Raw genomic sequence first — 55,834 nt, forward strand, 5'->3', positions numbered from 1 at the left:
GGTTGCCCGGCGTAATCGCGGGCCAGCCGTTCAATCACCACCACCGGGCTGTGCACCGGCACCTGCAGCAGGCGTGCGTACACATCGTTGACGGCTTCGGCGGTGAGGGTCTCCTCGGCGGAGGCCACCACTTGCCCGCAAACACTTTCATAAATCGGATAAAGCAACGGCCCTTGCTGCGCCAGGTCGATGTCGAGCAAGGCCTGGAAACGCGTGCGCGGCAGCCAGATTTCTTCGGCCAGCAGCGGCTGCACCTCCAGCAACCGTGTACGCACGATACGAATCACCTGGGCGTCGGGCGCCAGGCCCAATGCTTCACTCACCGCCGAGGGCGCGGCCAGGGATTCAATCGAAAGGATGCGGCTCTCCGGCACCTGCCGTTCGCCAGAGGGGCCCTGAAAGCGAAAAAAACGGAACAACGAGGACTGGAATTGCGGCCGGCGCACAAACGTACCGCGGCCCTGCTGACGCTCAAGAATGCCTTCGCTCACCAGCGCATCCACCGCCTTGCGCACGGTGCCGGTGGACAGTTCGTACTCGGCGGACAGCACCGCTTCAGTCGGGATGGCTTCACCGGGGCGCCAGCGATTGTTGGCGATCTGCTCAACCAAGTGGTCGCGCAGGCGTTGATAAAGCGGCAGGCGGGCATCACTGGACAGCGTATTCATGGGGCACATTCACTTTGTTATTTAGTCATATATATGAATATGCGCCGAGTATTTGCCCGCCGAGTGACGGCTGTCAAGCGCGTCACCTTAAGCAGAAGATGAATGGTCGGCTTACAACGCCGGGCGTTGCAGGTTGACCCACGCCTGCACGGACGGCCGCTGCCACTGACGCCGGGCATAGGCGACCAACTCGGCCGGTACGCTGTCACCGTTGAGGATCAAGCGATTGAGCATCACCGCCAGGTCCACGTCGGCAATCGACCATTCACCGAACAGGTAGTCCGGCTCGCCCGCCAGCAACGCCTGCGCCGCAGCGATCAACTTGCCCGCCGCCACTTCGGCCGCAGAAGACAACGGCGGCATCTTCTGGCCGTAGAACACCACCAGCGTCGAGCGCTCCTGGCGAATCGGCAGCAAATCGCTGCGCAACCACGCCTGCACCTGGCGCGCCCTCGCCCGCTGCTTTGGGTCTTTCGGGTAGACCGCTGTCTGGGGATACACCTCGTCCAGGTATTCGCAGATCGCCGAAGATTCCGACAGTGCAAAGTCGCCCTCCACCAACGTCGGCACGCGCTGGGTCAGGGACAGTTGGGCGTAGTCGGTGGCCTGGTTGTGTGCGGCGTCCAGGTCGAGGGTGAGCGTGTCGAACGCCAGGCCTTTCTCACGCAGGGTCACGAACACGGACATGGCGTAGGGGCTGGTGAACTGGGCATCCACATAGAGGCGTAACGGGCTCGGGGGCATGGCGGGTCTCCTTGGGTGAAAACCCACGCTACGAGATGCACGGCAATAAAGACAATGGCGGTTTTTTATGGGGCCATTCCTGGCGGGAATAGCCCCGATAGTGGCAATATCGTAGCGATTCGCTAGTCTGCGAACACGCCCCGCCATTAGAAGCGTTCAAGGAAAGATCAGCTTATGAAACAAGCAGTTGTCGTCATTCACGGGATCGGCGAGCAGCGCCCGATGGACACCCTGCATGGCTTTGTGGATGCAATGATTGCCGCCGACACACAAGGCGGCAGCCCCCTGTATTGGAGCAAGCCGGACAGGTTGTCGCGCAATTTTGACCTGCGCGTATTGAAGTCGTCAGGCCGCACCAGCACGGATTTCTACGAGTACTACTGGGCGCACAAGATGCAAGGCACAAAAGTCGGCCACTTGCTCGGTTGGCTCTGGGACATTTTCAAGCGCCCCCGTCACGACATCCCGGAGGCTATCGTGCCGATCTGGCGCACCACGCGCTGGGCCGTGATGCTGCTGTTGGTGCTGATTGCCAGCGGCACCCTCGCGACCGCCTGGGGCCAGTTCGAACACACCGACAACCCTTTCGCACTGGTGCCGCTGCTGCTGGCCGCCATCGGCCTGGGGCTGCGCTATTCCGCACTGTCCTACCTGGGCGACGCCGCGCGTTACCTCAGCCCCAACCCGCAGAACGTGGTGGTGCGTGAGCAGATTCGCGCCGACGGCGTGGCCTTGCTGCGCGCGCTGCACAATAAGGGCGACTACGACCGCATCATCGTGGTCGGCCACAGCCTGGGCAGTGTGATTGCCTACGATATCGTCGGCTACCTCTGGCACGAACACCACGATCAACTGACCAAGGTCATCCCCAGCAATCGCGAACTGGCCAGCCGCTATGCCGATCACGAAGCGTTGCAACCGGTGATCAAAGACACACTGCCTAAGGCCGGCGCAGCGCTGGACGGCAGCCTCGGCAGCACCTTGAAGTTTCGCGAGCAGCAGGCCGAAGCCTTTATCGAACAGCGCGGCCTGGGCAACCCATGGCGCATCACTGATCTGGTCACCGTCGGCAGCCCGATGGCCCACGCCAGCCTGTTGCTGGGACGCAGCGTGAGTGACTTCAAAAAGCGCATGGAACGCCGCGAAGCCCCGGCCTGCCCGCCGACCGAGGACGAAAAAGGCTACGGCTACAATGCGCGCCAGCCAGTGATGCTCGGCCAACAGCCGTTCACGCCGTACTACCTGCACCACGCGGCGGCGTTTGCGGTGACGCGCTGGACCAACCTGTACTTCCCGGCGCCGTTTGGCCTGTTCGGCGACATCGTCGGCGGCCCGGTCAAGCCGGTGATGGGCGCAGGCGTGCTGGATTTGCCGGTGACCGTGGGCAAGGGCAAAGGCTGGCTCGCACGTTCATGGCTCAGCCACACCCACTACTGGAGCGAGCGCGGCGGTGCCCAAGGCTACCTGGGTGCACTCACCACAGATGAACACGCGATCACCCAAGGCCCGCGCCCGTCGGCCACCGAAGCGTTGCGCTGGGCGGTCGACCTCAAGGGCCTGCGGCGTTTTCGCCCGGCCCGCGCCAGGGAAAGCCTGGCGCAGGCTTAGCCGGCAAAACCGCCTTTATCCAGAAACTCACGCTCTTGTTCAGTGGTTACGCGGGCCAACACCTCATTGCGATGCGGGAAGCGCCCAAACCGCTCGATGATCGCGGCATGCTCCTTGGCCCAGTGGTAGGTGTTGGCATCCAGGTGCTGATTGAGGGCCAACGAGCGCTGTTGATCGGCCGGATCTTCCGAGTGTTCAAACGGCAGATAACAGAATGCGCGCAGCTCGGGTTCGATCAACTGGTCCAGCCCGGCGTCGACCATGCGCTGCGCGTACAGGCGCGCCAGCGGGTCGGTGGCAAACATATGCGCGGTGCCGCGAAAGGCGTTGCGCGGGTACTGATCCAGCAAAATCAGCAAGGCCAGCGCGCCGTGCGCAGTATCCAGCCAACCTTCCAGCTCGCGCCGCGCAGCCTGCATGTGCGTGGTGTGGAATGTGTCACGAAACGCCGCGTCGAAGGCGTCGTCCTTGGCAAACCAGCGCTTGGGCCCCGCCTGCTTCCAGAATTCAATCACCGCCTCGGCCGGTTGCCCGTTCATGCTCGTCATCCTTACCGCCCTCTTTTGCGCAGAGAAAGCCCTGCAAATTTCATCATTGACGCCATAAGAATCCATTAAGTTTCCCCTCTGGAGCCGCTCCCGCGTCGGAGCGGTCGCGCCACCGCACATAGGGTTTACCTGATGATCCACCGTCTTGCCCAGGTTTTCAGTGATTCCAACAACCAAGTGCGCAGCAAGCTGTTTGGCATTTATGGCCTCTTGATCGCCATTAACGTCGGCGCCTGGCTCTGGGCGCTGGTGGCGTTTCATGAGCATCCGGTGTTACTCAGTACCGCCCTGCTCGCCTACAGTTTCGGCCTGCGCCACGCAGTGGACGCCGACCATATCGCCGCCATCGACAACGCCACCCGCAAGCTGATGCAGGAGAAAAAGCGGCCGGTGGCCGTGGGGTTCTTTTTCTCCCTGGGGCATTCGTCGGTGGTGGTGCTGGCCTCGATTGCCGTGGCCTTTACCGCCGCTACTCTGAAGGAGCATTTCGAGGCGTTCAAGGCCGTCGGCGGTGTGATTGGCACGTCGGTGTCGGCGCTGTTTCTGCTGGTGATCGCGCTGATGAACCTGGTGATCCTGCGTTCAATCTACAAAGCCTGGCGCCACGTGCGCCAGGGCGGCGCCTACGTCGACGAGGATTTCGACCTGCTGCTGGCTGATCGCGGTTTTATGGCGCGCATCTTTCGCCCGCTGTTTCGCCTGATCAGCCGCAGTTGGCACTTATACCCGTTGGGGTTTCTGTTCGGCCTGGGGTTTGATACCGCCACCGAAATCGCCCTGCTGGGCATTTCCGCCACGCAAGCGGCGCAGGGCTTGTCGCCGTGGTCGATCATGGTGTTCCCGCTGCTGTTCAGCGCCGGCATGTCGCTGGTGGACACGCTGGACGGCCACCTGATGCTCGGCGCTTACGGCTGGGCGTACATGAAGCCGATCCGCAAGATCTACTACAACATGAGCATCACCTTGGTGTCGGTGGTAGTGGCCGTGATCATCGGCAGCATCGAAGCCTTGGGGCTGATCGCGGATCAGCTGGAACTCAAGGGAAGTTTCTGGGGCTTTATCGGCAGCCTGAACGACAGTTTCGGGATGCTGGGCTACATCATCATCGGGATCTTTATCGCCAGTTGGGCGGCGTCGGTGTTGCTGTATCGCTTGAAGGGGTTTGACCGGCTCGCCTGAGGTGGCTGATTAAGCATTTCGTGGCGAGCGGGCTTGCCCCGCGCTGGGCTGCAAAGCAGCCCCAATACAGGCGCCGCAGAGTGGCAGAGAACGCGGGCGCCTGGTTTCGGGGTACATACTGCCCCACACCCTTTACCTAAGCGCCGGTGATGTGCAGATAGAACGCGTGAAGCATGAAATACGCACAGCCAGCCAGCGCCAAACCCATGCAGCGGTTGAACACAGTAAACGCCGTCGCCCCGTTGATCCGCCGTCCCAGCACCGCGCCCAGCAAGGCATAGACCCAAGGCGCACCGACCGCGCCGAGCCCGAGCAACGCCGACACTCCGGCGATGGACGCCCCGGTAATATGCGCCGCCGGCAACATCACACTGGTAATCGGCAACACCGCGACGATGCCCTTTGGGTTGAGCAACTGAATCACCAGGCCATTCCAGAACGTGAGGGCCTTGGCGGGCGCGCTTGAAGCGTCTTCAACCACCGTGCGGGCCGTGAACACTTGGTAGGCCAGGTACAGCGTGTAAATACCGCCGACCAGTGAGATATACGGCAGCGCCGCCTGGGAAATAATCGCCTCGCCGGTGTAGCCGAACAGCACGAACATCAGCAGCATCGCGCAGCCCACGCCGAAGTAGAACCCGCTGGAGCGACGGAACTTGCCAGTGAGGCCAGCGTTAAGCCCCATTAAATTCACGGGACCCGGGCTGTACATGACGCTGAAGGCGTAGAGGAAAATGTCCATGGAGAACCTGCAGTAGAAGAAGTCAGGCGAGTCTACTGAGGCGGTTGGCGTTGAATCTTGTACGTTTGTGGTTGCGCCTTGCTGGCCTGCCGCTGGCTGTTCCCCATCCATTGCGCATACCATGGGCCAAAATAAACACTCAAATGAGCCCCCATGATCACAGCCAGCCTGCGCAGTCACCTGACCTTATGGTTTGCCGGTTTATCACTGCTCACCCTGTTGATCGTAGGCTTTTATGTCGGGCATATCGCCACCGAGCAGATGAAGCAGGCCAGCGGCAATTCGCTGCTCGGCACGGCGCGCTCGACAGCCGCGCTATTGGCCGTTCAGTTGCGCGAGCGCCAACTGGAAGTGTCGCTGCTGAGCAAGGCACCGGTGCTGCGCAAGGGCGACCTGGACGCGCCGGAAATCATGACCCTGATGGAACTGCGCACCCAGTCACGCGCCGAGTACGCGTGGATGGGCGTGGCCGATGCCGAGGGCCGCGTGCGCCAGGCGGTCAACGGCTTGCTGGTGAATCAATCGGTGCAACAACGGCCCTGGTTCCAGGCAGGCATGCGCGGCGAATACACCGGCGATCCCCACGAAGCCGTGTTGCTCGCCAAGCTGCTACCGGGCGCGGCGAATGGCGAGCCGTTGCGGTTTATCGACTTTGCCGCGCCGATTCGCAATGCCAAAGGCGAGACGATTGGCGTACTCGGTGCCCATGCGCACTGGAGTTGGGTGACGCAAATCGTCGATTCGGCAGTGATGCAAAAGGACGCCACGTCCAACATTGAAGCCCTGATCATCGACTTCGACGGCAAGGTGCTTTACCCCGAGATACTGGCCGGGGAACAAATGCCGCCCGCCAGCCTGCGCGCACCGTCGGGCTGGACCAGCGGCAACGGTTACGTCAGCGCATCGGTGGCCGTGCCAAGCCCCTCGAACGCCAACCTGTCCTGGTACATCGTGGTGCGCCAACCGCTGGACATCGCGCTGCAACCAGCGCGGGTGCTGCTCTACAAATTGCTGATGCTCGGCGTGCTCGCCGCCATCGTGTTCGGGCTGGTGGCGTACTACCTGGCGTCGAGCCTGAGCCGGCCCATCGAACGCCTGGCCAGGTCGGCCAAGCAAGTGCAAGACCAGAAGCCCGGCGCCGTCTTCCCCCAAGAGCATTCGGTGCTGGAAATCGCGCAACTGGGCCAATCCATCAGCAGCATGACCCAGTCACTGCTCAGCAAAGAGCGCGAGCTGCAAGACGCCAACGCGTCCCTGGAAGCCACCGTCGCCCAACGCACCGCCGACCTCACCCAGGCAAATGCCGACCTGCTGAAACTGGCCACCCACGACGCCCTCACCGGCGTCTTCAACCGCCGCCGCTTCGACGAAAAACTTGCCGAGAACAGCCTGCTGTTCCAGCGCACCGGACGTGCCTTCGCCTTACTGCTGATCGACGCCGACTACTTCAAACGCGTCAACGACACGTTTGGCCACGCCGTCGGCGACGACGTGCTGTGCCAACTGGCGGCGCTGATCGAAAGCACCACCCGCGCCACCGACTTTGTCGCGCGTTACGGCGGTGAAGAATTTGCGGTATTGCTGCCGGAAGTCGAAGAACCCGACAGCCCCGACGTGGTCGCCGAGAAAATCCGTGCGGCCGTGGCGACCGCACAGTTTCCGACAGTGGGCCAGGTGACAGTGAGTATTGGGGTGAGTATCGCGCAGCCTACGGACCGTGATTCGCTGGCGCTGCTCAAGCGGGCGGACATGCAATTGTATGAAGCCAAGGGCGCAGGCAGAAACCGCGTGGCGTAAGACCCACCCAAACCCCTTGTGGCGAGGGAGCTTGCTCCCGTTGGGCTGCACAGCGGCCCCAAAACCAGACACCGCGGTGAGACAGCCAAAATCGATCTAGCCACATGGGGCCGCTTCGCAGCCCAACGGGAGCAAGCTCCCTCGCCACAGGTAAATAAGCCGACATGAAAAGAGTTGCCCAACCCAGTGAAGACTTTTCGATACGCAAACTGGAAGAACTCCCTGTGCAGCTCCGCGCGCTGGAAACGCAGGCTGTCGCCGAAGGGTTCAGGTTCATGACGCGGCTGATCAGCGAATGGGAAAACTATACGAATCGGTTTGATCAGCCCGGTGAATGCCTTTTGGACGTATTCCGTAACGGCGAGTTGATTGGCATCGGCGGGGTCTCCCGCGAGACCTTCGCCGGTCCGGGGGTAGCTCGGCTACTTCGGATATACATCGCACCCGCACGCGAGGACAGCGAATCGGCAAGGCCTTGGTGGAGCAGCTACTGAAATGAGACCTCCAGTCGCGCCGTCAAGTATATGGGTCAGTATTGTTATGGGAATCGCGCAACCTTCGGGCCGCGATGCGCTCGCTCCGTTCAAACGCGAATAGGCAGATGCTGAGGCCAAGAGTGCTGACAGCAACCAGGTGGCTTGAAAGCACCACGGTATAGAAGCCCTCCTAAGGGTGAAGATCAAACTTCAGCAAAAACAAGAACGCCATAATTTGAGTATACGTCGGCAGCCCCGAAACTATAATATGTCTTTTTACTAGCAGCCCGCCGACTTCGGCATTATAGAAAGGGATTAGTTTTGGACGCAAGGAAGCCAAAAATCGTGAAAGAACAAAGCCTTCAAACATCAAACACCGAACAAAAAGACGAAACCAATGAAAGCTTACAATCAGTCGAGCCACAAAATGCAGCGTCAGAAAAAAAGAATATCAACCAACCTATCATCGACAACATCAACTTTTATTTAAATCAAGAGAGCACTGAATACGCTTTCCTGATTTCCGGCGAATGGGGATCCGGAAAAACTCACTTTATAGACTCTTACATAAAAACCTTTAAAAACGAGGAAAACAAAATAATCAAAATAAGCCTTTTCGGCTTAAATAGCACTTCAGATATAGATTCAAAAATATTTCAGGAACTCCACCCTGTCCTAGGGTCTGATTCTGCCAAACTGGTGGGAAACATCCTTAAGGGCGCTCTCAGTTTTGGATTCAAATTTGACCTCAATAATAACAACAAAGACGATTCAAGCGGCAATGTTAAATTTGATAAACTCGATTTTTTTGGCGCCCTCACCGATCATTCTAAGAAAACTAAACAGCTCGTCATATGTCTCGATGACATAGAGAGGACCGGCATCCCTCAGAAAGAATTGCTCGGCTATATAAATCATCTCGTTGAAACGTTAAAAATTCACGTCATACTCATCGCCAATGAAAAAACAATACTCGACAACGACGAAAAGAAAACCTACGTAAAATTTAAAGAAAAAGTCATTGGTAAAACCTTTCAAGTCAAACATGACCACGATGAAATAATCAGCAGCTTTCTCCAGGCTTCAAAATGCAAACCCTTACTAAACTCAAAAGAAAAAATCAAAGACATCTATCTATTGTCCGATTCAAAAAATCTTCGAAATTTCAAACAATCAATACTTGACTTCGAATATTTTTCAAGCCACATCAACGAAGAATACCTAACACACTCAACCTTTTGTGATTTGCTTGTGTGGACTTTTTTTTCGTTAAACATCGAAATCAAAAGCGGCATGCTTGATGAAGCCAGCTTACGAAAAAACATACCATTCTCTCTTGGCTCCGGAGCCGAAGGCGCCGCAAGAGACATTCACAAAAAATACTTCAAAGAGCTTAATACTCAGATATATAGCGCCGAACTCTGGGCCGATGTATTTTTTAACGGAAATTTTGACGACATCAATACCGTCACGTCAAAGCTAGCTTTCTTTGTGGAAAAAGTGGAGGACCAGCAACCTGACTGGGTCAAGCTACTAAGTTTCGAAGAACTGGAAGACGACGTTTTTGTTCAGCTGCGTGAAGGGCTAGAGCGCTCCTTGGACGAAGATATTAAAGACAGCCCAGCTGTGTACCTGCACATGATTGGTTTAGCCATCCACTTCAATCAGAACGGCTTGAGCAATATAAACCTGGAAAAACTTGAAGCAACTGTCAAGAAAAAGGTCAACCTGATTGGCTGCAATGAACTATGGAACAAGGAGGAGCTCAATGAAAGGTTCTCATACAACGGCACCGGTTTCAGGTACCTTAGCGAAGAAGACCCACGCTTTATCTCGCTCAGAAAAATAGTCACAGACAAAGCAAATAAGGAATACAAAAACCAACAAAAATACAACAACAAAAAATCTTTAGCCCTGCTATCAGAGCTGATATTAACCAGTATAAAAAAAGTCGACATCGAGACCCTTACAAAAATATTTAATAAGGATTACCACACCAAGCCGATCCTGGAGACGGTTAGCTTCATATCGTTTGCCTGCGCAATTTCAAGTTCCAAAAACTTTTTCATTAAAGAGCTGGCAACTATTATTTATGTTCGGTACGAAAACAGCAGGTTTCCGGAAGCAAAACCTATTAGCCATTATCTATCCAAAGAGCTATCTTTTTGGCGCTCGGTCCAAAAGGAACTGAATAAAAATATCAGCGACTCCCCACCACTAAAAAAATATACGCTTAAGAATTTTAATGAAGGAGCTGTCTCCTATGCAATCAAACAACTCTCCTCACCCGACTAATTAGACCGTAGCAATCGTTTACCCTTGACCTGTATAAGTCCAGGGTAAACGCCCACTCACATCTTTTAATCCATGGAGTTATAATCTCCCGATTTGTCTCATGTACATAAACCCTACTACAGCAACGGAATCGAATAACTCACAAACACCCGATTCTGATCCTGGTCCCGCGCCACTTCACTGCGCGACACACCGTTACGCCAGCCGAACCCGACGTTTTTGAATGTGCCGCTTTGCACCACGTAATCCAGGGAGATGTCCCGCTCCCACTCGCTGGCAGTGTTGCCGGCGGTGGTGAGGATGTGGTCGCCTTTCAAGTACATCACCGACGCCTTCAGGCCGGGCAGGCCCAGCGCGACGAAGTCGTAGGCGTATTGCGCAAACGCGGTGCGCTCGCCGGCCTGGATGAAGGTCTGCACGGTGCGGTCGGTGTAGAGGTACAGGCTGGAGCCGCCCTCGCCTTTGTTGACCAGGCCGCCCTGGTTGAGTTGGGCGAAGTTGCTGTCGTCGGAGACTTGCTGATAGCCCGCCGTGATCGCATGCGGGCCCAACGAGTAAATGAACGCGGCGCTCCAGGTGTTGTTGTCGATTTCGCCGTTGCCGTTCTTGGTATAGCCGCTGAACTTATAGCCTTCGGCACGCCCGGCGGCGCTGCTGTTCTTGCCGTCGGAAGTGGTATTGAAGTAACGCAGGTCGGTTTTCAATGAGCCGTAGTCACCCAACGGCAATACATGGATCAAACCGGCAAAGTGCTGTTGGTAATAGTCTTCGAGGTTGGCGTAGTAATACTGGACCAGCAGGTCCTTGTTCACTTGGTAATCCAAACCTGCATAGTTGAATTTATTGCTCTCTTGAGTGCCGCCCGCCGCCGCCAGGCCGCTGCGGTCGCTGGAGCCACGGCCGGTGGTGTGTTGCAACTGGCCGCCGATCAGGGTCAGGTTGTCGATGTCTTTGCTGGTGATCTGCCCGCCTTCGAAGGATTGCGGCAACAGGCGGCCATCGTTGCTGACCAGGATCGGCAGGTTCGGGCGCAAGTAACCGTAGCGCAGCTCGGTCTTGGCAAAACGCGCTTTGGCCGTCGCGCCACCGCGCGCCCAGCTGTCGGCGGCCTTGCCGTCATCGTTGGGGATCATCGAGCTGCCCACATGGCGGCCGGCCCCGCTGTCGAGGGTCACGCCGAGCATGCCGACGGCATCCAGACCAAAACCGACGGTGCCATCGGTGAAACCCGATTGGTAGTTGAGGATAAACGCCTGGCCCCACTCTTCGGTCTTCGACGGTGCGGCAGTGCCGTCGCGGTTGTCGTTATTGAAGTAGAAGTTGCGCATGTTCAAGTTGGCTGTGCTGTCGCTCAGGAAATCAGCCGAGGCCAAGGGGCTCAGGGCAATGCCCAGGCCGCCGGTCAATACGCTTAGTGCATTCAAAGTGGCTTTCATCAGGACGAACTCCGGCGCGGAATCCAAGTTCCGGGCGCATAAAAAGGGCAGCAGGATGCACGCGGCCAAACTCGGTTGGCCGCCGCGTTAACGAACGTTTAAGTGCTTAGTTGAGTGAAGTGAACCTCCGTAAAACCTCAGTCAATCAATCCATGAGCGTCATAAAACGGATACGGTCCCGGGTAATCCCCGAACACGCCGTTGTGGCTGATCAAACCCTGCTGTTCATCCCAGCGGTGCAGCAAGTAGCCCGCCGGTTCCAGGTTGAAATGCGCAGGCGCAGCGTCTTGCAGGTCGAGCACGATCTGGTGCGAAGTGCCGGGGCATACACAACTCAGGCTGCCGCCGAACCGCCGTTGCATCGGCCGGTGCAGGTGCCCGCACAACAGCCGTTCCACTTGCGGGTGGCGGGCGACCACTTGCTCCAGGGCGGCGGCGTTGATAAAGGGCTCGCGGTCCATATGGCCGATGCCGCTGATAAACGGCGGGTGATGCAGGATCAGCAAGGTCGGGGCCTCGGGGCGCAGTGCCAATTGCGCGTCGAGCCACTGCAACTGGCTGTCGAGCAGTTGGCCGCCATGGCCACCGGGAATGGTCGAATCGAGACCGATCAACCGCAACGGGTGTTTATCCACGACCCAATCCAGCGGGCCGTCTGCCGACGCGGGTAAATAGGCGTGATCAGCGAAGGCCTCCAGCAACGGCCCGCGTGTGTCGTGGTTGCCGGGCACCAGGTAGCACGGCATGTGCAGGCGCGCCAATTCCGGGTGCAGCACGGCGTATTCATCGGCGCGGCCGAAGTCCACCAGGTCGCCGCTGATCACCACGATATCGGGGCGTGGGTAACTGGCGTTCAGATGGTCGACGGCGCGGCGCAGCGCGCCCAGGGTATCGACCACGCCATAGGTGAGGCGGTTGCCGGCTTTAAGGTGCAGGTCGCTGATTTGAGCAACTACAAACGGACGGTTCAAAATAAAGACTCACGTATTCAGGGTGAACAACATGTGCGGCGCAATCGCCAGGGCAATCGGCGCGCCGACGCGGTGCAGTTGGTTGTCGCTGCTGTCCACCAGCAACGGTTGCGGGCCGCCGACATCCACCAGCAGGCGGCTTTGCGCGCCCTGGAAGAACTGCGCCAACAGATGGCCGTGCAAATGCCCTTCGTCTTCCATGACACGCAGGTGTTCGGGGCGGCAGTAGACAGTGCTCGGTAAGTCGGCGGTGTGCCAGGGCAGCTCACCGCCGCAGACTTTCAGGCCATGGGCGCTGCGCTCCAGCACCGTGAAGGCATTGAGGTTGCCGACGAAGCCTGCGACGAATGCATTGGCCGGTTGCTGGTAGATTTCCCGTGGGCTGGCCAGTTGCGCCACGCGCCCCTGCTCCATCACCAGAATGCGGTCGCCCAGGGCCATGGCTTCGCCCTGATCATGGGTGACGAACACCGAGGTAATGCCAAGCCCGCGCAGCAGTTGATCCAACTCACTGCGCAGGCGCTCGCGCAATTGCGCATCCAGGGCTGCCAACGGCTCATCAAGCAACAGCACTTTGGGGCGCGGCGCGAGCGCGCGGGCCAAGGCCACACGCTGACGCTGGCCGCCCGAGAGTTCATGGATGCTGCGCTGGCCGTGGTGCTGCAAGCCCACCAGTTCCAATAATTCCTCGCAGCGCTTGTTACGCTCAGGCGCGGGAACACCGCGAATCTTCAAGCCGTAGACAATGTTGCCGGCCACGTCCAGGTTGGGAAACAGCGCGTAATTCTGGAACACCATGCCCACATCACGCCGCTCGATGGGCAGACGGGTGACGTCCTGGTCGCCGAAAAACACTTGGCCCACGTCCGGGCGCTCCAGCCCCGCAATCAGGCGCAAGGTGGTGGTTTTGCCACAGCCGGATGGGCCGAGAATCGCCAGGGTTTCGCCGCCTTCGACGGTCAGGTTCAGGTCATGCACGGCCACGGTGCCGTCGGCGAATGCCTTGCGACAGCCCTGCAGGCGGATAGTGATAGCGGTCATCGACGCTCTCCACGGGACAAACGGGCACTGATGGCCTGCAGCGCAATCAGCAGCGGCACGATCATCAGCAAAAAGATAAGGGTGTAGGCGCTGGCGATTTCCAGGCGCGCCGAGGCGTAGCTGTCGGCCAGGCCCACGGGCAGCGTCTTGGTCATCGGCGTGTGCAGCATCCAGGTCAGGTTGAATTCACCCAGGCTCAGGGTCACCACCATCAGCACACCGGCGAGAATTCCCGCCCGGCAGTTGGGCACCACCACGCTGAAAAAGCGCTTGATCGGTCCGGCGCCAAGGCTGGCGGCGGCCTCCTCCAACACCGGCAGTTGCTGGCGTTGCATCACCGCCATCACCGGGCGTACGAGGAACGGCAAGGTGAACAGCACATGGCCGACGAGGATGAACAACCAACTGCTGCGGAAACTGCCGAACTGACCATAAGTCAGCAGCAACGCCAGCGCACTGGCCAGCCCCGGCATTGCCACCGGCAGCACCATCAGTTCCTCAAAGGCACGGCTGAAGCGGTTGTTCATCCGCACCAGCGCATAGGCTGCCGGCACGCCGATCACACAGACGCACACCGCACAGGCCACGGCCAGTTGCAGCGACAACCACACGGTCGGCGAATAGGCCTGCCACACCTGCACCAGCCAGTCGAAGGTCAAGCCGCTGGACAGGCCAACGAAGAAGTTACGCGTCAACCCGGCCAGTAATGACATCAGCACCGGCACCAACATGAAGGCGCACACCAGCAAGGTGAACAGCAGTTGAATCACAAACAGCGATGAGCGCTTCACAGGACCGTCCCCGCGTTTTTCACCAGGCGGCGCGTGAGCAGCAACACCGCCCAGGTCACCGCACCGAGCACCACCGACAGTGCGGCGGCGACGGCAAAGTTGGCGTAATTGGTGAACACGTTGTAGATCGCCACCGGGGTGACGTTGAGTCGCGTACCCAAGGTAAAGGCCGTGCCGAATGCGCCCATGGACGTGGCAAAGCAAATCGCCCCGCAGGACGCCAATGCCGGCGCGAGGCCCGGCACAATCACGTCGCACACCACGCGCCAATGCCCTGCGCCCAACGAATGCGCAGCTTCCTCAAGGCTGCGGTCGAGGCTTTCGCACGCGGCCATCACCGTGAGAATCACCCGTGGGATCGAGAAGTACAGGTAGCCGACAAACAACCCCGCCAGCGAGTAGGCGAAGATCCAGCGCTCACCGGCCAGTTGCAGGCCCAGGGCCGCAAACAGGCCTTGGCGCCCGGCCAGCACGATCACCAAAAAGCCCACCACCACGCCGGGAAACGCCAGGGGAAAAGTGAGCAAGGCCACCAATGCCGAACGGCCAAAGAACTGCTGCCGTGCGAGAAACACGCCGCTGATTCCGCCAATCAGCAACGCCGCAAGCGTCACGACAACAGCCAGCACACAGGTTTGCGCCAGGCTGCCCAAATACTGCGTGCTGCTCAGCACCTGCCAATAACCACTGCCGTTGCTGTCGCGGCTCTCGGCGCCGAGCACCACCAAGTGCGCCAGCGGCAACAGCCAGAACGCGAGCAGCACCGCAAACGCCGGGGCCAATGCCCAGGCGGCCTGTTTTGCCGATGTGGCCACTTACTTGACCTCGTTCAGGTAACGGGCGGCGAAGGCTTCCTGCACGGCGGCCATTTTTTCGTAGTCCACCACACCGGCACGCGCGTAATCACTGTCGGGCAGGAACTGCGCGGCGACGTCGGCCGGCATTTTCATTGGGCGCACCGGGCGCAGGTAGGCCTTGGCCCACAGCGCCTGGCCTTCATCAGAGAGCACGAAATCGAGGACCTTCTCGGCGTTCGCGCGGTGCGGCGCGTTGGCCACCAGGCTCATCACGTACGGCACGCTGATGCTGCCCTCTTTGGGGATCACGAACGCGACGTTGGCGTTGTCCTTGTAACGGGCGCGGTAGGCGTTGAAGTCGTAGTCCACCAGGATCGGCAGCTCACCGGACAGCACCCGCGCATAGGCGGTTTGCTTGGGCACGATGGGCGCGTTTTTGGCCAGCTTCTGGAAGTAGTCGATGGCCGGGGCGAAGTTATCCAGGTCGCCACCCAGGGCGCGGTTGATCGCCACGGCGGAGACGTAGCCGACGAAGGCGCTGGACGGGTCGAGGTAACCGACCATGCCTTTGTATTCAGGTTTGAGCAGGTCAGCCCAGCTTTGCGGCACCGGCAAGCCGCCCAGCGCATCGACGTTGACCATGATGCCCAAGGTGCCCGAGTGGATCGCAAACCAGTGCCCGGCCGGGTCTTTCAAGCCGGCGGGGATCTGCTCCCAGCCCTTGGGCTTGTAGGTGCCGACCACCTCGGCTTTTTGCGCCTGCAGGCCGAAGGTCACGCCGTAATACACCACGTCCGCCACCGGCGCGGCCTTTTCGGCCACCAACTGCGCCAGGGACTGGCCGGAGTTTTTGTTGTCCAGCGGCACTTGCACGCCGGTGCTGGCGGCGATGGCCTTTAGCTGGCTGCCCCAGTCGGCCCAGTCCGGCGGGCAGTTGTAGCAAATCGCGGTTTCGGCGGCCTGGGCCAGGCTGGCCAAGCCGCACAGCAGCACAGCTGCCAGGGTTTTACTGAACGCGCGCATCAGGTGTCTCCTCAAGGGGTTGAGTGCTGTCGCCGGGCCGGATATGGCACGGCAGGCAATGGGAAATCGGAGCGTTGCCGGCGATTTGCGCCAGCAGTTGATCAATCACAGTGCTGGCCAACAGGCCGATGGGCTGCACCACGCTGCACAGCGTCGGGTGCATCTGGGTGCCGAGGGCGATGCCGTCAAAGCCCATCACCGAGAGTTGCTCGGGCACATTCCAGGCGTTGCGGCGCAGCTCGGCGATCAGGCTGATCGCGAGGAAATCGTTGGAACACACCAGCGCAGTCGGCGCCTGCGGGCCTTGGAGAAACGGCTCGATTGCCGCGAACTCGGCCTGGGTGTGGGCCGGCATTTCAATCACGGCACGGCTTCTAAGACCGTACTCGCGCATTGCGTCGCAATAACCGGCGTAGCGCAGCCGGGCGCGGTCGGACTGCAACGCGGGGCCGGCGACCATGCTGATGCGCCGGTGCCCCGCTTCCAGCAGATAACGCGTGGCCAGGGCCATGCCCGCGCGGTTGTCGACCGACACCGCGCTGTAGTTGGGGTTGCTCGGCTGGTGATAGGCCAGCACGAACGGGGTTTGTTCGTTGGCAAGGCTGTTGAGCACGCTGTTGCTTTCGGCGTCGGTGACCGTCAGCACCAGGCCATCGACACGCTGGCGCAGCAATTCTTCCACCACGATGCTTTCGCGCTCGCTGCTGTAGTCGGTGGTCGCCAGCAACAGGCTGTAGCCGCGCAGTCGGGCGGCTCGCTCCATGGCCTGGAACTGCTCGGCGAACACCGGGTTGAGCAGGTTGGGCACCACCACGCCGATCAGGTTGGTGGTTTGCAGGCGCAGCTGGCGGCCGAGCAAGTTAGGCCGAAAGCCCAACTCGCGGGCGGCGGCGAACACCTGTTCACGGGTGGCCGGGCGCACTTGGTCGGGGGAGGCAAAGGTGCGGGCGGCAGTGGCACGGGATACCCCGGCCAGCTGCGCAACGTCTTTCAGGTCGGTCATTGTCACTCGCTTTGAGATCGATCTCATTGGCGAGGACAGTAGCGATCAAATATGGCATTCCAGTGGTAAGGTGATGACAGTTTTACGGCAGTTATTGGCGCTATGTCCGCGGATACACAGCTCCAAATGTGGAAGCGGGCTTGCTCGCGAATGCGGCGGTGCAGTAAAAAAACCTGTGACTGACACACCGCCTTCGCGAGCAAGCCCGCTCCCACACTGATCCGGGATATACCCATAGATAGTCATACTTCGCCGCTACGATTAAAAATCGGGCGCAGCAAAATCCGCCCACGAACCTTTCGATCTGATCCAAGTGCGGGCACAATGCGTGTCCTTTTTTGGCAGGCACCGCCGCAGGCTCTCAAAAATGATCAAAACGCCGTACTACCTCATCGATAAACAGAAACTTCTGGTCAACATGCAGAAGATTGCTTACGTGCGCGAACAGTCCGGCGCCAAGGCTCTGCTGGCGCTCAAGTGCTTCGCCACCTGGTCGGTGTTCGACCTGATGCAGCAATACATGGACGGCACCACCTCGTCGTCGCTGTATGAGTTGAAGCTCGGCCGCCAGAAGTTCGAAGGTGAAGCACACGCCTACAGCGTGGCCTGGGCTGACGATGAAATCGAAGAGATGCTGGATAACTGCGACAAGATCATCTTCAACTCGATCAGCCAGCTGCAGCGTTTTGCCGAGCGTTCCGAGGGCAAGACCCGTGGCCTGCGCGTGAACCCGCAGGTGAGCAGCTCCGACTACCTGCTGGCCGACCCGGCGCGCCCGTTCAGCCGTTTGGGCGAATGGGACCCGGTGAAGATCGAAGGCGTGATCGAGCAAATCACAGGCTTCATGTTCCACAACAACTGCGAGAACGGCGACTTCAGCCTGTTCGACAAAATGCTCGGCACCATCGAAGAGCGCTTCGGTGCACTGCTGCACAAGGTCAAGTGGGTCAGCCTCGGCGGCGGCATTCACTTCACCGGTGAAGACTATGCCATCGACGCGTTCTGCGCGCGGTTGAAGGCGTTCTCCGAGAAGTACGGCGTGCAGGTGTACCTGGAACCCGGCGAAGCGGCGATCACCAACAGCGCCTCGCTGGAAGTCACCGTGCTCGACACTCTCTACAACGGCAAAAACCTCGCCGTGGTCGACAGTTCCATCGAAGCTCACCTGCTGGACCTGCTGATCTACCGCCTCAACGCCAAGTTGGCGCCAAGCGAGGGTGAACACACCGTCATGGTGTGCGGCAAATCCTGCCTGGCCGGGGACATTTTCGGCGAATACCAATTTGATCGTCCGCTGGCCATCGGCGATCGGCTGTCGTTCATCGACACCGCAGGCTACACCATGGTCAAGAAAAACTGGTTCAACGGCCTGAAAATGCCGTCCATCGTAGTGAAACAACTCGACGGTACAGTCGAGGTGGTTCGTGAATTTGGTTACGACGACTACCTGTCCAGCCTTTCGTAAGCTGGCGGATAAAGGAGAGATAAAGCAATTGAAAAAGAACGTTCTTATCATTGGTGCAGGAGGTGTCGCCAAGGTGGTGGCCCACAAGTGCGCGCAGCACAACGACGAACTCGGTCGTATTGCTATCGCGTCGCGCAACATCTCCAAATGCCAGGCCATCATCGACAGCGTCAAGGCCAAGGGTAGCCTCAAGGTGCCCGCCGACATCCAGGCCTTCGCGCTGAACGCCCTGGACGTGGAAGCGACCAAGGCCCTGATCCGCGAGACCGACTCGCAGATCGTCATCAACGTAGGCTCCGCCTTCCTCAACATGTCGGTACTGCGCGCCTGCATCGACACCGGCGTTGCGTACCTCGACACCGCCATCCACGAAGAGCCGGGCAAGGTCTGCGAGACCCCGCCGTGGTACGGCAACTACGAATGGAACCACCTGGAAGAGTGCAAACAGAAGAACATCACCGCCATCCTTGGCGTGGGCTTCGACCCGGGTGTGGTCAACGCGTATGCCGCGTTGGCACAGCAACAGCATTTCGACCGCATTGATTCGATCGACATTCTCGACGTCAATGCCGGCAGCCATGGCAAATACTTCGCCACCAACTTCGACCCGGAAATCAACTTCCGCGAATTCACCGGGCAGGTGTGGAGCTGGCAGAACAGCCAGTGGACCAGCAACACCATGTTCGAAGTCAAACGCACCGACGACCTGCCGGTAGTCGGTTCGCAAAACCTGTACCTGACCGGCCACGATGAAGTGCACTCGCTGTCGAAAAACCTCGACGTGCCCAACGTGCGTTTCTGGATGAGCTTCGGCGAACACTACATCAACGTGTTCACCGTACTGAAAAACCTCGGCCTGCTCTCCGAAAAACCGGTCACCACCGCCGAAGGCCTGGAAGTCGTGCCGCTGAAACTGGTCAAGGCCGTACTGCCCGACCCGTCTTCGCTCGCCCCAGGCTACACCGGCAAAACCTGCATCGGTGACCTGGTCAAGGGCACCAAGGATGGCCAGCCACGCGAGCTGTTCATCTACAACGTGGCCTGCCATGAAGAAGCCTTTGCTGAAACTGACAGCCAGGGCATCTCCTACACCGCAGGCGTGCCTCCGGTGGCCGCTGCGCTGCTGGTTGCGCGTGGTGAATGGGATGTGAAGCACATGGCCAACGTTGAAGAATTGCCGGCTGAGCCGTTCCTCAAGGCGCTGGACGTGATGGGCCTGCCGACTCGGATTAAAGACGAGCACGGTGATCGGGCTTGGGATGCGATTGCCTGAATAGGCGGTAGCTGACCGAACAAAAAAATGCGCCCTTAGGGGCGCATTTTTTGTTTGGGCAATACAGCTCCAAAATCCAAAGAAGATTCAAATGTGGGAGCGGGCTTGCTCGCGAATGCAGGGTGTCAGTCAACATATTCGGCACTGACACTCCGCTTTCGCGAGCAAGCCCGCTCCCACACTTGAATCGTCAGTGTCATTACTGCTCACCCGCCCGGCATGAAGCCACGTCCTGCGGCGGTAGCAACCAATGCCGCGTGGTTGTCCATCCCAAAAAGACTCTCGCGCCATCCTCAGCGGGAGCGTGCTGAGGCAACACCTCGCCGCCACAAGCCCTGCGCAACCCCCTCATCAGCGGAAGAAATTTTTCTCGAAAAGCCAATGGCTGTGTGGAGAAATAAGCCTCGACTGACGCCAAGGCATCTGTGCGCTCACACTCATCGAGCATCGCCAGGTAGAACACCATCTGGCGCCAGGCATAAGCGGTATTTTTGAGCATTATCAACCGAGCATGATAGTGCTCAACCCGCATCTGATGCCGTTTGCAGATCCACTCAAAACACGCTCGCACCATGCTGCTCAGTCTCGGCTGCAGCAAAACCTTCAACCCAAGTTCTTCAAACAGTAACGCGAGGTTTTGCGTGGTTAAAATTTGCTGTTGCTCAAGAATGGTGCCATTGGTTGCCGGGTGCCACGTGCCCAGCTCAGCTCCTGCACGCCTTGCGCAGAGCGTCGCGAAGACATCGCTTGCTACGCGCGCACGTCGCCGCCCGCGGGTAACAAGGCCCGCCAGCTCATCGGTATCAATGTCGTAATAACGTGCGTAAAGGGAGCCTTCCAGCACCCGGCCTGCTCGCCTGGCAGCATCGGCAAACTTATCGGAAAACTTACCCATGAAGATATCTGCAGCGACCTCTTCAACAAAGGGCAGGTCCAGTTCCGCGGTGTCCGCTAGTGCTGAAAATTCCTGGAGAAGCTTGTTAGGCAAGATGGCGTATGGAAAAGCAGAAAGCGTCAACGCCGATGACTCAACCAGCGCCTGCTTGGCAGCGCCCGCCACCACAGCACCGGGCTGGCGGTCGCCTTCAATGACGGCAACCCAAGGCAACTCACTGAGGCCAACCTGACGTTGAAGGTTCAGCAGCAATAACGAACGCCGCCGCCGGAACGCGCGATAGGTAGAGGCGTATACCATTCTTAGCGCTTCATCGCGCAACCCCGAGCTACTCAGTTGCGCAGTCATCGCGGGCAACACCCGCGCGACGGTATCGCCTGAAGTAATCAGCCCATCCTCGATCAATTCGCTAATCGTCCCACTCCGACATCGCAGAAGACGGCGCTGGATCGCTGGTGGAATGGCAACGCCCTCGCCCTGCCCAAACGTCAATGCCTCCTCAGCGGTGATTGGCGCTATCAAATCAGCAAAATCCGAGAGACCACCTTGCGCGGGATATGTTGAGAGCCGGTTCGCCACCATACGGGCAATGAGGTGATGCTCCGGCCCCGCCACCTGACTAAGTTGATTCGCACGCAACGCACGGTGAGAGACTGAACCCGGATCGCCATGCTTGCGCACAAAATCATCGACGATTTGCCGTATGCGACCGACTTGACGCCCGGTGAGCGATTGCGCGTCGCGGGAACATTGCCCAAGTAAAGAAAACAGTTCCTCCACGCGATTCGAAGAGCGCCTGTCCCTACCCGACCGCTTAAAATCCACCGTTAACTCGGCCGCCCGCTCGCGCCACCCACTCGGGTAATGACGGCACGGCCAGCCAGCCTCATAGGTCAGGAGGAAATGCGAAACAGCTGAATCATAAAGCGGCAAACGCGTTTCGATTGTCTGTTTCTGCACAGTGACCCGAGCCTGAGGCGGCAAGGTTGAAAGCAACTGCTTGATCTCGCCAGCGTCCACAATGTGCACCTGCGCGGCTGAGATCGGCAGCTGCGTAGAGGCCGACGGGAAGAAACGCAATCGGTCAAAGAACGGCCCAATCACGTCTATCAGCGCCCGAGCCTGCTCGGTGCGCTGCTGCCCGACTAGCCAGGCTACTGTCAGTAACGCGGCCTCCTCCGGCACATCGACCGCATAATCACAGCGGGCTAAACGTGAGTGCAAGGTCTCAAGGCCGTCATCCGTAAGATGCCAGGCATTGATATCGAGCCGTTCAAAGCCTGGACGAATACCTGGGATAGAGGCGGCCAGTTCACGTTCATAGTCCGTCAGTTCGCCACCAGCCAACAGATTGCCGGTCGCAAAGCCGCCCGTAACGACCTCCAGCGTAACCCAGGCTGGAACCTCAGCAATGGGTGTGCGCGAGCCATACTCGACCGTGCCTTGCAGCAGGTTCCCGATGACCTGCTGCCAGCGTGAAATACGTTTGCGGGCGTTAAAGCGAGCGACTGGACCGCAATCCAAATCGTGCGCAAGCAGCGCTTTCGACAGTTGGAAGACTGCATAACCTGCGTCCATGCCAGTCACTCCATGTGATCTGGAGAGATGTCCAGATTGGTGTATGTGCGATGGGTCCGGAGGCTGGATTCGAACCAGCGCCCACCCGGTTAAGAGCCGAGTGTTCTACCGCTGAACTACTCCGGAACAGAACGCGCATTGTCGAGCAACGCCTGAAGAATGTGAAGGGCCACGCGCTTCATTCAGTTTTAACTGAAGACAAAGTGCTTTTTTCCTAACTGCTCCATCGAATCTATTTCTGACTGACTCCAGATCTCGTTATTGCAGGGGATACAGCAGCTCTAAACAGGCATCGGTGTGCCCTGGTATAGCTTGCTGGACAGGTTGAACATCAGTTGACGGCCCAAACAGTCTAAAAAACTGTCAATTCTCACAGGTTGCGGAACCCGCAAAATCCGTTAGCTTAGCCAGTCGAGCGCTCAATCATCGATTGGCTTACCCATTCACCATGTGCGAAAGGATTCGTCCATGACGTCCCACCACACCTCAAACCGCAACACTTCGCCTATCAAACCCAATAGACGCAACCGCTTGGGCATCACCGCCCGCCTGCCTCGCTGGGCGTTCGCGGCGCTGATCGCGCTCTGCGGCATCGGTTTACTGCAAGACCGCATTCGCCGTGTACGGCCGGCGCACGCCCTATTGCTGGGCGTCGCCGTGCTTATGCTGTTGGGGGTGGGCTGGATGCGGTGGTGTGTATAAGGGTTTCAAGACGCGCTCAAAGATCGTTCCCACGCTCTGCGTGGGAATGCCGCCCCGGACGCTCTGCGTCTGCTCTTGAGGTCGTGACGCGGAGCGTCACCGGATGCGTTCCCACGCAGAGCGTGGGAACGATCGTAGTGCGCAGGCTTTGCGGCTCTCGGAAGTTTCCGACAAGGGTTTCAGGTTGTGGCTCGGAAAAGGGCTGACTAACCTCTAGTCGTCGCTGCCAATTCAGCGGCCGGATTTGACCGTCCGACTTCAAAAGAGCAAATGCGCTAACACCGATATTGGGCGTTTTTTACGTCTGAGGTATCGTGTCGCGGCAGCTGTGCGCGGGATACCTTCGGGTATGCCGGTTTTGCTCCTTTTGGCCGGTCGGTCAACCCGCGTATAGCTGCCACCCTCTTTCGTTTGACCGCGAATCGTGGCAGTTCCATTTATAAAGGAGCTTCACCATGATTAAAGACAGCCCAAATCCCCCAAGCCATCCAGACTTCGACATCAGCACCCTGCACGAAGTGGCCTACCGCGCGATCAACCACTACCTCAACCCCGGCAAACCCAGCCCCGAACCCAGCGATGGCCTCTTCACCGTGCGTGCCGACCTGGGCACCGAAACCTTGCTGGTCAATGCCTCCCAGGACCTGGCGTCCATCTGCGACATCGCCAACCATATGGCCTTTGAAATCGACGGTTCCCAGCGCAACGTCGCGCTGGGCATCTGCCGGATGCTCGAAGGAGTGCAACTGCTGGTGGACAAGGCACTGAACGTGGCCCACCCGGCCGCATAAAGATCGTTCCCACGCTCTGCGTGGGAATGCCGCCCCGGACGCTCTGCGTCTGCCGCACTCAAGGCCTGCGCAACGTGACGCGGAGCGTCACCGGATGCATGCCCACGCAGAGCGTGGGAACGATCAGCCTGGAGGCCAGAGATGGACGCGATACAGCGCCTGAGCTATCTTCGGGCGCTCTATCGAAAGCCCGAAACAGGAAGTTACCGCTTGAGCACGTCGCCCCTACTGCGAGGCCGCACCTTCGCCCTCCTCGCTGGCCTCGCTTTTATCGCCGTGGACCAACTCGTCAAACTGCTGGCCCTGGTTTCACTGCACGCCAACAGCTTCAAAATCGGCTCTAACCCGATCAACCTGGCACTGGAACTGAGCTTGAACCCAGGCGCTTTCCTCAGCCTGGGCGCCGCGTTGCCGCCGCAGGTCAAACAACTCATCTTTATCGTCGGTGTGGCCATCGTAGTGGCGTGGGCGATGGGCTGGTCGCTCGCCAACTGGAGCCAGCCATTGCGCAAGGTGTTGCCGCTTTACGCGATTGCCTTGGGCGGTATCGCCAACTTGATCGACCGTGTTTTTCGCGACGGGCATGTGGTGGATTACATGGTGCTGAACGTGGGGCCGACGCATACCGGCGTGTTTAATATTGCTGATATCGCAATTACTGCCGGGGCGTTGTTCTTGATGTTCGATCTGTTCGTGAAGCCGAGCAAAGCCTAAGATCGTTCCCACGCTCTGCGTGGGAATGCCGCCCCGGACGCTCTGCGTCCCCGCACTCCAGGCCTGCGCAACGTGACGCGGAGCGTCAACCGGATGCATGCCCACGCAGAGCGTGGGAACGATCAACGTTGGCCCTTAGAACACCGACCAGCCAATGCGCTCACTCAACAACTCCAACGCCTTGATCCCCGCCAGCGAGTTCCCCGCCGCGTTCAGCTCCGGCGACCACACGCACACTGTAAATTGCCCCGGCACCACCGCGACGATCCCGCCGCCGACTCCGCTCTTGCCTGGCAAGCCCACGCGATAGGCGAAATTCCCCGCCTCGTCATACAGCCCGCTGGTGGCCATGATCGAGTTGACTTGCTTGGTTTGGCGCGCGGTGAGGATTTGCTCGCCGCTGTGGGCACTCGTGCCTTGGTTGGCGAGGAAGCTGAAGGCCTTGGCCAAGTCCAGGCAGCTCATTTGCAGCGCGCAGTAGTTGAAGTAGCTGTGCAGCACCGCGTCGACGTCGTTGTGGAAGTTGCCGAAGGCTTTCATCAGGTAAGCCATGGCCGCGTTGCGCGCGCCATGTTGGGCTTCGGACTCGGCGACGACGCTGTTGACCAGGATCTGCGGGTTGCCCGACAGGCGCCGCACGAAGTCGCGCATCGACAGGATCGGCACGGCAAAGCGCGATTGGTTAATGTCGCAGATCACTAGCGCGCCGGCGTTGATGAACGGGTTGCGCGGGCGGCCGCGTTCGAATTCCAGCTGCACCATGGAGTTGAACGGCTGCCCCGACGGCTCATGGCCGAGGCGTTCCCAGATGGTTTCGCCGCCGTGGTCGATGGCCTGCACCAGGCTGAACACCTTGGAAATGCTCTGCACCGAAAACAGCGTGTCGGCATCACCGGCGCAATAGGCCGCGCCGTCGTTGCCGTACACTGCGATGCCGAGTTGGTTGGCGGGCACGTCGGCCAACGCGGGGATGTAGTCGGCGACTTTGCCGAGGCCGATCAGTGGACGAACTTCGTCGAGGATCGACTCGAGCAACGCCTGCATGTCTTGTCCGGTCATTGTTTCTTTGAATCAGTGATAAGCGGGGCGCGGAGGATACTTCAATGCGCCCGAAAGCCCCAGACTATCTCCACCACTCGCTCGGCAATCACCAGGTAAACCAGGATCAGCAACAGTTGCAACGCCAGGTGATACCGCAGCTTGGCCAGCCGGCGAATGCCGTCGCTGACGTTCAGCAGCGTCAACACCGTCGACAGAATGATCAAACCCCAGCCCGCCACGCTGGAAGCGAACACGCCGATAAACAGTTCACGCTGCCCGAGCAAGGTATTGGTCCCCGCCGCAAACAGCAGCGCGCACACCAGCAGGTTTTTCACGTTGTCGAAAATCTGCGTGCTCAGGTCGTTTTCCAGCAGGGCGACATAGCGTTTCCATAAGGTGTGCATGGGTCACTTCCGGGTAGGGATCGCTCGTCAATCAAAGTAGTCCAATAGCTCATACACTGCACCGCTGCGCTTACTCCACGAGGACTTTTGCATGAAATTGATGATTGGCTTGGCCGCTCTGTTGCTGGTATCGGCCTGCTCGACCCACTCACCCGTCGCTGCGCCGGCACAGGACTCGGCCGCCTCCACCTGCCTGGCGGGCGGTGGCACGATGAAGCAGGTCGGCAAGTTGCAGAGCTGGAAGTGCATCACGCCGTACAAGGACGCGGGCAAGGCGTGCACCGATTCAAGCCAGTGTGAGGGCGAGTGCCAGACCAGCGTGACCACGCAATCGGGCAACGGCCCTGTGGCGGGCACCTGCCAGGTGGACAACAGCCACTTCGGCTGCTCGGCGACGGTAGAGAAAGGCAAGCTGGGCCGGGCGATTTGCGTGGACTAAATAGCACCACTTAAACACTGTGGGAGCTGGCTTGCCTGCGATGAGGCCGTGTCAGTTGGCATCACGGTGGCTGACCCACCGCTATCGCAGGCAAGCCAGCTCCCACCTTGGAGATCGGCTCATCAGGCACCGTGGGCCGGTTGGTTTACGCGAACTAATGGGCACCACCTAAACACTGTGGGAGCGGGCTTGCTCGCGAAGGCGGAGTGTCAGTCAGCGGATGTGTAGCTGACCCACCGCATTCGCGAGCAAGCCCGCTCCCACATTTTTTATCGCGTGCACTTTAGAAATGCGCCACATCGCAGATCTGCTCATCAAGCACGGCGAGCCGGGGTGTTCGCGCGGACTAATGGGCACCACTAAATCCTTGTGGGAGCTGGCTTGCCTGCGATGAGGCCGTGTCAGTTGGCATCACGGTGGCTGACCCACCGCTATCGCAGGCAAGCCAGCTCCCACCTTGGAGATCGGCTCATCAGGCACCGTGGGCCGAGTGGTTTACGCGAACTAAAGGGCACCACCTAAATAATGTGGGAGCGGGCTTGCTCGCGAAGGCGGAGTGTCAGTCAGCGGATGTATAGCTGACCCACCGCATTCGCGAGCAAGCCCGCTCCCACATTTTTTTACCGCGTGCATTTTAGAAATGCGCCACGTCGCGGATCTGCTCATCAAGCACGGTGAGCCGGGTTGTTCGCGCGGACTAATGGGCACCACTAAATCCCTGTGGGAGCTGGCTTGCCTGCGATGAGGCCGTATCAGCCGGCATCAATGCGGCTGACCCACCGCTATCGCAGGCAAGCCAGCTCCCACAGGGTATTTGCGGTGCATTTTAGAAGTGCGCTACGTCGGACACCTGCTCATCCAGCACATCCCGCGCCAAGGCCCACGCCTGGTCTTTGGATTCCACCACCAGCAGCGGATAGCCCCAGGCCTTGCCGAACATCGCGGCGAAGGGTTTGAGGGCCAGCCGCCGGCGCGTCGAATTCGACGGCGCCTGCGGCCATCGCCTTGCACGCAGGCAACTGATCAGCGCTGCACCGGAATGCGGATATCGCCGCCCTTGCACTGGGTTTTCACACTTCGCGGGCAACCGGCAAAACGCAATTCCTTGCTCAGGCACACGCGCACTTCGGACAACACCTTGCCCTTGCAGATCACCGCCAAGCCGTGGTCGCCCATGGCCGGGTTGCTCTCGCGAAACAGCTGCTCGATGTCGCGTGCCTGCATGTAGTTCGGCACATTGAACGGCTGCAATTGCTTGGGAATCTGCACCGCCGCCAAGGCCGTATCCGTCGCCTCCAGATAACGCGAAGCGTCCAGCCCGCTGCACGTGCCGTGCTTGGTCCATTCATGCTTGAGCAACGCGCGCGTCGGGAAGATCAACGTGCCCTTGGCCAACTCATCCGCCGACAGTCGCGATTGTGTATCGCATGACGACGGCCAGCCACCTTTGGCGTACTGCGGCCACAGCCCATGCAGCACAAACCCGTAGCCTTTGCCTGTGCACTGCTCGTTGCCGGGGTTGGTCAGGCAAAACGTCGGTGACCACGACAACGACAGCACATAAAAATCAAACTCCCCCGGCGTGCCTTGGCTGCGCGGGGCCGCCATGACAGGCGCGGTCAGCAACAGCCACACCACCATCCAGTATTTCATTTTGCCTATTCCTTGAGAAAAAGCAGGTATACCGCGATTACCCCGGCAAATTGGGGTTGCGTTGTAACACCTTGTCCAGCACCCGATCAGTCTTCAACGCCTCCAGGGCCAGCGAAGGGTGCTCGGCTTCGCCACGGATATGCGCGTTCATGGCCAGCACATGGTGCCACTGGATGTGTTCATGGTGCAGTACTTCCAGCACTTCGTTGACGTCGCCCTCAAGGCGCAACGGCTGGTTCTCGAACACCGCAAAGGTGATGCGACCGCGGCTGCCGATCAGCTCGACGCGGTCTTCGCGGCAGTGCGCAACGAAGTTCCAGCAGCCCATGCCCAATGCGCCGGAGCCGAAGGTCCAGCACGCCGTCACCGCATCTTCCGCCGCATACTGCCCGGCCTGACGTGCCGTAAACCCGGTGACCTCGACAATATCGCCGGCCAGGTACTGGAACAGATCAAACCCATGGCTGGCCAGGTCGGCAAAGTAGCCCCCACCGGCAATCGCCGGGTCGGTACGCCAGTTCTCGGGGCTGGCATCGGCGGCGCTCGGCGGCTTGCTGAAGGTCCAGATCACTTGGCGCAATTCACCGATGCGTCCGTCCTGCAGCCACTCACGCACTTTTTGGAAGCGCGGCAAGGAGCGCCGGTAGTAAGACACAAACAAATGCAGCCCGGCGCGCTCGAACGTGCGCTGCATCAACGCGCTCTGTTCGGCATTCAACGACATGGGTTTTTCGACGCAGCAATGCTTGCCGGCTGCGGCCACCATCAGGCTGTATTCGAGGTGGCTGTCGGGCGGTGTGGCGATGTACACCGCGTCCACTTCGGGGTCGTCGATCAGTGCCTGGGCGTCGGTGTAGAACCGCGCGATGCCATGGCGTGACGCATAATCGCGCACCGCTTCCTCGCGGCGCCCCATCACGGCAACCAGGGCCGAACCTGGCGCTTTGTAGAAAGCGGGTCCACTCTTCAGTTCAGTGACATTGCCACAGCCGATCATGCCCCAACGTACGGTAGTCATCTGTTGTCCTCGTCCGTTTTCATCAATCGGTCAGTATCCACATCCCCAACCGTGTACGCCATAAGCACTTAGCATGACAATTGCATTACACTTTTATGACAATCATCTCGCTGCGGGGGCACACACGATGAAAATAAGGGCCACGGTCATTTGCGAACACGAGGGGCATATCCTCTTCGTGCGCAAGGCCAGATCAAAATGGGCGTTGCCCGGCGGCAAGGTCGAGCGGAATGAACGCCCGGTCGGCGCGGCCGAGCGCGAGTTGGAGGAAGAAACCGGGCTGAACGTGGACGGCTTGCTGTATCTGCAGGAATTGAAGGCTCGCGACACCGTGCACCATGTGTTCGAAGCCTCAGTGGTGAACATCGCCGACGCGCGGCCTTGCAACGAGATCGTCGATTGCCGCTGGCACGCCTATGGCGCCCTGGACGAACTGGACACCACCGACGCCACGCGACACATCGTCAAATCCTTCCTACGTCGCCTGTAATTCCGCGCTCTGCCCGCTGTCCAGCAAACCTCGCTTCACCAAACCATTAGCTTTCTGCCGTTCGACAAAGGATTTGACGAACGCGGCAGCGGCTGCGTGCGCCACTGGCACCGCCATCGCTTGGCGGATCGTCATGAAGTCGTCGTCCACCAGCCGCCATTGGTCAGAAACCCTGGTTTGCAAGAAATCCCGCACACCCGCCGCCGCGTCCAGGCCTTGCTCGATACACCAGTCCACCGCTGCCGCTGACGTAGGCGCGCGCACCAACTCGGCATGTTGCACGGTGCGGCTCAAGTACAGATCATAGGCCGCGCCCTGGCCGACGGCGATACGCTTGCCCGGTGCATCCACTTGCGTGACGTGTGTCAGCGGCGAATCAGTCGGCACCAGGTACGTGCCCTTGATCGCGACATAAGGCGCGCTGAAGGCGATTTGCTGTTCGCGCACCGGCTCAATGGCCAGGAACGCCACGCGCCATACGTCATCAGCCAAGGCGGCAAACACCTTGCCGGCGGCCTCAAAGGTGATCAGTTCCAGGCCGACGCCCAACTCCTCGGCCAGTGCCCGAGCCAATGCCACCGACACGCCTTGGGGCTCGCCCCCCGCGCCGCGTTGCGCCAACACCGGGTTACCTAAGTTGATCGCGGCGCGCAGCACGCCATTGGGGGCCAGTTGTTGCAGAACTTGCGGGTCAATCATTGAGCGCTCCTTGTCGGGTCCGTTGCACGGTCTTGCGGATCACAAACGGCAACACGCCGCCGTGTTCAAGGTAACCAAGCTCTTGCAGCGAGTCGAGGCTCAAGGCCAACGCGCTGCTGCTGACACGTCCGTCGGCACGCGCGATCTGCAAGCTGATCGGGCTGATGCGGACCAGCAGCCTCTCCAGCCCTGCAATGATCGAACGCTCGGATTTGATCGCAGTGCTGCCCCGGTCAGTGGCGCATATCTATGAGAAACACGCGGCCGTCAGGATGATCGAACCGCCAGTGAAGATCGACCAAGCACAAAAATACGCCGCGTATAAGCGTGCGCTGGATCACTATCTCTCCCCTGCTCCATCGCCCGATTCTGTAGAACCGATGCTGTTCGCTGTTGATGCTGAAACCAGCTTTGAAAGTGCGTTGGTGCATACCAGCAGTTTGTTGCGCTGTGCGGCGGCGACGGCGCAGGAGGCCGGTGATCGATTGGAGGGGACTTCGCAGGCGCTGGTGATTTCGGTGCTGCATCTGGTGGATATGGCGAGGGCGATGGTGGATCGTGCGGTGGAGTGTGTGCAGCCACGCTGAGTAGCCCTTGTGGCGAGCAGGCTTGTCCTGCGTTGGGCTGCGTAGCGGCCCCAATAAGGTCACCTCGATTTTTCAGGTGGACCGAGTCGGCTGGTTTCAGGGCTGCTTCGCAGCCCAACGCGGGGCGAGCCCGCTCGCCACAAAGCGCGGTGGGTCAGCCAATGTATCCGGTGGCTGACACACCGCTTTCGCGGGCAAGCCCGCTCCCACATTTGGATCTCGATGTATCAGGGAGATTGCAATCCGCCGCCGCACCGCAATAAAGCGCTTTTGCTCTAACCACTCAGTGCTTTGGTTTTGATTTTGACCACAGTGGATCTGCATCAACTCGAAAGCCAAACCACCACTTCCTTCTCCAGCACCAGCGTAAACCCCGTCTGCGAATAGACCTTCGACCATGTGTTCATGGTCTTGAAATTATCATGATTATCCCCGTCCGCCGGGTCCATGAAGTCCCCACCCGGACGCAACATCACGTAATGCAACCCCACCACAAACGTGGTCACCACACACAATGCCCGGCGATTGGCGGGCATCGGCGGGGGCGCGCCGTGGATCACCGGGAAGCTCGCCTTCACACACAGCTCTTCACGGCTTGACCACCGCGGCGCACAGCAAGGACGCAGCACCACAGGAAAAATCAAAAGCCTGTTTCTTTTTAGCAGCCGGCATATGCAACTCTCGAGGGTGATCGTGAGTGCATAACAGCTCAAGAGCGCGGTTTATTCCCTGCGACCTGGGGAAGTTTCTCGCGGCTTTTGGCCTGCCCACGCTGGTACAACGCCTCGACCAGTTTCTGCCGTTCATCCTGGGGCAAATTGCTCGCAAACTGCGCCAGTGTGGTATCCACCAACGCCCGCAGTGCCACGTCGGCCTCGCGCGCCTTGGCCAGTTCCGTCACCAGCACTGCGCGGTCCAGGGTCGGCGCTTCGAGCTGTTTGATCACGCCCAGGCGCGCTTCGCGGCCGGCCATGATCAGCGGCTGGCTGTCGGCACGGTTCTGGCGCAGCAACTGGCGCAATTCCTTGCGGCGCTCAGCCGGCAACTTGATCATGGCCTGGCGCAAGCCGTGCTGGTTGACCACCGCTTCGGCAGGTTTGGCCGCCGCCATAAAGTGGTAGAGACCACCGCCCACGCCGCCGATCAAAAACACGTTGAGCAACACCGAGACGAGCAACCACGGTTTAAGGGATTTTGCGGTCATTGCTCAGTTTCCTCGGCGTTGACGGTGAAGACGATGTCGGCATCGCCCTGATCGAAGACGCTGGGCAGCACGTCGGATGACAGCATCGGCAGCGGCACGCTCAGCGACGCCACCAGCACCCCGGCGGCGATGCCGGCAAGGCCCGCGCCGACCAGCCCGGCCGGTGACAGCCAGTTGGCGTAGCGCGACCAGAACGACTCACGGCGCGGTGCAGCGTCGCGAATCTGCCGCGCCAGCGCCGGGTCGGCGAATGCCAGTTGGTGGCTGTCCAGCTGCGCATCCAGCCAACTGACCTCGCGCAACGCCGCATGGGCGCTGGCGTTACCACTGTCGAGCAGCGCCTGGGCGGGCGCCCGCTCGGCGATGGGCCAGCGATGCAGGCTGGCCCCGTAGGCGTCAGCCAAGTGCGCAAATCGTTCAGGTGTCATGGTTTTCCCCTTCCTGGGCGGGCGAGCCCGGGTGTGTCGGCAAGTTGACTGCGCAACTGGCGTCGGGCCCGCGACAGCAGGCTCTCCAGTGCCTCGACGCTGATGTTCATCAGGGCCGCGGCGTCGATGTTCGACAGCTCCTGGTAGTACTGCAACACAATGGCTTCGCGCTGGCGCTCGGGCAAGGTCGCCAACGCGGCGGCCATCCTTGCACTGCGGTCGGCCGTTTCCAACTGTTCATCAAGGGCCGGCGCGTGGTCGGCCAGTTCCAGCACCTCGTCCTCGTTCAACGGGCGCTCCTTGCGCCGGCGCAACCGGTCGTGGCACAGGTTGAGTGCCACGCGGTGCAGCCAGGTGTCGAAACGCGCTTCGCCAGGCCGCCAGTTGGCCGCCTGGCGCCAGATGCGCAGGAAGCTTTCCTGGGCCACGTCCTTGGCCTCGTCGGCATCCCCGAGGATCCGACTGGCGAGCGCGAGCAAACGCGGGAGCTTGCGCGTCACCATTTCGTTGACGGCGGCGGGCTCGTTGTTGCTGATACGTGCCAGTAGCTCAACGTCCGGATCAGTGTCTTTCAATCGGGTAGTTCTCAATGCACTGGCTAAGTTTCAGGTTTCAGCGGACCCAGTGGCCTTCACGCCAGTATCAGTTGGGGCCACGGGATTCCCAGTGCCCAGGTTCCCAGCGCGCATTACGCTGCACCGGCTGCCAGTGGCCCGGCACCCAGGCATACGCGCCGCGCTCCCACTGCCAGTGGCCACGGTCCCAGACAAAACCTGGGCGTTCGGCGGGGATCACTTCGACACGTTCCGCCGGCGGCGCCTGGCGAATGATCACTTCGGTCTGGGCGAAGGTCGGGGTGCTGACAAGCGCGGCGAAGGCCATCGGGATCAGCAAGGCGTAGCGCAATTTGGCCAGTGGATTCATGGCAACTCCTTCATACGGCGGACGAAAATGTTCGCTGCTGATGGGTTGAACGCTGGGGTAGGAAAAATCCGTCGCGAGAAATACTAAATTTTTCTCGACGGTGGTTAAGGCGAGTATTACTCAGGGGATGGCGGCGCTTGATGAAATGTTTGAAAGCATGCCGACGGATTTGTGCAAGTGGCGGCGTTCAAGGTGTAACGCAATGCACACCATGAGGAAATAACCATGTCTCGTCGCCTGACTCTGCTTGTCGCCGCCCTGCTGATCGCCAGCCTCAGCGGCTGTGTAATCCTGCCGGAACACCGGCATTGCTGCTGGCGCTACTACGGCGCCGTCACCGCGCCCAGCAGCACCGTCAACAGTTAACTGACGGCCGCAAAGCCTCGACGCCCGGCTTTTAGCTCGGTGCGCAGTTCGCCAATAAGGTTTGCGACGGAACGGACGCTGTCCAGGCCTTGGGGCGACACCCGCGTCAACAGCAAGTCGACACGCCCGGACGCCGGCTCAAATACGCTGATGCGCAACGAACCATCGCTGTTAAGGCTGCAATCACACGAAAGCGGCAGGAAGCCTACGGCCATGATGCGGTTGAGTTCGGTGATCGACATCATGACAAGCCCCCGTCCCTGGGTTCGACCCTGCAGGTGTGATGCATCCAGCTTAGATAAGCTTTTGCCGGCCACTGAACAATTCATTCAAAAGTGATACCTGTGCCGCATTTTGCAGCGTAAACGCTGGGGCGCTGACGCCAGAAACCCAGCACCTGACCTCTCGTCTGCTGCTGTGGTGAAGGCTTGACTCAGAGCGCCGTTCAAAAGACGCTCTTGGCTCTTTGCCATCATCCCGAGCAGCCCGCCATGAGCCTCATTCCTCCGAGCCAGCCCGATAGTGACGTGTACAAAACGCTGCTGGAATCGACCAAAGCCATCCCTTGGCGCATCGATTGGCAGACCATGACGTTCAGCTATATCGGCCCGCAGATCGAGGCGTTGCTGGGCTGGACCCCGCAAAGCTGGGTGAGCGTGGACGACTGGGTCGAGCGCATGCACCCGGACGACCGCGAATACGTGGTGAATTTCTGTGTGTCGCAATCGCGCGCCGGCGTCGATCACGAGGCCGATTACCGCGCGCTGACGGTCAACGGCGACTATGTGTGGATCCGCGACGTGGTGCATGTGGTGCGCAAGGGTGACGAGGTCGAAGCGTTGATCGGCTTTATGTTTGATATCAGCGAGCGCAAGAAAACTGAAGAACACCTGATCCGCCTGCAGAAACAACTGGAGGAATATTCCTTCCAGGACGGCCTCACGGGCATCGCCAACCGTCGCATGTTCGACACCGTGCTGGAGCGTGAATGGGCCAGCGCCCAACGCAGCCAGTTGCCGCTGTCGTTGATCATCCTCGATATCGATTTTTTCAAGCAGTACAACGACCACTACGGCCATATCAAGGGTGACGAAGCCTTGCGCCAGGTGGCGCGCACCTTGTCGCAGGCGGCCAACCGGCCACGGGACTTTATTGCACGCATCGGCGGCGAAGAGTTTGTGTGGTTGCTGCCGGAGACTGACGCCGCATCGGCAAGGCAGGTGGCGCGGCGCTGCTTGCACCTGGTCTGCCAGCAGCAGATCGAACATGGCTTTTCAGCGGTGTCGAAGCTGCTGACCCTGAGCCTCGGCGTCGGCACGCAGATCGTGACGCCAACCAGCGACATGCTCGGGTTCGTCGAGTCGGTTGATAAGTTGCTGTACCAGGCCAAACGCAATGGACGCATGCGTGCAGAGTTTGCCGAGATTGAAGTTTGACGCCGAGGTCAAATTCCGGGCAAAAAAAATCCCAAGTAGCTGATGGAAACTTGGGATTTAAAAATGCATAAACCGTGGGAGGTGAACGCCCGGCTATAGTACCGATTGTAAAAAGCTGTAACAAGATTAATTTAATCCTTTCGTCGGATTAAAAGCGTCGTAAGTCATTCAATAACCACACCTTTTTTAGGGTGGCCGAGGTTATAAGTGCCACTTTTTGGTGCAAGTAAGGCTTATATCTCCTTATATTAAAAATGGTTATTGATTAAAGCGGTGCCGCACTGTCGGTGGACTCTCCGTTTAATTGCCGACAGGTATCTCGAAGTTCAACACTGGTTGACGACGCGGCACTGGCCACGCGTTCCACTTGCCTGCAAAGCGCCAAACGTTCGGCCGCCTCGACCCGCGCCCGGTCGACCTGGGCATTGAGCCGTACGAAATAGCCGCCGAGCAGCACGGCGACGCACAGAATCCCAATCGCAAAGTAGCGAAAGCTGTAGGACGAAGGGGCTTCTGGTGGGTTCATGGCATTAAGGCGCCCTGCTCTTCTGGTACCGAACGTCATCACCCTCAACCGGGCCGACCTTTGACCAACCCAACCGTTGGTAAAAGCCGTTGGCGCGGATTTCGTCGCGCCCGTCGGTGATCAGGAACAGGGTTTCATGCCGTTCAAACAACGCCGCTTCAGCCAACGCCATCAAGCGGCGACCCAGGCCGAGACCTTCGTAGGCGGGCAACACGAACATCGCAAACACCTCGCCGGTACTCAGGTCGACCATGGAGAAGGCCACGGGGTGACCCTCCACTTCGGCGAGCCACACACAGGGCGCTTGGCGAATGCTGTCCGCCAATACCTGCGGGGTAATCCCCAGGTCGCTCATCTGTTCGCGGCTCAGGTGGTTCTGCACCACCGAGGTGCGAATGGCGAAGAGCGTGTCGATATCGCCCGGCGTCGCCAGGCGAATAAGCATTTGCATACAAGCCTCCTGTTGAAGGATGCAATTGTATGCATATAGAAACATAAGGTTTGTCGTGGATTTGTAAACAGCCGGGCCTGCTGCTCCCAGACAAATCTGCCCACCTTAACTAGACCGCGTTGGCCTGTTGCTGGCGACGAAACTGCCCCGGCGCCACACCATGGGCCTTGCGGAAGCAGCGCGAAAAGTACGCCTCATCGGTAAACCCGCAACGCTGGGCGATCACTCCGATCATCTGCGCACTGTTGAGCAATAAGGTGCGCGCCAATTGCATACGGCGGTCCAACACCAACTGGGAAAACGGTTTGCCGGTTTCCTTGCGCAGCAGGTGGGTGAGGTAGTTGGGTGACAAAAAGGCGGCGGCAGCGGCGTCGGTCAGGTTGAGGGTCGGCTCGTGCACATGCTCGCGAATGTAGCCTTGCACCCGCGCTAACGCGTCTTTGCGCCTGCGCCGGGTGGCATTGTTGGCGGCAAACGCCTGCAAGGGTTCGGCGTACTGCTCGCAGACCAGGCCGATCAGTTGGAAGAGATAGCCTTTTAACCGCTCACGGGCGCCGAAGGTGCGCTGGGCGTCGAGGGTGCGCATATGCGTAAGCCAGGTTTTCACTTCGTCGAAAGCCGCATCGTCGAGAATGAAATCCAGCTGTTCCTGAAAGCGAAACGGCGACAGTTCCGGGGCCTGGCCGATGGGAATGTCTTCCAGGTCCAGCGGGTCGCAGGTCAGTTGCGGCAAAAAAAACGCCTGGCTGAAGTTGATCAGCATGAACTCGCCGTCTTCAGGATGGGGAATCACGTGCAGGCGATGGGGCAGGATAAACGCCAGGGCCTTGTGCGGAAACGGCCGTACCGCGCCGCCGATATGCTGCACGGTGTCGCCGCCCAGGTTGATCTGGATCTGGAAGTACTCATGCCGATGTGGACTGGTCAGCGCCGCCCGCCCGCGTTTGTCGCGGATATAGAAGTCGGGGCGGTCGCTGCGTTGTTCCATGCCATAGGTGGTGACGCGGGTGCCTGGCATAACAGTCTCTCGATTGGCCTGGGCACCACTTTAGCCTCAACCTTTGCTCAGGGTGAAGCTCAGCTCGCCAACGCCGTCGACGCCTGCGGTGAGCACGTCCCCCGGCTGCACCGCACCGACGCCTGCCGGGGTGCCGGTAAAGATCAGGTCGCCAGCCTTGAGCGCTACGGATTTTGAGGCGTAGCTGATGATTTCGCTGACGGACCAGATCAGGTCGGCCAAGTCGCCGACCTGGCGTTGCTCGCCGTTGACCTTCAGCCAGATTTTGCCGCTGGACGGGTGACCTACCGCACTCACGGGCTGCAACGCGGTGCTGGGTGCCGACTGATCAAAGGCCTTGCCCCATTCCCACGGGCGCGCGAGCTTTTTCGCCTCGGCTTGCAGGTCGCGGCGAGTCAAGTCGATGCCCACGCCGTAACCCCAGACGTGGGAAAGCGCGTCTTCAGGGTTGATGTCCACGCCGCCCTTGCCGATGGCGACAACCAATTCCACTTCATGGTGCAGGTCGGCGGTCAGCGGCGGGTAGGCGATCACGCCCTCGGCCGGCACCACCGCATCGGCGGGCTTCATGAAAAAGAACGGCGGCTCGCGGTCCGGGTCATGCCCCATCTCGCGGGCGTGTTCACTGTAGTTGCGGCCCACGCAAAATACGCGGCGCAACGGGAAACGCGCCGCGCTGCCCTGGATGGCCAGGGACGGGATTTGTTCAGGGGTGAATACGTAGTCGGTCATGGCCTGTGCCTCTTGGTTTACCTGGCGCCAGTATGGCCAGCGGCGCCACGGCAAAGTTGGACAGGCTTACGCAGATTTTGCACAGGTCGGTGTTTGCGTGGGGACGCACTCACGCTGAGCCTCCCCCGCGTTTACTTACGCGCCACTTTGTAGCGCAGGCAATCCTGGTAAAAGCTCTGGCGAATCGCCTCGGGCTTGAGCCGTGAGCGACTGTCGTAAGTCTGTTCGGTGATGCCCATGGCCATCATGCGCATCCACGATTTGTTGAACTTGATGGTCTGGATCTTTTGCCGCGCGGCGTACAACGACACGCCCGACAGCTTGAGCTCCTGAGCCCTGGCCGCCGTGCCGGCGCCCCAACTGCACATGTACTTGTCACCCTCGCGCAGCTCCCGTGCCTGCACGGCAGCCGCGCCACCCGCCAATGAGCAGGCGATCAGCATGATTCCAACAGTGCGCATTTGCTTCCTCACCTAACCACCTGAAAATAAAAGTGATTCTGGCGAGAATTTTGTTACAAAGGGGCCATTAAATTGCCTTATTTGCTTAAGCGAACACACCTGTGGCGAGCGAGCTTGCTCGCGCTGGGCTGCGAAGCGGCCCCAACACCAACACCGCATTCTCCCTGGCAGATACGGGTGTGCTGATGAGGGGCCGCTGCGCGCCCCAGCGCGAGCAAGCTCGCTCGCCACACACAGCGTCCTTACCGATTTACCACTGGTAGGTCGCACTCGCCTGCACCGTGCGCTGCGAGCCATACCAGCACCACGAATAGGAGTAGCAGGACGCCACGTATTCCTTGTTCGCCAGGTTAGTCGCGTTCAGTGCCAGGCGCAGGTTGTCCTTGGGGTTGGCGATGTTGGGGATGTCGTAATGCACCGCCGCATCGACCAAGGTGTAGCCCGGCACTTTCAGGGTGTTGGCGGTATCGCCCCAGGACGAACCGACATAGCGCGCACCGGCGCCGACGCCAAAGCCCTTGAGCTGGCCGTCGTGGAAGGTGTAGTCGGCCCACGCCGACGCCGTGTGGCGTGGTACGCCGTAGGTGGTGGTGCCTTCCACCGGAATCGCCGGGCCTATGCCTTTATCGGTGAGCGGCGCGTACTGCACGGTGCTGTTGGACTTGCTCGCGCGGTTATCCAGGTAGGCGTAGGCCGCAGTGATGTCGAGGTTATCGTTGAGGCTGGCCTTGCCTTCCAGTTCAAAGCCACGCGACTGTTGCTCGCCGTCCTGGACGCTGCACCGGCCGTTGCCACACAGATGGCTTGGGTCCGGGTCCATGGTCGGCACGTTGCTCTGGCGCAGGTCGAAAATCGCCGCGGTGATAAAGCTGTTGCTGCCCGGCGGCTGGTACTTGATGCCGACTTCATACTGCTTGCCTTCGGTCGGCTTGAACACTGAACCGCCATAACCGGTGCCCGATTGCGGGTTGAACGACTCCGCGTAGCTGGCATACGGCGCCAGGCCATTATCGAACAGGTAGACCAGGCCGACACGGCCGGTAAACGCCTTGCTGTCCAGCGAGGATTTGCTCTTGGCGCCGGTTTTGATGGTTTTGGTGGTGCTGTCGGTGCTGGCCCAGTCATAACGACCACCGAGCAACAGCACCCATTTATCCCACTTCATTTGCTCTTGCAGGTACGCCCCGGTCTGCTCGCTGCGTGAGGTGGCGTCGGTGGCGAACGCCGGCGTGACCACAGGCGCGCCGTACACCGGGTCGAAGATGTCCAGGTCCGGGCCCTTGCCGTAACCGGCCTTGGTGTCAGTGCTGGTGTTCTGGTAGTCGAGGCCCATCAACAGCGTGTGCTGCAGCGGCCCGGTGTCGAATTTGGCCTGCAGCTGGTTGTCGAGGGTGTAGGCGTCCATGTCGACGTCGGTGGCGATGGTCGAGCGGTTGGAGGTGCGGTAATCGGCCTGCAGGTTGCTGTTGTAAATGCTGCGGTAGATGCCTTCGGCGCGCAGGTAACGCGCGTTCTGGCGCACGGTCCAGACATCGTTGAAGTGATGCTCGAAGGCGTAGCCGAGGGAGTAGTACTCGCGGTCGCTCTTCTCGAAGTTCTTTTCGCCGTCGTAGAAATCCACGTCGATCTTGCGCCCGGTGGGGCTGCGCAACACCGAGCCCCAAGCGGGAATAGAACCGTAGGACGCGCCTTTGGGGTCCTTCTGGAAATGCCCGAGCAAGGTCAGCGAGGTGTCCTCGTCCGGGCGCCAAGTGAAGGCGCTGGACAGCGACTGGCGACGGGTTTCGGTGTGTTCGACCTGGCCATCGGCATCATCGAACAACCCCGCTACGCGGTAGGCATACACGCCCTGATCATCCAGCGGGCCGCTGAGGTCGAAGGTGGTGCGCTTCTTGTTGAAGGTGCCGTACTCGACGCCGACTTCATGAAACGGCGTGTCCAACGGGCGCTTGGTGACCATGTTGATCACCCCGCTCGGCGTGCCCTGCCCGTACAGCACCGACGCCGGGCCGCGCAGCACTTCGACGCGCTCCAGGTCAAAGGCGTCTTTTTGCGGCAACGCGTCACGACTCGACGGCATACGCAGGCCATCAAGGTAAGTGGCCGGGGCGAAACCGCGGATGGTCAACTGGTCGAGACGCGAGGCCGTGGCGCCGCGGGTTTCCGGGACCACGGCGGCGCTGTAGCGCAGGATCTGGTTGAGGCTTTCGGCGTTCTGCGCGCGCATCTGGTCCTTGGTGACCACGGAGATCGACTGCGGGGTTTCGATCAGCGCAGTGTCGGTCTTGGTGCCCGACAGGCTGCGGGTGGCCACATAACCGGCGACTGGCCCGGTAGGGCTTTCGCTGTGGTAGGTGCCGCTGATGGTGGTGGCCTGCAACTCCATGGCGCCGCCGTTATCCGGTATGGCTTCCAGGCGGTAGCGGTCGGCGGAGATCTTCAGCGCCTGCAGTCCGCTGCCGGCGAGCAACTGAGTCAGCGCCACGTCGGTGTCGTACTGCCCGTTCAAACCGTTGCTGCGCTTGCCGCGAGTCAAACTTGCATCGAATGCCAATACCAGGCCGGCCTGTTCGGCCAGGCTGTTGAGGGCCTGGCTGAGGTCACCGGCGGAAATCGAGAACCGGCGCGACGCGCTGCTGCTTTCTTCGGCGAACGAGGACTGGACGGCCAGCAATGGCACGGCGGCAAAGGCAAACGCCACTGACAGGGCCAGTGGATGCAAGGGACGAGCAAGGCGCGACATGGGAAATCCTGCGTAATAGAGGTTCTATTAACCATGACGGCCATGTCGGAAAATCGGGCAAGGATGAGAGTGGTTTTTATTTGCTGAGGTTTTATGCAATGAGCCAGGTCGCTTTTTTGTGTAGGCCGTCGGGCTAGTTCTTCGCGGTTTTTACCCGCCTACAGTCGTCCCTTTCTGATTTTTCCAGCCGTTCATCCGGGCGCTTTTTCCTGCGGCATGCTCCGACGCCTTGCCATTTTGCCGAGACGTCACGGATGACCCACGCCGCCCACATTGCCTTTATCGAACATGAACTCAATGGCTTCCATCAGAGCCTGGCGGAGTATCGCCAGCAGATGGGCGCCTGGTATGCGCGGGCGCTGGATACGGTCAGCCATGCAGCGGACATGCCGTCGTTGCTGGGGATGGACCGAGTGCTGCGGGTGGGGGATTCGCAACGTTCCTTCAGCATGTCCGATGCGGATTTTTCCACCGTTGCGCGCTGCCCGGCGGGTGGCGAGCTGAAGATCGAGAGCAAGTTCGAGTCGGTGTACGACGTGCCGATCGGCGAAATCCCGGTTGAGGTGATTCGCCTGGAGGACGGCAGTTCTACGGTGGTCATGCTGGATGAACATGGCAAAGGCTCACATACCTGCGTGGCCGGCGGGCGCTATCAGGTGCGGGTACAGGGCGGCGTTTCCGCGCAGCAGGTAGACGCGTTGTTCGCCTCCTACGCCGGGCTGACGACAGACCTGGAGCAATGGCTGCGCGAGCAATGGAACGGCTTCAAACCGTCCTGGCAACAATCCACCGCCAGCGCAATTGGCAGCGGCGTGCTGGCGGGCAGTTGGGCGGCGATCCGGGACGTGTGGGACAGCATCAAGCTGGTGCAGGCAATTCTTGAAGACCCGTTGAAGTACGTCGAGCAACTCGGCACCGAGGCCGCCAAGTTGGCGCAGCTGGCCACCGACGCGCCGCAGGTCATGGAAAAAGCCATGTTACTGGCCAGTGACGAGGCGGCGCTGTACCTGATGGTGCGCACGGCGATGCTGTGGCTGGAGGCGTTGCCACCCGGTGAGATGGCTGAGGCGGCGGCGGGGTTTGTGGTGTCGCTGTTGATCGACCTGGTGATTGGCGCGGTGTTGATGATCGCGCTGCCGGCGGCGGGTGTGGCGTATCTGAGCTTGCGGTTGGTGAAGTATGGCGCGCGGATACTGAATGCCGCGGTTGGCTTTGTGCGTGGCCTGCTCGGGATTCTGACCAAGTTCATGCTGGCGGTGGATCGCTACAAGGCGGTGGCGGTTCGTGGCGTAGTCGGTGGGCTGAAGCAAGGCACGATGCAGATGCGCTGGCGGGCGCGGCAGAACACGGTGCTGAAGCAGAAAGAGCGTGTGGATGATGCGCCCGTGTCGGCGAAAAATCCCCAGGGCGATGCGGCGGCCCCTGCGGATAAAACCGCCACCAATGGCTGCCCGGTGTCGATGGTCACCGGGGAAGAATTGCTCACCCTCACCGATGGCGCGCTGGACGGGATTTTGCCGTTTGAGTGGACGCGGCTGTACCGCACCAGTGCGGTGGAAGTGGATTGCGGGTTGGGGTTTGGCTGGAGTCATTCGCTGGCGCAAAGGCTGGTGGTTTCGGGTGATTCGGTGGTTTGGACGGATCATGAGAATCGCAGTACTGAGTTTCCGTTGCCTACCGTTTCCCGACCTGCGATTACCAACAGCTTGGCCGAAGCGGCGATCTACTTGGGTGCCCTGCCCGATGAGTTGGTACTGGCTCAGGCATCGCGCTTTTATCACTTTTGCGATGGTCAGCTGACAGCGATCAGCGACGCGTATGACAACCGGCTGCGGGTTATTCGTGATCGTTTGGGCCGGATTGAGCGGCTGGATAACGGTGTAGGCCGGTCTTTGTTTTTGCGCTATGAGCTTGGGCGCATTGTGGCGGTGGACTATCAGGTTCATCGCGCCAAAGGCCGTGAGCCCTACGTCTGGGTGACGGAGCAGAACGTCGTTTCCTACGCCTATGACGAGGCTGGGCGACTGGTTTCGGCGACCAATGCCGTAGGCGAAAGCGAGGTTTATCGGTACGACGATCAGCACGTCATTCTTGAGCGGCAATTGGCCGGTGGGGCGAGTTTTTTTTGGGAATGGGAACGGGCTGGTAAGGCGGCGCGCTGTGTTCGGCACTGGGCCAGTTTTTCGCAGATGGACACGCGGTATGCCTGGGAGGACGGCGGTCGGGTTACGGTTCATAACGCTGATGGCAGTCAGGAAGTGTATGTCCATGACCAGCGCGCGCGGCTGGTGCAGCGGATTGATCCCGATGGTGCTGAGCACTTCAAATCCTACGACGACAAGGGCCGGCTAACGGTCGAGCAGGATCCACTGGGCGCGGTGACGGCGTATCAGTACGACGACGCTGGGCGTTTGGTGGCGTTATTTCCGGGGGAGGATGAGCCGACATCCTACGAGCATGACAACGGGTTCGTACGGGTTGTGCGGCGCGGTGAGGCGGTTTGGAAGTATGAGCGTAATGAACAGGGCGACGTTACGCGTCAGACAGATCCTGACGGCAACGTTACGGACTACACCTACAACAAACATGGGCAACTGGTTGGGGTTTGGTATCCGGATAACGGTTGTCATCGGCTGGTTTGGAATGAGCGTGGGCAGCTTGTTGAGGAACAGCTGCCGAATGGTGGGGTTAAGCGGTATCGCTATGACGATGTTGGGCGACAGGTTGCGCGTGAGGATGAGCATGGCGCGCTGACCCAGTATCAGTGGGATGGTGTGGGTCGGTTGGTTCGTGTCGTACTTCCTGGCGGCGCAGCGCGAGAATACAGCTACAACCCGTACGGAAAAATCACCTCTGAACGTGATGAACTGGGCCACGTCACCCGTTACGAATATGCCAATGGTTTGCACCTGATCAGCCGCCGCCAAAATCCCGATGGCACCCAGGTCAACTACCGCTACGACAACGTACGGTTATTGCTGACCGAGATCGAAAACGAAGTCGGCGAGACCTACCAACTTGATTACCACCCCAACGGCCTGATCCAGCAAGAAATCGGTTTTGACGGCCAGCGTACGGCCTACGTCTACGACCTCAACGGCTACCTGCTGGAAAAGACCGAACACGGCGATGACGGCAGTCAGCTAGTCACCCGCTACGAGCGAGACGCTTCCGGGCGGCTCGTACGAAAAACCCTTCCCGATTCCAACGTTGTTGAATACACCTACGACCGCCAGGGCAACCTCCTCAGCGTCGACGACGGCCACTGGGCGTTAGCCTACGAATACGACAGCCAAAACCGCCTCACCGCCGACCACCAAGGCTGGGGCACCCTGCGCTACGGCTACGACACCTGCGGCCAACTGAAAAACCTGCGCCTGCCGGACAACAACCGCCTCACCTTCAACCACGACAAAGGCGGCCACCTCGCCACCGTCGAACTGAATGGCAAAACCCTCACCTCCCACCTGTTCAAAACCGGCCGCGAGCGCCAGCGCCAGCAAGGCGAACTGCTCAGCCACTACCACTACGACGAGCAAAACCGCCTGCACGCCCACGCAGTGACCCAGGAAGAACACAAGCTCTACCGCCGCCACTACGACTACGACAAAACCGGCAACCTCACCCGCCTGCTCGACACCCGCAAAGGCGAACACCACTACCACTACGACCCCCTCGCCCGCCTGACTCGGGCCGATCACTCGCAAGACCAGCAGGAGCGCTTCGGCCACGACCCGGCTGGAAACCTGCTCATGCAAGACCGCCCAGGGCCGGACATCGTGGCGGGGAATCGGCTGGTGATCCAGGGCGATCATCATTATGACTATGACGCGTTCGGCAATCTGATCCGCCAAAGGCGCGGTAAAGGGCACCAACTCGTCACCGAGTACCGCTACGACTGCCAGCATCGGTTGATCGGCGTTACTCAACCTAACGGGCAAACCGCCAGCTACCGCTATGACCCATTTGGTCGGCGGATCAGCAAAACCGTTGATGGGATAACCACTGAGTTTTTCTGGCAAGGCGACAAGCTGGTTGCGGAGCATCACGCCGATCGTCATCGCAGCTACATCTACGAGCCGGACAGCTTTCGGCCCTTAGTACTGTTGGAAGGTTTTGGCCCTCAAGACACCCAGCCCTTCCACTACCAACTCGACCACCTCGGCACACCGCAGGAACTCACCGCCCCCGACGGCGAAATCGTCTGGTCCGCGCACTACCGCGCCTACGGCCAGATCAACCGCCTAGACATCAACAAAATCGACAACCCCCTGCGCTTCCAAGGCCAATACTTCGACCCGGAAAGCGGACTGCACTACAACCGCCATCGCTACTACAATCCAGATATTGGCCGCTATCTGACGCCTGATCCGGTGAAGCTGGCGGGTGGGATCAACGTTTACCAGTACGTGCCCAATCCGACAGGGTGGGTGGATCCGTTAGGGTTGAACACATGTCCGGGTGGTGACGGATGTAAACCGTCACATCACACCGAGGATCCGGCGAAAACCGCCAAGGTTAATGAAGGTGATGTAAGCCCGCCGAAGGGATTTGATAGTAAACTTTCGAGAAACGGAGCGTTTAGAAGGGCCAAAGAAATTGGAGGCATCCCACAAAATACTCAGCCGATAAAAATCTATCGGGAGCGAATTCGTGACCAAGACCGGCATACCATGGGGCGGGTGTACGTCTTCAGTTTGAAAAAAAATCACGAAACCAAAATCCTTGAACATTCGCTGGGTCACTCAGAAGGCAACCATGGACCACATTTCAACACCAAAAACACAGTGGGTGACGTTAAAGTTCCTTTGAAAATCGGCGACGACTCCCACACTTACTTCAAGAGATAGAAATGAAAACGGCCTACATAGACGAGCCTGGAGTCAAACCATGGGAAGGTAGAGACCAGACAAACGACCCAGCTTTCACTACGATAACTTTGATTGATCACGAATTCATCAGCGTTTGGATTTCCTGGTGCGAGGTTGCAGAAAGGCTTTCAAAAAATTGGCCTATTAAGCAAGAGTGGAGATCGATAGACGGAGCAGAATTCAATTCAAAAACTGAAGAATATCTATTGAAGAAAAGTTTATCCAACGAACTTAAAAGCGGAGATTTCTTCAAAAAAAATGAAGCAAGCAAGGTTTACTCTGTTATCAAAAATCGACCGAGCGAGCCGAGAAAAATAGATCATCAGGCTCTGCAAGGCTCGCATGACGTCATTTTATTGCTTCAAAAATCCAGTTCAGAAATATGTGATCTTTGGACCAGCATGACAATTTTTGAAACCAGCATCACCGCTGTAAAAATCCACGATTATTTAAAAGCACATCCATCCATAATTCTGTGTAGGTTTTACGACAGCGAAACACACGCAGCAGCCCAGCTTTCATTTTCGACCGAATATAAAAACGAAGTCATTACAGCGCTGAACAAAATAACACTCGTAAAAATAAGCGCTGAAGACGTTTGTTGCTTCATCAACTCTTAAATTAGGAGCTAAAAAAAAGATAAAACTGATGTGAATTAGCTACATTTAGCATCGCACAGCCCCCCTCACCCCCACGCCACCACCAACAACCCCACCCCCAACACCAAACACAACGGCGAATAAAAATACGTATCCAACCTGGCAAACCTCGACCCACCCACCTTCTTGAAAAACCCCACCAACTCCGAATCGCCAATCGCCCTGGCAAACATCACCACGGCAATCGCGCTGATCCCCCACTGCAGCGCGCCATGGGACACCGGCGAGAAATACAGCCCGGCCCGCAGGCAGACGAGCAATGCAATCGCCACCAAGCCCATCGCGACGAGGAACGTGCCGAGTGCCGAGGGTTTGAAGGCTGGCCGCGGCCCGTGGACGAATTCGCCGGGCAGTTGGGGGATGGCGGCGAGGCTGCCGAGTTTGCCGCCGGCGGCCCAGTACAAGTGCACCATGCTGATGCAGGTAAAAACCCCGACGATCCATCGCGCGATGACAAAGCTCATGGCGGGCGCTCCCTGAAAATGTGCGAATGATGATAGTCGCCCTGAGATTTTTTGTAGGCATTTCGTCGGCGGCTGATGGTAAAGTGCCGCCCCATGAAATTCGCCCGTGCCGACCGCTCGCTCATTGCCTGGATGCTTTACTGCTGCGTCCTGTTCAATGTGTTCGCGTGCAGTATTGGCCATGGGCAAATGCTGGGGATGCAGCTCAACGGCATCGGCGGCCAGTTCTGTACGGTGGACCCGCGTACCCAGGCGCCCGCGCAAACCAATTCCACGGATGAGAACCTGCCGACGCTGTCCAAGGCGTTCGGCTGCCCGTTATGTTCGACCGGCGGTATGGGCCCGGCACTGAGTTCCAGCCTGAATGTGGCGGTGTTGCCACAACCCCATGCGCCACCACCGGCGGTGGTGCTTGCCGCTGACATCCCTGCCCGCTTCACCTGGCCTGCGGCCAACCCGCGCGCGCCTCCCGCTTTCGCCTGATCCCTTCGCTTTCTGATCTGCACCGTCCAAACGTTCCCGTTGGGGAATACGCGCGGCTGTGCGCTGTTTTCAAGCCAAGTTTTTCAGGATTCAACCATGAAACATTTACCCCTGTTGGCGGGCCTGTTCGGCTGCCTGCCTGTCTGTGGCTGGGCGCTTGAGTTGGCCCCCACCACTATTGATGGTGAGCAAGCCGCCGAGCCCGGCCTGGCGCTCGACCAATCCAGCGGCATGGCGTCGCGGCTGGGTTTAAGCGTGCGCGAGACGCCGGCGTCGGTGGCCATCGCCACGCGCAATGATATTGAGCGCCATGGCGCCAAGACCTTCCGCGATGCGGCCAACACCTTGCCCGGCGTTAACGCCAGCGCGCCGCCGGGGTTTGGCGGGTTCGTGTCCTATCGTGGGTTTACCAGCAGCCAGATCACCCAGATGTTCAACGGCATCAACGTCGCCACCGGTTTGGCCCGGCCAGTGGATGCGTGGGTCTATGACCGCGTCGAACTGGTCGGCGGGCCCTCCTCCTTGATCAATGGCGCAGGCTCCGTGGGCGGTTCGCTGAACTACGTGACCAAACTGGCAACCCGCGAAGAACAGGCGGCCGAAGGCCAACTCACCTACGGCAGCTACGACACCGCCGGCATGGCCTTCGGCCTCAACCACGCACTGACCGAACCGGGCGCCGAGGTGCAGCATTACGCGCGCCTGGATGTGAGCCGCAACACCAACCACAGCTACATCGACCGCGACCAGCGGGATGCCTGGAGCGTGGCGTTTTCGCTGCTCAGCGACCTGACCCCCTACTTGTCCCACACCCTGGCGCTGGAATACCAGGATGAGCATGAAGACAGCCCTTATTGGGGTACGCCGGTGCTCAACCCAAAGGCCGGAGAGCTGAAAATTGACCGGCACAACCGCTTCAACAACTACAACGTCGCCGATGGTCGTTACGAGCAGCGCACGATCTGGGCGCGCTCGATCATCGACTATCGGATCAACGACAGCACCACGCTGAAAAATACCCTTTATCACTTGGACAGCCAGCGCGACTACCGCAACCTGGAGACCTACCAATACAACGCCGACAACAGCGCGGTGAACCGTTCGACGGCCTACCAGGTCCGCCATCAAGGCGAACAAAACGGCAACCAGTTCGAGCTGCGCCATGACGATACGTTCTTCGGCCTGTCAACGACCTGGTCCGGTGGCTTCGAGTACAAGGTCAACAGCACCACAAACAACCCGTTGAACGTGCCAGGCAACAGCACCGTGGACCCGAATAACTACAACCCGGGACACTTCTACGCTATACCCGGCACCAAGCCCGGCTTCATCAAGGACAAAACCAACGAAGTCACCACCAAGGCTTTGTTCGTGGAAAACCGCCTGGGCCTCACCGACAAACTCTCGCTGCTGACCGGCTTGCGCTACGACGCTATCGACCTGGATGTCACCAACCACAGAGCCGTCACGGCCACCAACCCGCGTCACTTCAAGCGCAGCTGGGAGCCGGTCACCGGGCGCGTCGGCCTGACCTACCAGTTCATCCCGTCAGCCAATGTGTACGTGCAATACAGCACGGCGGCCGAGCAGCCGTCGACTACCACCCAAGTGTTCGACGTGTCGACCGGCAAGCAGTGGGAAGTGGGCAGCAAGTTCGATTACCTGGACGGGCGCGGTTCGGCCACCGTCGCGGCCTACAAGATCGAGCGCAAGGATTTCGCCGTTACCGACCCGCTGGACCCGAACAACAGCATCCCGGTGGGGGCACAATCCTCAAAGGGGGTTGAGTTGGCCAGTTCACTGCGAATCACGCCCAAGTTGCTGGCAGAAGGCAACTTTGCCTGGGTGGATGCCGAGTACGACGACTTCAACGAGAAAATCGCCAGCGGCGCGGTGGTCTCGCGCAAGGGCAATACGCCGACCAACGTGCCAAAGCGTGTAGGCAATCTGTGGCTGACTTATGACTTCACACAGGACTGGCAAGGTGGCGTGGATGCGCGGTATGTCGCAGAGGTGTATGCAGACAACGCCAACACCCTGACGGTGCCGGCCTACACGTTGTTCGGGACATTCCTGCGCTACCGGGTCGACTCGCACACCTCGGTGACCGGCCGGGTGCGCAACTTGACGAATGAGGTTTATGCGGAGTTTGCGCATGTGTCGCCGGCTTATTATTTAGGTTCGCCAAGGACCTTCGAGGTGGCCGTTCAAACCAGGTTCTAAGCCTGAAATACACTTAAAAATGTGGGAGCGGGCTTGCTCGCGAATGCGGTAGTTCAGCCAATATATTCAGTGACTGGCACACTGCCTTCGCGAGCAAGCCCGCTCCCACATTTGGATCTGCATCCAATAGAAAGATTATCGGCTTACTTCAAACCCGCCTCAACCTTCTGCGCCACATCCTCCGTCAACCACGCCTTCCACACCTCAGGGTGCTCCTTGAGAAACGCCTGGGCCACTTCGCGTGGCGCTGTATGGTTCTCGCTCATCGTCGCCAACGCTTTATTCAGCGGCTCGATAGGAAATTGCACCTTGGTAAAAAACTCGGCGATCTGCGGATGTTCCTGCTGGAACGGCGTCGACACACCAATGCTCAACTTGGACGCCAACGAGCGGGTCGGTCTCGGGTTGGGGTTATCCGCATCGGTCAGTGTCTTCCAGGCGTCGGCGTCAAACGGTGGTTCTTCCAGTTGGATCAGTTTGTACCGCCCCATCAATGGCGTCGGCGACCAGTAGTAGAACAACACCGGCTTGCCACGACGGATTGACGAGGCGATTTCCGCATCCAGGGCTGCACCCGAGCCGCTGCGAAAGTTCACATAACTGTCGTCGAGGCCATAGGCCTTGAGCTTTTGCTTGTTGACCACTTCCGAGGTCCAGCCGATGGGGCTGTTGAGAAAGCGCCCCTTGCCTGGAGATTCGGGGTCCTTGAACACGTCCTTGTAACGCGCCAGGTCCGTAACGCTCTTGAGGTCCGGCGCCAGCGGCTTGAGGCCTTTGGCGGGGTCGCCCTTGACCACGTATTCCGGCACCCACCAGCCTTCGGTGGCGCCCTTGACGGTATCGCCCAGGCCCACCACTTTGCCTTCGGCCTCGGCCTTGATCCAAACCGGACTGCGGCCGGCCCACTCCTCGCCAATCACCTGGATGTCATTTTTCGCCAGCGCGGTTTCCAGGGTGATGGTGGTGCCGGGCAACGTGTCGGTGGGCAGGTCATAGCCTTTCTCGACGATAAAGCGCAGTACTTCGGTGATCAGGCTGCCGCTTTCCCAGTTCAGGTCGGCGAAATGCACCGGTGCCTGGGCGGCCGAAACCGGCACTGAAGCCACTGACAGACTCAAGGCCGTCAGGGACGCTGCCAATAGGGTTTTAAATCCTTTCATGCCTTTGCACCTCGCGTTTTCGCAGCAATAGCGGACGGCTTTGCTGCCAATGCGCGAAGCCTCTGAATAGTTAAGTCAACTCAACTGTAGTAGAGGTTCCGGGAGAGCAAGAATACACGCGACGTTTATCGACTACTCACTGGCCTTGAACGTTACCAGCTCACCCTTGCGCCACTTGGCGGCCTTGCCGGTCACGGCCTTGAGGGTTTTGGTCAGGCCTTCCTGCAATTGCTCGTTGGCGGCAAACACCAGCATGACGTTGTGGCCTTCCTTGAACACGATGCCCTGGCCTTCGGTCGAAGTCACAAAGGCGTAATCGCCCAGGCCATACACGGTCAACTTGATGTCGCGGAACTTCAACTCGAACTTGCCACCCTCGCGACTCGGCAACACGGCCGCGCGAAAATGGTCGCCCACCTTGAGCTCCAGACGCTGTTTGTCATCCACCACCATCGCCGATTCGGTATCGATTTCGGCGATATAGATGCCTTCCGGCGTTTGTTCGGTGATGTAGACGAAACGCGATTGAAACTGCTTGACCAACTTTGCGCGCAAATCACCCAGCACGAATAACGCGTGCATATCCAGATTACTGACTGCCAAGGAAACGCCCCCACATCAAAATTACTGCTACCTGCCGGAGCGGGCAGCACAAAAAAACGGCCCTGGGGCACGATCACACATTTGTTAAGAAACTGAAGAGAACCCGCTGCTGCGCCGCAAGACTAGTACAGGCATGCGCGATAGACCTTACGCAGGTCATCAGGCACCTCAGGAAATCACAGGTTCAACCGCCCGAGAACACGGGCCGACCAGCTTCAGAGAATAACTCAATTAAAAGCGCTGTTTCCGACAACACACACATAAAAAACTACCTGGCGTGGAACCAAGCATTGGCTGCCGACGACAATACTAAAACAGCAACACGGGTCAAAACCACCCGAAACGTTGCTGGAGGGTCAACAAGATCGTTCGACAGGAGCTGAGCATGCAACCACGCCAACACGACGCCATGTCTTCCCGCACTCGTTCATCATGTCAAGACGAGCGCCAATACTACTGCTTGCCTGACCCCAACGGGTACTCCAATTCCGTTCTTTACCGAGTTGTACCTGCCGGACGGAATTTCTTTCATATCCTGGAAGTGACCAGCGGCCGAATCAGAGGCTTTCGCAGCAACCACATTCGGGCCTGTGAACTGGCGAAAAAACTCGAAACCAGCTTGCACACCGTTCACGGCGGGATCGTTTCGTCATCCGGATGACTTTACTGCGCCGCCGCCCCTCAACAACTGCCATACTGACCCGTCCATGAAGTTTGCCCCCTGCGGGTCAGGTTTCATCAGTGCGGTTACCTTGAAGGGAAGGCTATACGTGACGGAATTTGATATTGGCGAATTTTTCATCCATGGCGATGTGCGAGAAGTAGACGGTGAGTTCCAAGCGGTAATCATCATGCGGGCCAAACCTCCGCTGACGACCGTGACCACGCACCAAGTGGAAAAAGATCGCTGGTTCAAAACTGTCGACGCCGCCGCCATTGCCGCAAAAGATGCCGCCAAAGCCCTGAAAACCGCTGTGGATTCAGGCGCACTCAATTCCTGATAATCCGATAGAACTCTGCCGCCTCCAGCGCCTCACATGCACAAGACCATCACCTTGCATGGAGAACGAAATATGGACGCGCCAATCCCAACGCTTGAAACCTTGTTTGAACAACTCGGCCTGGAATCAACCCCCGAAGCAATCGACGCATTCATCGATGAACATCCGCTGACCGAAGACGTGAAGCTGATCGACGCACCTTTCTGGACGCCGCAACAGGCGGCGTTTCTCAAGGAAGAATTGCGTGATGATGCCGAATGGGCGATCGCCGTGGATGAGTTGAACCAGCGCCTGCATCAACCGCGATAACTCAATGCAGGCTGTCTGACTGTTCCAGGCGCAACAGCGCCTGCCAGGCAGCCCTGCACTCCTGCGCCTCATCGCGGCTGGCAAACGCCGTGCCGCGTTGCTCGCCATTGAGCAACACCACCCAGCAAGCCTTCTGGCCCAGCGCACGCAGGGTTTCGGGTACGCCACTGCCGATCATCACGGCGACATCGACTTTGTTTTGCATGGTGCTTCTCCGCAGCATTAGTTAGCTGGCTAACAATGTTCGCCATGCTACGGTTTTCTGCCAGTTGGAAAAAGCTATCCCCGGAATAGCTCCATTGCATAAACAGCAACAATCCCTAGCGCGGGGGCTTGGCCGTCTCCGGCTTATAGCCCAACCGCAGCCCGCCCCAATGCCGCCCGTTGACCATGATGGGCACTGACAAATCGTGCATCAACTCACCGGTATCACGGGTGTAGGTCTGCAACAGCACCGCTTGTTGATGGCTGCCGCAACGAATACCCGTGCGGTCTTCGAACTTGCGCTTGGTACGGTTCTGCAGCGCGTCGACCTGTGGATCGCCCGTAAGCGCTTGAGAAAACGCCTTGTTGTGCGTCGGCACATAGCCTTGAGGCGTGCAGGCGATGGCGAATACCAAGCCTTCATGGCGCGGCAGCAGCGCTTCCTGGATCGCCGGCAAGACCTGATCGGTGTAGCCGTCAAAACGCGTGTGGTACTTGCTTGGGCTGGTATTCGGGATCGGCGTGTAGCTGCGGTCAAACAGGTCCTGCAGGCTGATACGGTTTTGCAGTACGTCTGCTTCGAACTGCTCGGCAATGCGGTTCGCGCCTTCACGGGCCAGGTCGTAGATGCGCTGGTGATAGTCATCCAGCCCGACTTCGGCCAGGCGCTCGCTGATGGTTTCGGCCTGCCCTTCCATTTGCACGGCGGCGTCGGCCAGTTGGCGGGTTTGCTGGTCGCTCACGCTCAGGTCGCTACGCATTTGCTCCACGGCATGGAACAGGCTGTCGAGTTGCACGCGGTTGGTGTCGGTGCCCTGGGCGATTTCGTTGACCTGCCCTTCCACATCCGCCGCCAGGCTGGCGATGCTCTCCAGCTGCGCCCCGGCGTGCTCCACTTGCTCGACGCCGGTGTGCAAGTCCGCCGACAACTGGCGAATCTGCTCCACGACCTGCGCCGTGCGTTGCTGGATATCGGCGACCATCACCCCCACCTCATCGGTGGCCGTGGCGGTGCGCCCGGCCAGGCCGCGCACCTCATCGGCCACCACGGCAAACCCGCGCCCGTGCTCACCGGCGCGCGCCGCTTCAATGGCCGCGTTTAACGCGAGCAGGTTGGTCTGGCTGGCGATGGACTGAATCACCAGGGTTACGCGTTGAATCTCTTCGCTGCGCTGGCTCAAGGCCTCGATCAGCTCGCGGCTGGCATTCGCGCGCTGGCTGAGTTGGTGCATGCGGGTGATCGACTGGGCCAACACTTCGCGGCCTTCGGTGCTGCGCTGGTGGGCCTGGCTGGCCGCGCCGAGGGCCTGTCGGCTGAGTTGCGAGGTGACCTTTTCAGTGCCGATCATGACTTCGGCGCTGCTGACAATTTGCTTGGCCGCGCTCAACTGCGACTGCAAACGGGCCGCCAGTTGCTTGACCGAATAGGCCACGCCGGCAGCCGAAAGCGCGTTATGACTGGTGGTGTAGGAGAGGTCGCGGGTCAGTTCACCCATCGCATCGGACGCGGCGGAGTCTGCGCGCACGGGCTTTCGGGTTTTAAAGCGCGGTAGCCAGACCACCAGCAAGACCAGGGGCAGGCACAGGTAGAACGGCAAGCCGGCAAACGCCAGGCCCAGCAGTACCAGCACCAGAGAGGTGCTCTGCAGGAGCGGCGTCAGCCAGCCGGGCAGCACGCGCGCCACCGTGTGCGGTGGCACTGCTGCGCCCATCAGAGATCCGTCTCCAGCCATCGTCGTTACCCCACTGCTTTGTCGTTATTGTTGCTGCATTAAACGCCACTATCGGGCCATTATCCATGAGCCTTTAGTGGGGGAGTTTGCAACAGATCAATAGACAGGGGCGTAACCTGTATTTCGCTTGGGCGCCACGTCAGCAGCGCCCAACTTCAGCACATCACGCTTGACGCTGGTGCTTGTCGATCTGCTCGTGACGCTCTTGCGCTTCGATGCAGTACTTGGTGGTCGGGCTGATCAGCAGGCGCTTGAGGCCGATAGGCTCACCGCTGTCGTCGCACCAGCCAAAGGAATCTTCCTTGATGCGTTCCAGTGCACGCTCAAGCTGCGGCAGCATACGCTGGTCGCGGTCGATGGCATTCACCAGCCAGGTGCGCTCTTCTTCAACGGAAGCGGCGTCAGCCGGGTCAGCCGGGGTATCCAGGCTTTCAATGGCGATGCGGTTCTGTTCAATGCGCTCGTGGTGTTCCACTTTCATGTCCTGCAGCAACTGCTCAAAAAAAGCGTGCTGTTCGGCATTCATGTAGTCATCCGCCGGCATGGCCAGCAACTTTTCCTTTGTCATTGATTTCTCTATAAAAAATACGTGCATTAAGGCGAATAAGGGAGCGTTCCGGCAGACCTCTGCAGGCCTCGGAAAGGCGCCGTTCATTTCAAGCGCCACCCGGCACTCAATTTACGAGGGGCGGCAGTCTAAGGCCGACTTGAGGGCTCAGCAACTGAAATGACAGGCATTTTTTCCCAATTAACCCCCAAAGGCACCAGGACGGGCTTGGCGAATGGTCATCGGAGTGCGTTTATAGCAAGAAATTCAGTGGTGTGGAGCTATATAGAAGACAGACGGTTGAAACTGGCTGGAGAAGGTTCAAATGTGGGAGCGGGCTTGCTCGCGAATGCGCAGTGTCAGTCAATACATCTGGCACTGATACACCGCATTCGCGAGCAAGCCCGCTCCCACATTGGC

General features: G+C 59.3%; 58 protein-coding genes and 1 tRNA gene (1 of these 59 cut by a window edge). 21 read left to right on the plus strand and 38 right to left on the minus strand.

What is annotated here, in order from left to right; genetic code table 11:
• Both HX783_RS21615 and yfcF read right to left on the minus strand, forming a co-directional pair.
• Positions 1-668, minus strand: the 5' portion of a protein-coding gene (locus tag HX783_RS21615; protein ID WP_159957198.1) for a GntR family transcriptional regulator. The gene continues 64 nt to the left of window position 1, outside the view; only the first 668 of its 732 coding nucleotides appear in the window; the start codon lies at positions 666-668; its stop codon lies beyond the left edge, outside the window.
• A gap of 111 nt (positions 669-779) precedes the next feature.
• Positions 780-1,412, minus strand: a complete 633-nt coding sequence (yfcF, locus tag HX783_RS21620) for a glutathione transferase (RefSeq protein ID WP_177018165.1) — start codon at positions 1,410-1,412, stop codon at positions 780-782.
• A 174-nt stretch (positions 1,413-1,586) separates the two neighbouring features.
• On the opposite strand from yfcF, the gene HX783_RS21625 reads away from it, so the two are divergent.
• Positions 1,587-3,020, plus strand: coding sequence for a hypothetical protein (locus HX783_RS21625; RefSeq protein WP_177018166.1), 1,434 nt, complete (start codon positions 1,587-1,589; stop codon positions 3,018-3,020).
• On the opposite strand, the gene HX783_RS21630 is transcribed toward HX783_RS21625, so the two are convergent.
• Entirely contained in the window at positions 3,017-3,559 is a 543-nt protein-coding gene (locus HX783_RS21630) for a DUF924 family protein (RefSeq protein WP_371317700.1), read from the minus strand. The genes HX783_RS21625 and HX783_RS21630 overlap by 4 nt on opposite strands.
• A 141-nt stretch (positions 3,560-3,700) precedes the next feature.
• On the opposite strand from HX783_RS21630, the gene HX783_RS21635 reads away from it, so the two are divergent.
• Positions 3,701-4,747, plus strand: a complete 1,047-nt coding sequence (locus tag HX783_RS21635; protein WP_177018168.1) for a HoxN/HupN/NixA family nickel/cobalt transporter — start codon at positions 3,701-3,703, stop codon at positions 4,745-4,747.
• A gap of 136 nt (positions 4,748-4,883) precedes the next feature.
• Here the strand turns inward: HX783_RS21635 and HX783_RS21640 are convergent, their stop codons facing one another.
• Entirely contained in the window at positions 4,884-5,489 is a 606-nt protein-coding gene (locus HX783_RS21640; RefSeq protein ID WP_177018169.1) for a LysE family translocator, read from the minus strand.
• A gap of 153 nt (positions 5,490-5,642) precedes the next feature.
• Here HX783_RS21640 and HX783_RS21645 point away from each other — a divergent pair, with 153 nt between their 5' ends.
• The 3 genes from HX783_RS21645 (at position 5,643) to HX783_RS21655 (ending at position 10,057) form a co-directional block, all read left to right on the plus strand.
• Positions 5,643-7,286, plus strand: a complete 1,644-nt coding sequence (locus HX783_RS21645) for a sensor domain-containing diguanylate cyclase (protein WP_177018170.1) — start codon at positions 5,643-5,645, stop codon at positions 7,284-7,286.
• A gap of 164 nt (positions 7,287-7,450) precedes the next feature.
• A complete protein-coding gene (locus tag HX783_RS21650) occupies positions 7,451-7,780 on the plus strand; it encodes a hypothetical protein (RefSeq protein WP_177018171.1) in 330 nt (109 codons plus the stop codon).
• A gap of 327 nt (positions 7,781-8,107) precedes the next feature.
• Complete coding sequence (locus HX783_RS21655) at positions 8,108-10,057, plus strand: P-loop NTPase fold protein (protein WP_177018172.1); 1,950 nt, start codon at positions 8,108-8,110, stop codon at positions 10,055-10,057.
• 116 nt (positions 10,058-10,173) lie between these two features.
• On the opposite strand, the gene HX783_RS21660 is transcribed toward HX783_RS21655, so the two are convergent.
• The 7 genes from HX783_RS21660 to HX783_RS21690 all read right to left on the minus strand — a co-directional run bounded on the left by HX783_RS21660 (position 10,174) and on the right by HX783_RS21690 (position 17,119).
• A complete protein-coding gene (locus tag HX783_RS21660) occupies positions 10,174-11,493 on the minus strand; it encodes an OprD family porin (RefSeq protein WP_177018173.1) in 1,320 nt (439 codons plus the stop codon).
• A 137-nt stretch (positions 11,494-11,630) separates the two neighbouring features.
• Positions 11,631-12,464, minus strand: coding sequence for a phosphodiesterase (locus HX783_RS21665; RefSeq protein ID WP_159957208.1), 834 nt, complete (start codon positions 12,462-12,464; stop codon positions 11,631-11,633).
• A gap of 9 nt (positions 12,465-12,473) precedes the next feature.
• Positions 12,474-13,505 (minus strand): ABC transporter ATP-binding protein, encoded by a 1,032-nt coding sequence (locus tag HX783_RS21670; protein WP_177018174.1) that lies wholly within the window; start codon positions 13,503-13,505, stop codon positions 12,474-12,476.
• On the minus strand, positions 13,502-14,296 hold the full coding sequence (locus HX783_RS21675) for an ABC transporter permease (protein ID WP_177018175.1): 795 nt from the start codon (positions 14,294-14,296) through the stop codon (positions 13,502-13,504). The genes HX783_RS21670 and HX783_RS21675 overlap by 4 nt, the downstream gene beginning before the upstream one ends.
• A complete protein-coding gene (locus tag HX783_RS21680) occupies positions 14,293-15,111 on the minus strand; it encodes an ABC transporter permease (protein ID WP_177018176.1) in 819 nt (272 codons plus the stop codon). Before HX783_RS21680 ends, HX783_RS21675 begins: the two co-directional genes overlap by 4 nt.
• Positions 15,112-16,116: an ABC transporter substrate-binding protein gene (locus HX783_RS21685; protein WP_177018177.1), complete on the minus strand. Its 1,005-nt coding sequence runs from the start codon at positions 16,114-16,116 to the stop codon at positions 15,112-15,114.
• The gene (locus HX783_RS21690) at positions 16,100-17,119 is read right to left on the minus strand and encodes a LacI family DNA-binding transcriptional regulator (protein ID WP_177018178.1); all 1,020 of its coding nucleotides are present in this window, start codon (positions 17,117-17,119) and stop codon (positions 16,100-16,102) included. The genes HX783_RS21685 and HX783_RS21690 overlap by 17 nt, the downstream gene beginning before the upstream one ends.
• Before the next feature lie 367 nt (positions 17,120-17,486).
• On the opposite strand from HX783_RS21690, the gene HX783_RS21695 reads away from it, so the two are divergent.
• A complete protein-coding gene (locus HX783_RS21695; protein ID WP_159957218.1) occupies positions 17,487-18,584 on the plus strand; it encodes a carboxynorspermidine decarboxylase in 1,098 nt (365 codons plus the stop codon).
• A 28-nt stretch (positions 18,585-18,612) separates the two neighbouring features.
• Entirely contained in the window at positions 18,613-19,857 is a 1,245-nt protein-coding gene (locus HX783_RS21700; RefSeq protein WP_159957220.1) for a saccharopine dehydrogenase family protein, read from the plus strand.
• Positions 19,858-20,056: 199 nt separating this feature from the next.
• On the opposite strand, the gene HX783_RS21705 is transcribed toward HX783_RS21700, so the two are convergent.
• Complete coding sequence (locus HX783_RS21705; RefSeq protein WP_177018179.1) at positions 20,057-22,330, minus strand: hypothetical protein; 2,274 nt, start codon at positions 22,328-22,330, stop codon at positions 20,057-20,059.
• Between the two features lie 51 nt (positions 22,331-22,381).
• Positions 22,382-22,456, minus strand: a tRNA-Lys gene (locus HX783_RS21710).
• Positions 22,457-22,798: 342 nt separating this feature from the next.
• Here HX783_RS21710 and HX783_RS21715 point away from each other — a divergent pair.
• The 3 genes from HX783_RS21715 to HX783_RS21725 all read left to right on the plus strand — a co-directional run bounded on the left by HX783_RS21715 (position 22,799) and on the right by HX783_RS21725 (position 24,537).
• Positions 22,799-23,032 (plus strand): hypothetical protein, encoded by a 234-nt coding sequence (locus HX783_RS21715; protein WP_177018180.1) that lies wholly within the window; start codon positions 22,799-22,801, stop codon positions 23,030-23,032.
• Between the two features lie 455 nt (positions 23,033-23,487).
• Positions 23,488-23,823: a DUF6124 family protein gene (locus tag HX783_RS21720; RefSeq protein WP_177018181.1), complete on the plus strand. Its 336-nt coding sequence runs from the start codon at positions 23,488-23,490 to the stop codon at positions 23,821-23,823.
• A gap of 210 nt (positions 23,824-24,033) precedes the next feature.
• Positions 24,034-24,537, plus strand: coding sequence for a signal peptidase II (locus HX783_RS21725; protein WP_159957228.1), 504 nt, complete (start codon positions 24,034-24,036; stop codon positions 24,535-24,537).
• A 135-nt stretch (positions 24,538-24,672) separates the two neighbouring features.
• On the opposite strand, the gene glsB is transcribed toward HX783_RS21725, so the two are convergent.
• Positions 24,673-25,581, minus strand: coding sequence for a glutaminase B (glsB, locus tag HX783_RS21730; RefSeq protein WP_159961500.1), 909 nt, complete (start codon positions 25,579-25,581; stop codon positions 24,673-24,675).
• Between the two features lie 56 nt (positions 25,582-25,637).
• The gene (locus tag HX783_RS21735) at positions 25,638-25,982 is read right to left on the minus strand and encodes a hypothetical protein (RefSeq protein ID WP_177018182.1); all 345 of its coding nucleotides are present in this window, start codon (positions 25,980-25,982) and stop codon (positions 25,638-25,640) included.
• Positions 25,983-26,073: 91 nt separating this feature from the next.
• Between HX783_RS21735 and HX783_RS21740 the strand changes: the two genes are divergently transcribed.
• Entirely contained in the window at positions 26,074-26,421 is a 348-nt protein-coding gene (locus tag HX783_RS21740) for a hypothetical protein (RefSeq protein WP_177018183.1), read from the plus strand.
• Positions 26,422-27,247: 826 nt separating this feature from the next.
• Here HX783_RS21740 and HX783_RS21745 read toward each other — a convergent pair.
• From HX783_RS21745 to HX783_RS21755, 3 genes are read right to left on the minus strand one after another with little or no spacing between them, the layout of a single operon-like run.
• A complete protein-coding gene (locus HX783_RS21745; RefSeq protein WP_177018112.1) occupies positions 27,248-27,484 on the minus strand; it encodes a hypothetical protein in 237 nt (78 codons plus the stop codon).
• Positions 27,445-28,074: a ribonuclease T2 gene (locus tag HX783_RS21750; protein WP_177018184.1), complete on the minus strand. Its 630-nt coding sequence runs from the start codon at positions 28,072-28,074 to the stop codon at positions 27,445-27,447. Before HX783_RS21750 ends, HX783_RS21745 begins: the two co-directional genes overlap by 40 nt.
• A gap of 37 nt (positions 28,075-28,111) precedes the next feature.
• The gene (locus HX783_RS21755) at positions 28,112-29,092 is read right to left on the minus strand and encodes a Gfo/Idh/MocA family protein (RefSeq protein ID WP_177018185.1); all 981 of its coding nucleotides are present in this window, start codon (positions 29,090-29,092) and stop codon (positions 28,112-28,114) included.
• A 127-nt stretch (positions 29,093-29,219) separates the two neighbouring features.
• Here HX783_RS21755 and HX783_RS21760 point away from each other — a divergent pair, with 127 nt between their 5' ends.
• A complete protein-coding gene (locus HX783_RS21760; RefSeq protein WP_177018186.1) occupies positions 29,220-29,582 on the plus strand; it encodes an NUDIX hydrolase in 363 nt (120 codons plus the stop codon).
• On the opposite strand, the gene HX783_RS21765 is transcribed toward HX783_RS21760, so the two are convergent.
• Together HX783_RS21765 and HX783_RS21770 are read right to left on the minus strand one after the other, a co-directional pair.
• On the minus strand, positions 29,568-30,281 hold the full coding sequence (locus tag HX783_RS21765; protein ID WP_177018187.1) for a transporter substrate-binding domain-containing protein: 714 nt from the start codon (positions 30,279-30,281) through the stop codon (positions 29,568-29,570). The genes HX783_RS21760 and HX783_RS21765 overlap by 15 nt on opposite strands.
• Positions 30,274-30,432, minus strand: a complete 159-nt coding sequence (locus tag HX783_RS21770; RefSeq protein WP_177018188.1) for a hypothetical protein — start codon at positions 30,430-30,432, stop codon at positions 30,274-30,276. Before HX783_RS21770 ends, HX783_RS21765 begins: the two co-directional genes overlap by 8 nt.
• A gap of 13 nt (positions 30,433-30,445) precedes the next feature.
• Between HX783_RS21770 and HX783_RS30030 the strand changes: the two genes are divergently transcribed.
• Positions 30,446-30,868 (plus strand): DUF6124 family protein, encoded by a 423-nt coding sequence (locus tag HX783_RS30030; protein ID WP_256347233.1) that lies wholly within the window; start codon positions 30,446-30,448, stop codon positions 30,866-30,868.
• 323 nt (positions 30,869-31,191) lie between these two features.
• Here HX783_RS30030 and HX783_RS21780 read toward each other — a convergent pair whose 3' ends face one another.
• The 5 genes from HX783_RS21780 to HX783_RS21800 all read right to left on the minus strand — a co-directional run bounded on the left by HX783_RS21780 (position 31,192) and on the right by HX783_RS21800 (position 33,424).
• Positions 31,192-31,446, minus strand: a complete 255-nt coding sequence (locus tag HX783_RS21780) for a hypothetical protein (protein ID WP_256347234.1) — start codon at positions 31,444-31,446, stop codon at positions 31,192-31,194.
• Positions 31,447-31,577: 131 nt separating this feature from the next.
• Entirely contained in the window at positions 31,578-32,072 is a 495-nt protein-coding gene (locus tag HX783_RS21785) for a periplasmic heavy metal sensor (protein ID WP_159957246.1), read from the minus strand.
• Positions 32,069-32,500 (minus strand): hypothetical protein, encoded by a 432-nt coding sequence (locus HX783_RS21790; protein WP_177018189.1) that lies wholly within the window; start codon positions 32,498-32,500, stop codon positions 32,069-32,071. The genes HX783_RS21785 and HX783_RS21790 overlap by 4 nt, the downstream gene beginning before the upstream one ends.
• Positions 32,497-33,075 (minus strand): RNA polymerase sigma factor, encoded by a 579-nt coding sequence (locus HX783_RS21795; protein WP_177018190.1) that lies wholly within the window; start codon positions 33,073-33,075, stop codon positions 32,497-32,499. Before HX783_RS21795 ends, HX783_RS21790 begins: the two co-directional genes overlap by 4 nt.
• Positions 33,076-33,142: 67 nt before the next feature.
• Positions 33,143-33,424, minus strand: a complete 282-nt coding sequence (locus tag HX783_RS21800) for a YXWGXW repeat-containing protein (protein ID WP_177018191.1) — start codon at positions 33,422-33,424, stop codon at positions 33,143-33,145.
• 225 nt (positions 33,425-33,649) lie between these two features.
• Between HX783_RS21800 and HX783_RS21805 the strand changes: the two genes are divergently transcribed.
• The gene (locus HX783_RS21805; protein WP_174245634.1) at positions 33,650-33,790 is read left to right on the plus strand and encodes a hypothetical protein; all 141 of its coding nucleotides are present in this window, start codon (positions 33,650-33,652) and stop codon (positions 33,788-33,790) included.
• Here the strand turns inward: HX783_RS21805 and HX783_RS21810 are convergent.
• A complete protein-coding gene (locus HX783_RS21810) occupies positions 33,787-34,035 on the minus strand; it encodes a DUF1652 domain-containing protein (protein ID WP_159957254.1) in 249 nt (82 codons plus the stop codon). The genes HX783_RS21805 and HX783_RS21810 overlap by 4 nt on opposite strands.
• Before the next feature lie 246 nt (positions 34,036-34,281).
• Between HX783_RS21810 and HX783_RS21815 the strand changes: the two genes are divergently transcribed.
• Positions 34,282-35,226: a sensor domain-containing diguanylate cyclase gene (locus HX783_RS21815; protein ID WP_177018192.1), complete on the plus strand. Its 945-nt coding sequence runs from the start codon at positions 34,282-34,284 to the stop codon at positions 35,224-35,226.
• A gap of 265 nt (positions 35,227-35,491) precedes the next feature.
• Here the strand turns inward: HX783_RS21815 and HX783_RS21820 are convergent, their stop codons facing one another.
• From HX783_RS21820 to HX783_RS21845, 6 genes are all read right to left on the minus strand, one after another.
• A complete protein-coding gene (locus tag HX783_RS21820; protein ID WP_177018193.1) occupies positions 35,492-35,752 on the minus strand; it encodes a hypothetical protein in 261 nt (86 codons plus the stop codon).
• A gap of 4 nt (positions 35,753-35,756) precedes the next feature.
• Positions 35,757-36,203 carry a GNAT family N-acetyltransferase gene (locus HX783_RS21825; RefSeq protein ID WP_177018194.1) on the minus strand — a complete coding sequence of 149 codons (447 nt, stop codon included), beginning with the start codon at positions 36,201-36,203 and terminating at the stop codon, positions 35,757-35,759.
• Between the two features lie 109 nt (positions 36,204-36,312).
• Positions 36,313-37,221: an AraC family transcriptional regulator gene (locus HX783_RS21830; protein ID WP_177018195.1), complete on the minus strand. Its 909-nt coding sequence runs from the start codon at positions 37,219-37,221 to the stop codon at positions 36,313-36,315.
• Between the two features lie 36 nt (positions 37,222-37,257).
• The gene (locus HX783_RS21835) at positions 37,258-37,953 is read right to left on the minus strand and encodes a fumarylacetoacetate hydrolase family protein (RefSeq protein WP_159957265.1); all 696 of its coding nucleotides are present in this window, start codon (positions 37,951-37,953) and stop codon (positions 37,258-37,260) included.
• A gap of 131 nt (positions 37,954-38,084) precedes the next feature.
• Positions 38,085-38,414, minus strand: a complete 330-nt coding sequence (locus HX783_RS21840) for a hypothetical protein (protein WP_145164581.1) — start codon at positions 38,412-38,414, stop codon at positions 38,085-38,087.
• Positions 38,415-38,664: 250 nt separating this feature from the next.
• On the minus strand, positions 38,665-41,157 hold the full coding sequence (locus HX783_RS21845) for a TonB-dependent siderophore receptor (protein WP_177018196.1): 2,493 nt from the start codon (positions 41,155-41,157) through the stop codon (positions 38,665-38,667).
• Between the two features lie 254 nt (positions 41,158-41,411).
• Between HX783_RS21845 and HX783_RS21850 the strand changes: the two genes are divergently transcribed.
• Together HX783_RS21850 and HX783_RS21855 are read left to right on the plus strand one after the other, a co-directional pair.
• Complete coding sequence (locus HX783_RS21850; RefSeq protein ID WP_177018197.1) at positions 41,412-46,007, plus strand: RHS repeat-associated core domain-containing protein; 4,596 nt, start codon at positions 41,412-41,414, stop codon at positions 46,005-46,007.
• 2 nt (positions 46,008-46,009) lie between these two features.
• Positions 46,010-46,648: a hypothetical protein gene (locus tag HX783_RS21855; RefSeq protein ID WP_177018198.1), complete on the plus strand. Its 639-nt coding sequence runs from the start codon at positions 46,010-46,012 to the stop codon at positions 46,646-46,648.
• A gap of 65 nt (positions 46,649-46,713) precedes the next feature.
• Here HX783_RS21855 and HX783_RS21860 read toward each other — a convergent pair whose 3' ends face one another.
• Complete coding sequence (locus tag HX783_RS21860) at positions 46,714-47,151, minus strand: DUF3995 domain-containing protein (protein ID WP_177018199.1); 438 nt, start codon at positions 47,149-47,151, stop codon at positions 46,714-46,716.
• Positions 47,152-47,244: 93 nt separating this feature from the next.
• Between HX783_RS21860 and HX783_RS21865 the strand changes: the two genes are divergently transcribed.
• Together HX783_RS21865 and HX783_RS21870 are read left to right on the plus strand one after the other, a co-directional pair.
• Positions 47,245-47,634: a DUF2946 domain-containing protein gene (locus tag HX783_RS21865; protein WP_177018200.1), complete on the plus strand. Its 390-nt coding sequence runs from the start codon at positions 47,245-47,247 to the stop codon at positions 47,632-47,634.
• Between the two features lie 96 nt (positions 47,635-47,730).
• Entirely contained in the window at positions 47,731-49,857 is a 2,127-nt protein-coding gene (locus HX783_RS21870) for a TonB-dependent siderophore receptor (protein WP_177018201.1), read from the plus strand.
• A gap of 143 nt (positions 49,858-50,000) precedes the next feature.
• Here the strand turns inward: HX783_RS21870 and HX783_RS21875 are convergent, their stop codons facing one another.
• Positions 50,001-51,017, minus strand: coding sequence for an ABC transporter substrate-binding protein (locus HX783_RS21875; protein ID WP_159957277.1), 1,017 nt, complete (start codon positions 51,015-51,017; stop codon positions 50,001-50,003).
• Between the two features lie 132 nt (positions 51,018-51,149).
• The gene (locus HX783_RS21880; RefSeq protein ID WP_174245635.1) at positions 51,150-51,599 is read right to left on the minus strand and encodes a hypothetical protein; all 450 of its coding nucleotides are present in this window, start codon (positions 51,597-51,599) and stop codon (positions 51,150-51,152) included.
• Between the two features lie 791 nt (positions 51,600-52,390).
• Here HX783_RS21880 and HX783_RS21885 point away from each other — a divergent pair.
• Positions 52,391-52,621: a hypothetical protein gene (locus tag HX783_RS21885; RefSeq protein ID WP_159961506.1), complete on the plus strand. Its 231-nt coding sequence runs from the start codon at positions 52,391-52,393 to the stop codon at positions 52,619-52,621.
• Between the two features lie 72 nt (positions 52,622-52,693).
• Positions 52,694-52,930, plus strand: a complete 237-nt coding sequence (locus HX783_RS21890) for a DUF2789 domain-containing protein (protein WP_177018202.1) — start codon at positions 52,694-52,696, stop codon at positions 52,928-52,930.
• Position 52,931: 1 nt separating this feature from the next.
• Here HX783_RS21890 and HX783_RS21895 read toward each other — a convergent pair whose 3' ends face one another.
• From HX783_RS21895 to HX783_RS21905, 3 genes are all read right to left on the minus strand, one after another.
• Entirely contained in the window at positions 52,932-53,135 is a 204-nt protein-coding gene (locus HX783_RS21895; RefSeq protein WP_177018203.1) for a hypothetical protein, read from the minus strand.
• 115 nt (positions 53,136-53,250) lie between these two features.
• Positions 53,251-54,867, minus strand: a complete 1,617-nt coding sequence (locus tag HX783_RS21900) for a methyl-accepting chemotaxis protein (protein WP_371317701.1) — start codon at positions 54,865-54,867, stop codon at positions 53,251-53,253.
• 163 nt (positions 54,868-55,030) lie between these two features.
• Complete coding sequence (locus HX783_RS21905; RefSeq protein WP_010564800.1) at positions 55,031-55,435, minus strand: TraR/DksA C4-type zinc finger protein; 405 nt, start codon at positions 55,433-55,435, stop codon at positions 55,031-55,033.
• Positions 55,436-55,834 lie beyond the last annotated feature (399 nt).

This window comes from Pseudomonas sp. D2002, assembly GCF_013385735.1.
GTDB lineage: Bacteria > Pseudomonadota > Gammaproteobacteria > Pseudomonadales > Pseudomonadaceae > Aquipseudomonas.

Coding starts and splice junctions, on each gene's coding strand:
- yfcF (WP_177018165.1), bottom strand. CDS start 1,412: ATGCCCCCGAGCCCGTTACGCCTCTATGTGGATGCCCAGTTCACCAGC.
- HX783_RS21625 (WP_177018166.1), top strand. CDS start 1,587: ATGAAACAAGCAGTTGTCGTCATTCACGGGATCGGCGAGCAGCGCCCG.
- HX783_RS21630 (WP_371317700.1), bottom strand. CDS start 3,559: ATGAACGGGCAACCGGCCGAGGCGGTGATTGAATTCTGGAAGCAGGCG.
- HX783_RS21635 (WP_177018168.1), top strand. CDS start 3,701: ATGATCCACCGTCTTGCCCAGGTTTTCAGTGATTCCAACAACCAAGTG.
- HX783_RS21640 (WP_177018169.1), bottom strand. CDS start 5,489: ATGGACATTTTCCTCTACGCCTTCAGCGTCATGTACAGCCCGGGTCCC.
- HX783_RS21645 (WP_177018170.1), top strand. CDS start 5,643: ATGATCACAGCCAGCCTGCGCAGTCACCTGACCTTATGGTTTGCCGGT.
- HX783_RS21650 (WP_177018171.1), top strand. CDS start 7,451: ATGAAAAGAGTTGCCCAACCCAGTGAAGACTTTTCGATACGCAAACTG.
- HX783_RS21660 (WP_177018173.1), bottom strand. CDS start 11,493: ATGAAAGCCACTTTGAATGCACTAAGCGTATTGACCGGCGGCCTGGGC.
- HX783_RS21670 (WP_177018174.1), bottom strand. CDS start 13,505: ATGACCGCTATCACTATCCGCCTGCAGGGCTGTCGCAAGGCATTCGCC.
- HX783_RS21685 (WP_177018177.1), bottom strand. CDS start 16,116: ATGCGCGCGTTCAGTAAAACCCTGGCAGCTGTGCTGCTGTGCGGCTTG.
- HX783_RS21690 (WP_177018178.1), bottom strand. CDS start 17,119: ATGACCGACCTGAAAGACGTTGCGCAGCTGGCCGGGGTATCCCGTGCC.
- HX783_RS21695 (WP_159957218.1), top strand. CDS start 17,487: ATGATCAAAACGCCGTACTACCTCATCGATAAACAGAAACTTCTGGTC.
- HX783_RS21705 (WP_177018179.1), bottom strand. CDS start 22,330: ATGGACGCAGGTTATGCAGTCTTCCAACTGTCGAAAGCGCTGCTTGCG.
- HX783_RS21715 (WP_177018180.1), top strand. CDS start 22,799: ATGACGTCCCACCACACCTCAAACCGCAACACTTCGCCTATCAAACCC.
- HX783_RS21720 (WP_177018181.1), top strand. CDS start 23,488: ATGATTAAAGACAGCCCAAATCCCCCAAGCCATCCAGACTTCGACATC.
- glsB (WP_159961500.1), bottom strand. CDS start 25,581: ATGCAGGCGTTGCTCGAGTCGATCCTCGACGAAGTTCGTCCACTGATC.
- HX783_RS21735 (WP_177018182.1), bottom strand. CDS start 25,982: ATGCACACCTTATGGAAACGCTATGTCGCCCTGCTGGAAAACGACCTG.
- HX783_RS21740 (WP_177018183.1), top strand. CDS start 26,074: ATGAAATTGATGATTGGCTTGGCCGCTCTGTTGCTGGTATCGGCCTGC.
- HX783_RS21750 (WP_177018184.1), bottom strand. CDS start 28,074: ATGAAATACTGGATGGTGGTGTGGCTGTTGCTGACCGCGCCTGTCATG.
- HX783_RS21755 (WP_177018185.1), bottom strand. CDS start 29,092: ATGACTACCGTACGTTGGGGCATGATCGGCTGTGGCAATGTCACTGAA.
- HX783_RS21760 (WP_177018186.1), top strand. CDS start 29,220: ATGAAAATAAGGGCCACGGTCATTTGCGAACACGAGGGGCATATCCTC.
- HX783_RS21765 (WP_177018187.1), bottom strand. CDS start 30,281: ATGATTGACCCGCAAGTTCTGCAACAACTGGCCCCCAATGGCGTGCTG.
- HX783_RS30030 (WP_256347233.1), top strand. CDS start 30,446: ATGCGGACCAGCAGCCTCTCCAGCCCTGCAATGATCGAACGCTCGGAT.
- HX783_RS21785 (WP_159957246.1), bottom strand. CDS start 32,072: ATGACCGCAAAATCCCTTAAACCGTGGTTGCTCGTCTCGGTGTTGCTC.
- HX783_RS21790 (WP_177018189.1), bottom strand. CDS start 32,500: ATGACACCTGAACGATTTGCGCACTTGGCTGACGCCTACGGGGCCAGC.
- HX783_RS21800 (WP_177018191.1), bottom strand. CDS start 33,424: ATGAATCCACTGGCCAAATTGCGCTACGCCTTGCTGATCCCGATGGCC.
- HX783_RS21805 (WP_174245634.1), top strand. CDS start 33,650: ATGTCTCGTCGCCTGACTCTGCTTGTCGCCGCCCTGCTGATCGCCAGC.
- HX783_RS21810 (WP_159957254.1), bottom strand. CDS start 34,035: ATGATGTCGATCACCGAACTCAACCGCATCATGGCCGTAGGCTTCCTG.
- HX783_RS21815 (WP_177018192.1), top strand. CDS start 34,282: ATGAGCCTCATTCCTCCGAGCCAGCCCGATAGTGACGTGTACAAAACG.
- HX783_RS21820 (WP_177018193.1), bottom strand. CDS start 35,752: ATGAACCCACCAGAAGCCCCTTCGTCCTACAGCTTTCGCTACTTTGCG.
- HX783_RS21825 (WP_177018194.1), bottom strand. CDS start 36,203: ATGCAAATGCTTATTCGCCTGGCGACGCCGGGCGATATCGACACGCTC.
- HX783_RS21830 (WP_177018195.1), bottom strand. CDS start 37,221: ATGCCAGGCACCCGCGTCACCACCTATGGCATGGAACAACGCAGCGAC.
- HX783_RS21835 (WP_159957265.1), bottom strand. CDS start 37,953: ATGACCGACTACGTATTCACCCCTGAACAAATCCCGTCCCTGGCCATC.
- HX783_RS21840 (WP_145164581.1), bottom strand. CDS start 38,414: ATGCGCACTGTTGGAATCATGCTGATCGCCTGCTCATTGGCGGGTGGC.
- HX783_RS21845 (WP_177018196.1), bottom strand. CDS start 41,157: ATGTCGCGCCTTGCTCGTCCCTTGCATCCACTGGCCCTGTCAGTGGCG.
- HX783_RS21850 (WP_177018197.1), top strand. CDS start 41,412: ATGACCCACGCCGCCCACATTGCCTTTATCGAACATGAACTCAATGGC.
- HX783_RS21855 (WP_177018198.1), top strand. CDS start 46,010: ATGAAAACGGCCTACATAGACGAGCCTGGAGTCAAACCATGGGAAGGT.
- HX783_RS21860 (WP_177018199.1), bottom strand. CDS start 47,151: ATGAGCTTTGTCATCGCGCGATGGATCGTCGGGGTTTTTACCTGCATC.
- HX783_RS21865 (WP_177018200.1), top strand. CDS start 47,245: ATGAAATTCGCCCGTGCCGACCGCTCGCTCATTGCCTGGATGCTTTAC.
- HX783_RS21870 (WP_177018201.1), top strand. CDS start 47,731: ATGAAACATTTACCCCTGTTGGCGGGCCTGTTCGGCTGCCTGCCTGTC.
- HX783_RS21875 (WP_159957277.1), bottom strand. CDS start 51,017: ATGAAAGGATTTAAAACCCTATTGGCAGCGTCCCTGACGGCCTTGAGT.
- HX783_RS21880 (WP_174245635.1), bottom strand. CDS start 51,599: ATGCACGCGTTATTCGTGCTGGGTGATTTGCGCGCAAAGTTGGTCAAG.
- HX783_RS21890 (WP_177018202.1), top strand. CDS start 52,694: ATGGACGCGCCAATCCCAACGCTTGAAACCTTGTTTGAACAACTCGGC.
- HX783_RS21895 (WP_177018203.1), bottom strand. CDS start 53,135: ATGCAAAACAAAGTCGATGTCGCCGTGATGATCGGCAGTGGCGTACCC.
- HX783_RS21900 (WP_371317701.1), bottom strand. CDS start 54,867: ATGGCTGGAGACGGATCTCTGATGGGCGCAGCAGTGCCACCGCACACG.
- HX783_RS21905 (WP_010564800.1), bottom strand. CDS start 55,435: ATGACAAAGGAAAAGTTGCTGGCCATGCCGGCGGATGACTACATGAAT.